This window comes from Burkholderia sp. RS01 (assembly GCF_039748055.1).
In the GTDB taxonomy this organism is placed as follows: Bacteria; Actinomycetota; Actinomycetes; order Actinomycetales; family Micrococcaceae; genus Arthrobacter.
Genome location: NZ_JBDLAK010000009.1, coordinates 1 through 55,614, shown reverse-complemented (window position 1 = coordinate 55,614; position 55,614 = coordinate 1). Strand labels below are relative to the sequence as shown.

The following is a 55,614-nucleotide window of genomic DNA, read 5'->3' as shown; positions in this document are numbered from 1 at the left end:
CGGTTCACTCGGGGCCCTCCGGCGCGGCCCAGCTGGCCGGCAAGGCGGCTCTGATGCTCTTCCTGTACTTGGAAGTCATCGATGCGTCCTTCTCCTTCGACGGCGTCATCGGAGCCTTCGCCATCACGTCCGACCCGATCATCATTGCCCTCGGACTGGGCCTCATCGGCGCTATGTTCGTCCGCTCCCTTACCGTATTCCTGGTCCGGCAGGGGACGTTGGACGAATTCGAATACCTGGACCACGGCGCGCACTGGGCCATCGGCGCCCTGGCAATCATCCTGATGGTCACCATCGTGGTTCCCGTCAACGAGATCGTTACAGGGCTCATCGGAGTCGTGTTTATCGGCGCGGCATTTCTTGGCTCGGTTCGACGCAATACGCGGGCACGTGCCGCCGAGCAGTCTCAATCACTTGAGCCTGCTCGCAGTTAGACCCCACCGTTAGATACAAAAAACACCACCAGCCACCACAAGGAAAGCGAGTAGTTCAATGGGTTTGAGTTTGCAAAAGGGCCAGTCGCTGTCACTGACGAAGCAGAACGGCGATTCACTGACGAACGTCCGTCTCGGTCTCGGCTGGGACTCCGCGGTCCCCGCGAAAAAGGGCTTCTTTGGCGGAAGCAAGACGGTCGAGATCGACTTGGACGCATCGGCCCTCCTGTTTGATGCTCAAGGCCAGCACCTCGACACGGTCTTCTTCAACCAGCTCGCGAGCAAGGACGGTTCCATCCGACACACGGGTGACAACCTGACAGGCGAAGGCGACGGCGACGACGAGACGCTCACGGTGAACTTGCCTAATGTGTCTCCGGCCGTCGCGCACATCGTTTTTGTGATCACGAGCTACAGTCAGCAGACCTTCGACATGGTTCAGAACGCATTCTGCCGCGTCATCGACGACTCGGCGGCGGGGAGTCCCGAAGTCGCCCGCTACGACCTCACCGAATCCGGACGGTACACCGCGATGGTCATGTCGAAGCTTTCGCGAAACGGGAACGTCTGGAACTTCCAGGCCATCGGCACGCCGGCTAATGGACGGACGCCCGGCGAAGTGCGCGGCGCCGCGGCATCTTCCCTCTAGTCCAATCGGACGAGCGCTCCATAGCGCTATCGAATGTACACAACAAACTGAAGGAGTACGTCTTGTCTAGCCTGACTCTGAGCAAGGGCAGCAACCTGTCCCTCACGAAAGCCGACCCGGGGCTCCGCAAGGCCATGATCGGCCTCGGATGGGATCCGCGGACCACCGCTGGCGAACAGTTCGACCTCGACGCCTCGGCTCTGCTCGTCCGCACCGACGGCAAAGTCCGCTCCAACGATGACTTCATTTTCTACAACCAGTTGTCCTCGCCCGACGGGTCGATCGTGCACCAGGGCGATAACCGCACCGGAGAAGGTGAAGGCGACGACGAACAAATCCTGATCGACCTCGATAACGTTGCGGCAGACATCGCGAAGATCGTCATCGTCGTGTCGATTGACCAGGCAGAGGCGCGCCGCCAGAATTTCGGCCAAGTACGCGATGCCTTTTGCCGGGTCGTAAACCAGGAAACGGACAACGAAGTTGTACGCTACGACCTCACTGAAGATGCGGCAGCCGAAACGTGCATGATCTTTGCTGAGATCTATCGAAACGGCGGCGAGTGGAAGTTCCGGGCCGTGGGGCAGGGATACGCCTCAGGCCTCCGCGGCGTGGCCACCGACTTCGGCATCGCGCTGGACTAGAAGTCGGTGGCCCGGCGACGCCGGGCCACCGCACCGCACTTTCACCAGATTGAACAAGGAGAACAACCATGGCAGGCCTGACTCTTACCAAAGGCAGTAACCTCTCGCTCACCAAGACCGATCCGGGGCTGAACAAGGTTCTCGTCGGGCTGGGGTGGGATCCCCGTACCACCACAGGTGACGCCTTCGACCTGGATGCCTCTGCCCTCCTCCTAGGCGCCGACGGCAAAGTCCGCAGCTCCGCGGACTTCATCTTCTACAATCAGCCGGCGGCAGCCGACGGCTCAGTAGTTCACAAGGGCGACAACCGATCCGGTGAGGGCGACGGCGACGACGAGGTGGTCGCCGTCGAGCTTTCTGCCGTGGGCGCGGATGTTGAGCGAATTGTCTTCGTGGTCTCCATTGACCAGGCTGACACCCGCCGTCAGAACTTCGGCCAAGTGCGGTCGGCCTATTGCCGCGTGGTCAACCAGGAAAGTGACGCGGAAGTAGTCCGCTACGACCTGAGCGAAGATGCGGCGCCGGAGACCTGCATGATCTTCTCAGAGCTCTACCGCCACAACGGCGAGTGGAAGTTCAAAGCCGTCGGCCAGGGATACGCCACAGGCCTCGCCGGCATCGCCGCGGACTTCGGCGTCCAGCTCGGCTAAGAGCCCGAGACCACAGAAAGAGAGAAGCGAAAATGAGCATGCAACTCACCCCACCCGAAACGTCGGCCTCGAACCCCCTTGTGCTGAACGCTCCGGAGGCTCCCGGCATCGTCAAAGAAGACGATGCCCCCGGAATGGTCCCGGTTCCGGCCGAACGCCAGCAGGAAATAAACGCGCAGGCTCGTGCGTTCATCACCGAAGTGTCGGCCATGAGCCCGTTCAGCCCCGAATACTCCAGCAAGATCGATGGCATCAACCGGCTAGGCGGCCAGCAGCTCGTGGCATCCGCCAACACTTCAAGCCGGCTGCTGGAGCGGTCGTCCACCTCGCTGGCCGGCGCGAAGAAGTCCGGCAGCAGTGCCCAGGTGCAGGTCGCCTCCACGCTCGGTGAGCTTCGTTCCACCGTGGAAGACCTGACGCCGAACAACGCTGACTTGGGCGTCGGCCGGAAGATCCTCGGAATTATTCCCGGCGGCAACAAGCTGGCCAAGTACTTCCAGAGATATGAGAGTGCCCAGACTCAGCTCGATAAAATCATCAAGTCCCTGATGGCAGGTCAGGACGCCCTGCTGAAGGACAATGCCTCCCTTGCACAGGAAAAGACCCAGCTGTGGGAGACCATGCAGGGGCTGAGCGAATATGCAGTATTTGCCAAGGCTCTGGACACGGCAACAGCCAGCAGGATCGATGAGATGAAGATGCAGGGACAGATCGAAGAGGCAGGCAAACTCGACTCTGACGTGCTGTATCCGATCCGTCAGCGCCACCAGGACATTCTGACGCAACTGGCCGTCTCCGTTCAGGGCTACCTGGCCATTGACATGATCCGCAAGAACAATACCGAACTGATCAAGGGCGTCGAACGGGCACGTACCACCACGATCTCTGCGCTGCGGACCGCCGTCATCGTGGCCCAGGCCCTGGCGAACCAGAAGATGGTGCTGGACCAGATCGATGCCATCAACACAACGACGAACAACATGATCCTCAAGACAAGCGAAATGCTCAAGGATCAGACCGCGCGGATCCACCAGCAGGCAGCGAGCTCCGGTGTCAGCGTGGAAACGTTGCAGAAAGCGTTCGACAACGTCTTCCAGACCATGGACGCCATCGACACCTTCCGTTCCCAGGCCAACAAGAGTATGGAAGGCACCGTGCATGCCCTCGAAACCGGGCTGGAGCGGGCCCGCCCCTACCTGGACAGGGTGCGGCAGCAGGAGGGGAATTAGTGGCCGTCAGCCCACAGCAATAGGCTTACAGGCTATGGTCGCAAATTTCTTAGGTTCACTGTTCGGCGGCGGAGCGGCACCCCGCTCCGCCGTCGTTGCGGGAACCGAATCTCCACTTGTCGCGGATCCGGCTGCGGACGAACTGGCAGTCACCGAGGCCGCACTCGAAGAGCTGCGGCGGATGGTGCTGGGCAATGGCGCGCAACTGCCCACCATCGTGGTGTCACGACTCCTGCAGTTGGCCGACATCCTGCGTGCCCTCCTTGGCTATATCGGCCGGTCGGGCGCATCGACGGAGCAGCGCGTCCTGCTGAACGCAGTCATCACCGACTATCTGCCGTCCCCGCTGCGGGCCTATCTGATGCTGGCCGCTGGGTCGCGGCGAGACGATTCCACCGAGACGACGGCGTTGCTGGAACAGTTCGACACGCTCTACTCCACCGTCAAGAACCTGGACAACCAGGTCCGTACGGGGGCCATTACGGAACTAGCAGTCCACGGCCAGTTCCTCAGGGACAAGTTTGATATTGATGGTCTTCATCTGGAAGGACACTAGTGGCTTCTATGGTCGCGGGCAGCAACGCCGCCCTTACTGCTGAGAACCCCGGGCTGGAGAAAGTGCTGCTGGGGATCGGCTGGGACATGGTCCCTAGCCGCGGCGCACAGGCAGAGCTGGTTCCGATGGTAATCATGTGCGGAACGGACGGCCGCGCCATTTCGGATGACCATCTGGTTTTCTTCAACCAGATCGCCAGCCCCGATGGCAGCATTTCCTTCGTGGGAGCGGAAGACCAGGAACAGATCGACGTCGACCTCAAGAGGGTGCCCGAGGCGGTCCACAAAATCGCCGTGCTGTTGTACGTGGATCCGGAAGTGCGAAGCCCGGGTACGTTCGGTGCCGTGAAGAACGCCTACCTGCGGGTCGCCACCGAACAAAACCGGGAGCTCCTGCGCTTCATTGTTCCGCGCGGGAACCTCGACAAGATCAACGCCATGATTCTCGGGGAGCTCTACCGACACGCAGGGGGCTGGAAGTTCCGTGCCCTCGGTCAAGGCTATGAGGCCGGACTCGCGGCCGTTGCCGCCGACTTCAAGTTGAGGCTCTGAATATGGCGTTGAACCGAACCTCGCTGCGGACCGACATTGGATACCTCAGCCGACGCCGGAAAGCGGTGGCCCAGCCCGAGCCTTTTCGACCCACGTCGCAAAGTACAGCCCCGTCCTTACACCCCGGCGCAAGCCGGGCTGGTTCCGGAGGGCTCACGCTCGCTACCAGCCCGGCGCCCACACCGTCCACCAAGGCGTCCGTGGCTTCAAAGCCCGGACCCCGACCCATGTCGGAGCGGCTGTTCCCAGCCCCGGAATTTGGCAGCGTCCGCGAGTTGGGGGAAGCTAACCCGGTAGTGCGCCTGAACGCCAGGCAATCCGCGATTGGCTCGCTCCTGGTGACCGGGGCTCGATCCGTGGCATGGGAGGACCAGCAGCTCACCACGGGTGCCCTCCACGTGGAAGGGCACAAGGCCGGCACCGCCGTCGTCACCCCAGGAAACCGGCCGCTGGCCGGAGTGCAGGACGGGGCCGGAATCGTGTCCCTGCGCCATACCCGGCTCCTGCGCCGCATCCTGTTCATCGCGGGGGACACTCCGCTGACGGTGGGAGTCTTCGACGGCGCGGCCGCCGCGGTGGCTGCCCGGAACCATGCCGGGTTGCGGAGCGTTCTGTATCTTATGCGGGTCGGCGCGGTCCTTGAACTCCGCACTGAGTTCGTCCCCGCAGACGCCTCCGACGCAGCCATCTGGGCCATCTTCGGATTCACGATGACCATTCCACTGGACCAACGGGTCCTCCTGCGCTGATCCGGCAGCGCACTACTGTTAACAACTAGGGGACGATGCAGCACTTCAAAGCCTTGGCCGAATCCGTCAAGGATCGGCTCTTCCACCTGCGCCCCGAACTGCTTCACCGCACCTCGGAGCCCGGTCTGCTGGCCGTCGCGCTCGGTGCCACCCTGTACTCGCCGGCCACGAGAAGCTCACTGGCACATGGAATCCGGAAACAAGCTGAGGCGGGGTGCCTCAGCATCGTCGTCTGCCTCGAAGATGCCGTACCCGACGACGAAGTGGCCGCCGCAGAGGAGAACCTGCTCGCTGCACTGGCCGAACTGTCCGTGGACGATCCGGGCGAGCTCCCGCTGATCTTCATCCGGTGCCGTACGCCCGAACAGTTGCTCGACGTCGGACGCAGGGCAGGTGCGGCCCTCGGAGTGGTGTACGGCTTCGTCCTGCCCAAGTTCGAGAACGAGACAGGGCGCGGGCGTGCCTTCCTGGCGGCACTGGAGCTATTGAACGAGGAAGCCGGACGCACCGAGGGCTCAAAGCAACAGGCCTTGAGGGCGATGCCTATCATCGAGGACCTTTCGACAACCCATCTGGAGTCACGCGTCCGGGTGCTGACAGACAACCTGGCCTTGGTTGAGGAGTTCCGTGAACTGGTGTTGTGCGTCCGGATCGGTGCCACGGACATGTCCAGTGCCTTTGGCCTGCGGCGTTCTCAAGACCTGACTATCTACAACGTCAAGGTTGTCGCGAATATCATTGGCGACGTCGTGAACATCTTCGGCCGCCCGCATGACGGCTGGGTCATCTCCGGCCCCGTCTGGGAACACTTCGTCAATACGGAACGGGTCCTGCGGCCCCAACTGCGTTCCACCCCCTTTGAGGCGGTCAACGAGGGCGAACTCCGGAAGCGCATTCTGATGGACAACCTGGACGGCCTGATTCGCGAGATCGAATTGGATCTTGCGAACGGCTTGCTGGGCAAGACCGTCATCCATCCAAGTCACGTGCCGGTGGTGCACGCCATGTGCGTCGTGAGCCACGAGGAATACCTCGATGCCCTAGACATAGCCGGGAGCGCAGGCGGAGGCGTGAAGGCGTCGTCCTATGGAAACAAGATGAATGAGTTGAAACCGCACCGTGCATGGGCGGAGCGCACCCTGTTGCGTGCCAGGGCCTTCGGCGTCGCGAGGCCCGGCGTCAGTTTTGTCGAACTACTGGAAGCGAGCATGCGGTGAAGCAACTCTCTACGGATGCTCCCTGGAGCGGCGGCTACGTGCGCGATGCCCTCGGCGTCAACGTGGTCTCGGACCGCAGTCGCAGTGTGCTGCCCGTAAAGGCACTGGTCGGGCTGGCGCTGCGCCGCAATCCCAAAAGGGCCCACCTGCTCGTCTCCCGGGTGCTCGCCAAGCATGTCCCCACCGAACCCGGGATCGCGACGGCGGCGGGGCAACTTCTGGGGCTCTTGGTCCGCAGGGAACTCGAACTCCCCGCGGGTGCCAGTCCGGACGCCGGGGCCGGATCACTGACCGCCGTCATTGACGAGGCCGCGGGCAGGCTGGCGCGCCTGCTGGACGGCGGCACCTCACTGAACGGCGAAAGCGGCCCGGATGAGGACGGTCGACGCTGCAGGCTCGCCGACGTGGCCCGCCTGGGCGAACTGCTCGTCCAATGGCAAACAGAACTTCCCGGCGTCGTGACCATCGGCTACGCGGAAACCGCCACCGGGCTTGGCCACTTGGTTGCCGGGCAACTGGGGACCTATTACATTCACTCCACGCGACAGAGCAGCGACGGGGTGGAGCCCTACGGCGCGTTCGAAGAAACGCATTCGCACGCAACCTCCCACCAGTTGCTGCCGACCAGCCGCGCCGCTTTGAAGCTAGCCGAGACCGTGGTCCTGGTGGATGACGAACTGAGCACCGGCGCCACGATTATCAACACGATCCGCGAACTCCATCGCACCGCACCTCACCGCCATTACGTCGTCGCCTCCCTAGTGGACCTGCGCTCCAACGCAGACCGGGACCGCCTTGATGACTTGGCACGCGCACTCGGCGCCAGGATCAGCTCCGTGGCACTGGCGCAGGCAAGCATCGACCTGCCGGAAACGCTCGCTTCGGACGCGGCGGTGCTGATCAGCAGCATCCCGGTCCCGCGCCCACCGGTCCCGGGACGGGGCCGAATCCAGCTGCTGGACCTACGCGGAATCGTGCCACCAATCCGCAGCGCCCGCTTTGGCGTTGCCGGTCGTCCCGATCCAGACCAGGCGGAGCGCATCGCGGGCGCGCTGGCCACGGCCCTTGGCAGCAAGGGCGAGGCGGGGGCCCGGGTGCTGATCCTCGCCACTGAGGAATTCATGGCGCTCCCCCTTGCCGTCGCCACTTGGCTGCAGGACCTGCGCCCTGACGCCGATATCCGCTATTCCACCAGTACCCGCTCGCCAATCGCCGCGCTGGACGAACCGGACTACGCGATCCGTTCAGCAATTGCCTTTGGCAGCGACGACGATGTCCCGGACGGGCCCGGTCCGCGGTTTGCCTACAACTTCATGCACCCCGAAGGGCGCTTCGATACAGTGCTGATCATGGCGGAACCCGGCACTGCGGAGTCCGGGCTCCTGGGCCCCGGGAAGATCGCCGAGGCCGTTTCGGGCAGCGCCGACGATGTCCGGCTGGTCATGTTGACGGCAGAGCCACCGTTCCCGGCGCCACTGCTCGGCCCCGCTTTCGGCTCCTATTTGCCGGAAGACGTCGAATGGCTACTCAAGGACCTGAGTTCCGCGCAGCTGGAAGCGCCCAGGGAAGAGCGTGAAGCCGCCATCCAGTCCGGCAAGGCCAGTTACGCCGAATCGCTGCCGCAGGAGTTCGAGCCCTCGGCTGAGTACGGCGCCTTGTTCGAGGCCGCCCTGGAGAGCACCGCCGTCCGGATTGCGCACGCCGTCGGAACGCTTACCGAGCAGGTCCTGAAGCTGCGCGGCAACGCACCCGTGCTGGTTTCCCTCGCCCGTGCCGGAACTCCCGTGGGCATCCTGATGAAGCGTTGGGCCTGGGAAGTCCACGGATTGAAGCTGCCGCACTATGCCATCAGCATCGTGCGCGGGCTCGGCATCGACCAGACCGCCCTCGGATATCTCGCGTCCCGGCACCGCCCGGACGACATCATGTTCGTTGACGGCTGGACCGGCAAGGGAGCCATCGCCCGCGAGCTCGCCGCCGCAGTCGAACTCTTCCGTCAGACCGACGGTCCTGCGTTCCGGCCCGACCTCGCGGTCCTCGCGGATCCCGGGCGCTGCGTCCGGATCTTCGGCACGCGGGAGGACTATCTCGTCCCCTCGGCTTGTCTTAACTCGACCGTCTCCGGTCTCATCTCCCGCACTGTCTTCAACCAGGCGCTGATCAGCCCCGGAGATTTCCACGGGGCCAAGTTCTACTCGGAGTTGGCCGGCAGCGACGTCTCCGGCGACTTCCTGGCAGCTGTCACAGCCGAGTTCCCCGGCGTCCGGGACGACGTCCTGCGGGCAGCAGCGCACGCCCCCTCAGATATCGCGGGGCTCCCGGAAGCCGACTGGGCCGGATGGTCCGCCGTCGAGCAGATCAGCCGAAGCTTCGGCATCAACAACGTGAACCTGGTCAAACCAGGTGTCGGCGAAACTACTAGGGTCCTTCTGCGGCGCGTGCCTTGGAAGGTGCTGGTCCGCCCCGAGGCCGCGCCGGAGCTCGCCCATGTGCTGCATCTGGCCGAACAGCGCGGCGTCGATGTGCTGGAGGTCCCTGACCTGGCCTATAGCTGCGTCGGACTGATCCATCCGCTGCACACGCCGGGCGCAACCGGCGCCGATGGCAGGGCCGTGGTGGGCGTATGAGCGCTCACACAAGCGGCGCGGCGGTCATGGTGGCCAGCGACCTGGACCGCACGTTGATCTATTCGGCGAACTCCATGGCGCTCGTGGGAAGCGACCACCTGGCGCCCCGCATGGTGGTCGCCGAGGTGTATGACGCAGCACCGCTGTCCTTCATGACCCGGACAGCGGAGGAGCTGCTTGAGGGGATCGTGGAGCGGAGCGTCTTCGTGCCCGTCACCACCCGCACCCGGGCGCAGTTCTCACGGGTTCGGTTGCCCGGCAGCGGCCGCGGATACGCCGTGACGACGAACGGTGCCGTGCTGCTGCACGACGGCGAGCCGGACGGCGACTGGTCGCGGCACATCCAGCGGTCCTTGGGGTCAGACTGTGCGCCCTTGGACGATCTGCTGGGCCACCTGAGAGGCGGCGCGGCAGTCCCCGCCATCCTGAGAATCCGGACCGCAGAAGATTGTTTTGTGTACTCTATCGTTGACCGGGAGGCGCTGCCCGTTGCGTATCTGGACGAGCTCGGCGCTTGGTGCGAGGCCCGAGGCTGGACGACGTCGTTGCAGGGGCGGAAGCTCTACTGCGTGCCGGCCCCGATCACCAAGGAAGCCGCTGTGGACGAGGTCCGGCGGCGGACCGGGTCAGGTCTCCTTGTAGCCGCGGGCGATTCCCGGCTGGATGCGGGCATCCTCGAGCTGGCGGACATCGCGATCCGTCCATCGCACGGCGAACTCGACACCGACTCGTTCACCCTGCCGCACCTGACTGTGACTTCGGCTTCCGGAGTGCTGGCAGGCGAGGAGATCCTGCGTTTCGTCAGCGGCGTCCTGGCGGAAACTCTGATTCCGATCCCCTAGTTCGTCGACGAGCAGAAGCCGTGACCCGACCACGTTCTAACCGGCTGCCGTCGGAGAGGCTACGAACTCCTGAAGTCCAAGTGCACGAAGCATCTGCCGAGCGAACTCGTACTCGAGGGGCTAGACCAGGCCGTCCACTCCACGATCCCACGTTCACCTGCGGTCCGTCACATCAACGTGCGCCGGACTGTCAGGCTGGCGTCAAAATTGGTGGAAGTCGTTACGGTTTCATTCTGATTCTCGACGTCCACGCTGAACCGTCCCAGTACCGGAAGGGAGCAACTTCCTCTGGGTCCGGGTAGAAACCGGGCAAAAGTCCCCCAGCTTCTGAGTGAGCTGATGCTGGCTCGCTGGTGGCAGGCAGGGCCTCTTCATCGAAGGAAAGATCAATGACCGCCGCCTGCAGGGCTGGTTTCTGGGCCACCCGACGGGCCAACAGCCGCTCCCGGTCGGCCGCCTTTTCTGCCCGGATTCTTTCCGCCTCGGCGCGCTTTTCATCCTTGGCGCGCTCGGCTTGCTCGCGTTTCTGTTGCGCAGCGCGCTCTTTCTGCCGCGCGGCATCGGACTTTTCTTGTTCGACTTCTTGTTGCCGGTGCTGGATCCGGGTAATTGCCTCCCGCACGCCAGAGACCCTGGAGTCTTCCGCCAGGATTTTCTCTAGGTCCGCCATTGCGCGCGCGAATGCTCCCTCGGCCAAGCTGATCTCGGAACGGAGAGCCAATGCCTGAAACCGCAACCCGCTTCCGTACTTCTTGCTCCCTGTCAGCGTCTTGATACATTCCTTGGCAGCGACGAGTTCACCCAGTGCCAGATGTGACTTGCCCCGGAAGATCGCGAGCAGGGCAGTGATTTCTGAATCAACGACGACGCCGTTTGTGAGTCGAAGAACCTCGTTCCAGTCCTTCAGATCGATATATAGGTCAGCCAGGCTCAACAGCGCGGGATAGCTCGGGTCCAAGGCCTCGACGTAGTACACAGCCGCTTGGGTCTGGTCCTGGATCTGCAACCCTTCGGCAAGCGCCAGGGTCGTGGCATCGTGCGACAGAGGCAACTCGACTGAAACGCCGCCGGCAATGCCGAGTGTCAGCCGGTAGCCGGAGAGGTACTTCTGGGTAAACGCGTGCGTTTCCAAACCTCCGTCTAGGGAGAGACCCGCGCGAAGGTACTCAACTGCCGGGTCAGTCCGTCCGTGGATGAGATGCCGGAGACCCAGCAGAACGTTTCCAAGCTTTGCGTATTGCGGGTGTGCCAGAACAGCCTCGTCGAGGCTCAACGCCTCCGGCTGGGAGACAAAGGTGAAAAGGGCTTTTTCCTCCTTCGGCGCGAACATCCCTGGCCGGACTGGCGCCAGTGCCGGAGTCGGTGCCAGCGTTCTGCCGGGAGCGGGCCTTGAAGAAGCCGGAGACCTTCTTGGCGTAGTCTTGCGGCCGCCCACATAGGTGCTTACTCCGCTCGTCGAGACCCGGATGCGCACTCCCGGCATCACCTTAAACGACTTGCTTTTTTTGAATCCCACTATTCCCCCTTGGACATCGACATACTGCGCCGAAACTCGGAGGCTTCGGCTTCTTCCCTGAATTCGAGGGTTGTAGCCCCGACAATTCTTCGCACCGCTTCACGGACCTCGTGAGGCGTGGCATAGAAGAACTCCCTGCGTAGGTTGATTCGGTTGACGCGACGGTCTTCGAATTCCCGGTGAAGTTGCCCCTCCAAGCCGGCGGCGTCGTCACTGAAGAATAGAACATGAATGTCGTAGAGGAACGGGACTCCCGCTCCGCTGAGTTCGCGGATTCGCTCCGTTGGCTCAAGGCGGCGCGTCATGCCTATCTTCACAATCTGGTCGCCGAAGGCACCAAGATTCGAAATGACATAGACGTACCCAGCCCTGGCGTTCGCTTCCCGGTTCTCGATGTCGCGAAGGTTGAGTTCGGCTTGCTCGAGCCGTGCCTGCATCGTAGCGATGGCCGAAGCATCCCCGCTGCCAATCGCTATCTGCAGAGCCGCTTCGTATTGATCGCGTTCCTTCTCGAATTTTTCTCTTGCCTTTTGAAGCTCGCGTTCTACCTTTTCCTGTTCGCGGAGTTCCTCACGAAGGGCCCTCTGAGTCTCACGCTCTTCGGCGACCTTCAGGTGATAGTCCGCGGTGAGGCGGATTTCATCGAGACGGAGATCGTGGTACTCCTCCGTGATCTGAATGGCCATGCTTCGACCCAGTTTCTGAATCGAGTCTTTTGCACGCGTCAATCTTGCTACGGTGGGCTCAAGGTTGTGGCTGCGGACGGTGCGGACGCAATTGTCGGCTTCGGCGTTGTATGCCCGCAACATCAGTCGGCATTGCTCGCGGACCATCCGGGCGCCGTCCTGCAGACTGCCGTTAACTGCCCAGTTCGCAGCGCCCATCACACCACGCTCCTTCGCGGTTTCTTTCACTTTGGTGCGTAACTGGTCCAGGCGGTCCTTGTATTTGATGGCGTCGTCCAACGGGTGCGCGAACTCGTAGATGCCAAGTTCTTGGAGGAGCTTGATCTCCCGGGTCTCGACAATCATGGATTGCAGCTCCTTTAGCACCGCCTCCTTTTCGCGTATCCGGTGCTCAAGGTCATGGAGTTCATTTAGGCGCTGCTGGTCAGGTTCACGGGGTAAGTGATCTGGCGAGACGGCAGGCGAAACCTCCCCGCCCAGTGTCACCCCGTGCCCATCGAGGAAGGTTTCGAGACCACCTGTCCATCCCTGCGACACGCTGCGAATCTTCCAGTCACCGTTTCTGCGGTAGATCTCACCCATCACAGCCACATTTTCATTGGACAAGTCCGAGGCAGGGACTTCGAAAGACACTCCGGAGGGTGATTTTATTACCAGGCGCAGATCCAGCAGTTGGCCCAGGACCTGCTCCGAAGAATCTAGGCTGGCGGCTATTGCGATTCGCTGGACGATCTCAGGGATCTGGGACAGCGAAATCATTGCTGTGTGTTCCTGGGCACCAGCCCGCGCAGATTTCCTGCCGATGTACTCAACTGCTCCGTCGAGATATCGCGGCTGATTATAGAAAACGACCGCCTCATTGGAAAGAACTCGTCCAGTGGAATTGACCATGATAAGGAAGAGGTCCACATCAGAATTCGAGCTCGAAGACTGCCACTTAAGATCAACGGACAGTCTTTCGCCGTTATGTACTGGCAGAGTCGAGTTTCCACCCTTGGGCAGGATTGAGTGCGGCATTTGTTGACCATATATCAACGGACTGACATCTTGACGCGGATTCCGCATGCCGCATTGACGGGCCGGCGCGTCGGACTTGGACTCTGCTGAGCCAGGGCACTAAAGCGGCCGGTGAGTTCGGACGTTGCGTTTGTGCTCGCACCGGCGATGTGTGCAGAACAGCCCTGATCGGGGAACAGCAAGGGTGGCCAGATAGACCGGCCACCCTTTGGGCAAGACTGCTATTTGGTGTTCAGCACGTTCCAGAGGATCAGGTCATGGGCGTGCCTGGCTTTGTCGTCGCCGCGGAAGTCCGCTTCCTTGACGCTCCCGCCGGTGTCGATGCCAATGCTGGACGTCGATGCGAACCGCCCCATCATCGACTTGTTCGACAGCATGGAGACGGACCGGATGTTCTTGTACGGCACCGACACGATGGCGAGCTTGTTGCCCACGAAGCTCTTGTCCTGGAGGATGACACGCATATTCGTGATGCCGACAAAGCCGGTGCCGACACCGATGCAGTCGTAGACCGCGTAAACAATTTCGCCCTGGAGCAGGCCGGCCCTGATCTGCTCGAGCTGGTCCGACCTATCATGGATGATCTCTGCCAAGGTGATCCCCCTGATCAGTCGCGGAGCGGAACGCCGTGCGCGTCCCGCTGGAAGTGGGCGGAACCGGCGATGATCATGATGCCTTCGATGACACCCCAGAGGCAGACGATGCCAAAGGTGAACGCGCCCAGGATGAGCGTGAGGATGAGCTGGATAACGGCGATCTTGGTGAAGCCCAGGTAGAAGCGGTGAATGCCGAGTCCACCGAGGAAGATGCCAAGAAGCCCAGCGACGAGCTTTGATTTCGGCTGTGGGTAGCCGTAGGCGGGGTTCGGCATTGGGGGCTGCTGCTGGTACTGCGGCTGTAAGGGCGCCGGCGGGTAACCCTGGTACTGCGGCGCCTGAGGCGCCGGCGGATAGCTCTGGTACTGGGGCTGCTGGTACGGCTGCTGCGGGCCGGCGTAGGGCTGCTGCGGCTGAGACCCGGTCGGGTACTGTTCGCTCTTATATGGTGCAGCTGCCGGCGGATCGTAGCCTTCCGGAGTGGCCGCGTTCGGGTCGGGGTGGGGTTGTGTCATGATGGGGCCTTTCGAAGGGTGATGATGCAGCCCACGGAGGTCGGGCGGCAGCACCGTCAACGACGATGTTCATGGGTTTGGCGGGGGCGGGACTCATAGTCCTGAAGCGGTCCGCCGTGGATGCATTCCAACCGAAGGAAGGCATCCACGGCAGAGCAGTTATTTTTGGAGGCTGTGGCTACTTGTCGCAGGCAACGCCGTCGTTATCGCGGTCAAGCCCTGCACGGTAGCCGGGCTGACCCGCGGAGATCGGTGCGGCTCCTGCTGCCTTTGCTGCGGCGCAGTTGGCGTAGTAGGCGGAGGCGGGTGCCTGCGGGGCAGCCTGTTGCGGCGCCTGCGGGACGGCCGGCTGCGCCGCCGCTTGTTCGGCCGCCAACTTAGCGGCAGCAGCATCAGCCGCAGCCCTGTCGGCCGCCGCTTTATCAGCCGCTACTTTGTCCGCTGCAGCCTTGTCCGCGGCAGCTTTCGCAGCTGCAGCCTTTACGGCAGCAGCCTTTTCGGCGGCCACCTTGTCCGCAGCAGCCTTATCCGCCGCTGCCTTTTCCGCCGCAATCTTGTCAAGGTTCTTGACGCCGAGGTGAACCGTGGATCCCTTTGCCACTTGGGCGCCTTCGGCGCCGTCCTGGGACGCTACCTGCCAGTTCTTCTTTACAAAGATCGACTTGCCGTCCACGGTGTCCTCAGCCTCGACCTTGAGCCCGAGATCTTCCAGTTGATCCGTGGCTTTATCCAGGGTCAGGCCTATCACGCCTGGAACCGTGACAACCTCCGCAACCTCTGCAACAGCGGTTGCTGATTCTGTCGTTTGCCCTGCCGCTTGCTTGCCACCGCATCCAGTCAGCATGAGGCCGGCCAGCACAACTAATGTCAGAGTCTTTTTCATTTTTCCCCCTTGGAAATATTGAAACTGTTGAGTGATGAAATCGGTCTAGCGTTCGCAGGCAACGCCGTCGGAGTCGCGGTCCAGCGCCGGTCGATAGCCCGCTGACCCGGCGTACAGCGGTGCTGCACCGGCGGCTTTCGCCGCCGCGCAGTTGGCGTAGTAGGCGGCAGCCGGTGCCGCAGGAGCCGGGGCCGGGGCCGGGGCCGGGGCAACCGGTGCCTGAGCTACCGGAGGCGGGATAGGCGCCACAGGCGGGATAGGCGCCACAGGCGGGGCCGGAACTACCGGTGCTGGGGCAGGTGCCACCACGGGTGCAGGCTTAGGAGCCGGCGCCGGCGCCGCGACGACTGGCGCCTTCTCGTTTGTTGGTGCGAGCTGGGCGGAGCAGTCGGCCAGGATCCTGGCCATCGCGTCGTGTTCCGCCTGGGTGACCCACAGGCTGTACGTTGCCTTCACCGAAATCTGCCGGGCAACGTATTCGCACCGGAAGCCCTTATTGGGCGGCAGCCAGGTGGCCGCGTCGCCGTCGCCCTTTTTCATGTTGGTCGGGCCGTCTGTCGACTGGAGGTTCAGCGGGTCATTGGCGAAGGCTGTCCGCTGTTCCGTGGTCAGCTGCTGTGCCCCCTTCTGCCATGCGTCGCTGAGGGCAACGACATGGTCGATCTGGACGGCAAAGCTGGTCGCAGCCCCCCGCAGGAAGTTGATGCTAGTGCCCGTGTAGGGGTCCGCCAGCATGCCTGACTGCACTTTGCAGGGGACGCTGTTGGTGTATGTGATAGCCGTGAGGTCGCGTTTGAGGGTGTCATTACGGGTGTCGCAGCCGTTGCGGTCAGCGTCTGCCCACGCCTGTCCGAACAGCGCACGGTCATATCCCGTCTTGGGTGCCCGGCCTTTGACGGGAAGGGTGGCCAGCAGGTCGATCGCCTTTGTGGCGAAGGCAGGCTGCGTCTTCGGAGCCGTCACTTTGACGCCCTGCGCCAAGAGGTAAGGGCTGTCAGGATCCAGCGGTTCGCCCGTCTCGTGGGCGGTTGGAGTGGAAGACGGCGTCGGCGTCGCTGTTGCCGACGCGCTCGCTGCAGCGGAGGCTGGCGAGGAAGTGCTCTCCGATGAGGCAGCTTCCAGGTTCCCCGTGGCGGTCCGGGGCAACGCGACGGCACCGGCGATAAAGAGGGCAAAGGAGACAGCAAGGGCGATGGCCCCCGCCTTACGCTTGGCTGGGAGCCGCGCCCAGGAAGGGCGTCCGGTGGCCAGGACATAGAGGCCGGTGAGGGCGGCCGTGATGGACAGGAAGACCAGTGCGCCCCCAAATCCGCCGCTGAACGCCCCCGCGATCATGAACAGCGCAGTAACGCCCCCGACAATGAATGTGGAGGCTCGTGGCTTACGCGGTGGCTTCTGCCCCGGCCGCCCGGGCATCGGTGACCCCAGGCGGGTCTCATAGTTCGACATTCTTTCCCCAACTAAATAAAGGCCCGGCAAATAGCCGGGCCCTTTGCTTAAGCCGAAATGTAGCTAATGAGAAGCGTATTTCTCTCCGTGCCGGGAAAACGAAATCTGCGTTGATCATGCGTCAACGTTGAGCCAATCTTGAGGAACTGCCACGCACCTTGTGCGTGAGCCGCGCGCACCGGTGGACCTCGTCGTTCCCTCGTCGCTCGTTACGCACTTGGTCGCCTGAACCCTGGGGCAGCGCATGGTGTGCGGTCCCGCCGTCGTAGTCCCCCGCTGACCACCGGGCGGCCCAGCAGTTCCACCAGCTGCTGGCGGCGCTCCGCGACCACCCTGTTTTCCGTGGAAGTATTCACGTATGACTATCGACGGCGACACCGCCAAACTCCTAGCCTTCATTGACTCCCACGGCATCGACGCCTCGACTGAGGTTAGCCGTGGTTGGGCTTCCATCGGAGCGATCATTGTCGATGCCTCCTTGCAGCGACGCCAGAATTACGAGGCAACCGTGAAGCCGCGCGTTGACGCTCTCGTTGCCGCATGGCCGGATGCAAGAACCACGAGTGGGTTCCGGAAACGTCTCGCTACGGGAACCCTCTCGGAAGTCATCGATTGGCCATCGCCGGGCCGGCTCGCTCAGATAGACGACTTAACCTGTGTGTTTGAGGATCAGGGCATCGAAACTGTAGTGGAACTCCGAGCCAGGCTCGCTGACCCGGCTGAAAGGCCGGTTCTTCGTGATGCCCTCGCAGGCGTACGTCACGTGAGCCCGAAGACGCTGGATTACATCGACGTTCTCAGTGGACTCTCACCGCAGGTGACCACTGACGCACGGATACGAAGAGTGGCCGAGGCCGCCGGCATCGAGGACACCTCTTACGCCAACATGTCGGCCGTGATCCGCGCCGCTGCAGACTCACGAGGGTGGCGGGCTGAGGACCTGGACGCCGCACTATGGCACTTCGGTATTGAGAGCGCCCCGGCGTCCTCCGCCTAAGGAGTTCGGAACTCGTACCGCTGGGATAGTCTCGCTTGGGACCGGAACAAGCATCGACTCCAACTGTAAGAGCGGGGAATTCATTGGATCTACTGGGCGGCATGAGCCGCGACGAACTCCGCATCTTTTCTTGGGTTGCGGCCGCCGTCTTCGCGCTTGTGGCCGGCGTCTGGCGTCCGCGCCGGCTTCACTGGACCGCACTTGGTTCCGTCCTGCTCTTCGCGGCCCTCAACACGGGTGCCGGGATCTACGTCCTGAACCATTTCAGTGACTCGCGCTGGTCTACCGGGGAAGAAACTCCGCTGAGCGCCCCGTCGTTTTCCGGGACGCCAGTCGTGGGGCAGTTTCTGGGCCCCCTGGACTCCGCTCTGAACGGTGTGGTCGGCGGGGTGAACGAGTTCTTGGCATTCAAGCAGGCACTTCCCATAGCGCTGGACTTCCTTGCCGCTGCCGGCTGGGCCCTGCTGCTGTCGTTCCCGCTTGCCATTCTCGCCGCCGGAATCAGTTTCGCCGCGGCTAGGCGCCGAACCGCGGACTTCGAAAAATACCGTGCCACCGTTGACCTGCTCAAAGACGAGCTTGAGCAGGTCAAGCGGCAGATCTCGTCAGGGTAATCCGTCTCCACGGCGTGTTTGGTTGCCCTGACGCTATCCGCTAATGACCCCTGTCCGCGCCTTCCAGACCAGCCGGCCCCCGCGGAAATCCGATTCCCGGCCGCCCGGAACCGAGTACTCGTCTGTGACTGGATAGCCGAGCCGGCCTTTCTCCCAGCCCAGCGCCGCCCACCTGGCCCGGATCGCCCCGTGGACCTCGTGCGCGCCGCTCTTCGGCGACCAATAGATCGAAGCCCCACCCGAACCGGAGAAGTGGCCATACCGCCCCACCCGGTCCGCAGTGCCCATCTCGTCAGTCATCGGATAGCCGAGCGGGCCTTTCTCCCAGCCCAGCGCCGCCCACCTGGCCCGGATCCCGCCGTGGACCTCATGCGCGCCGGTCTTCGGCGACCAGTAGATCGAAGCCCCACCCGAACCGGAGAAATGGCTGTACTGTCCGGCCCCATCTGCAGTGCCGCCCACGTTGGTGGTTGGATAGCCGAGCGGGCCTTTCTCCCAGCCCAGTGCCACCCACTTGGCTCTGATCGCTCCGTGGACCTCGTGCGCGCCGGTCTTCGGCGACCAGTAGATCGAGGCCCCGCCCGAACCGGAGAAGTGGCTGTACTGTCCCGCCCCGTCCGCGGTGCCGCCCACGTCGGTGGTTGGATAGCCGAGCAGGCCCTTCTCCGAACCCAGCGACGCCCACAACGCCCGGATGGGACCGTGCACCTCATGCGCGCCGGTCTTCGCTGACCAGTAGATCGAAGCCCCGCCCGAACCGGAGAAGTGGCTGTACCGCCCCACCCCGTCCGGCGTGACCGTCACGTCGGTGGCCGGGAAGCCGAACATGCCCGTAACGCCGCCCGCGGCCTTGTAGCTGTTGTACATCGGAGCATGGACCTCATGTGCACCCGTCGCCGGTGACCAGCAGATCACACCGCTGACGAAGTCCTGGCACTTTCCGTCCGCAACGGCGTACTGTCCGGTGAGCGCGCGCCCGAGGGACGACGAGGGCCGGCCGGCCCCGATCTGTTGTGCCTTGACGGCGATGGGGTCGTCGGTGCCGTTGCCGGTGAGCATGACCTTCAGCGCGCCCTGGCCGTCATCCGCGGTGATCAGATAGAAGGTGTCCAGGGTGCCGGCCTGCCCCAGCGCCGTCGGTGTAAAGGTCACGCTCTGGAAAGCGGACTCACCCGGGGGAACGGTGAGGCCCTCGGAGATGGGCGCGGTGGTCGAAAAGACTCCCAGCGGCGCCTTCGCCTTGGTGATCGTCATCGGGACATTGCCGGTGTTGAGGATAGTGAAGTCCGCCGTGGCCGATGTTCCGACGGGGACGTCACCGAAGTCCAGCGAGGGCGGCATCTCCAGGTGCGCCGCGCCGGACACTGCGGTCGCGGTCAGCGGCACGGTCACGGCACCGCGGTCACTCGCGATGACCAGCGAGTCGGCCACCGGGTCCGCCGTCGTGGGGTTGAACGTCACAGACACCGGAACCGACGCGAGAGGTTGGATCTGCTGGCCCGCCACGGGAAGGGTGGCCGTATCGACGCCAAGCTCCGCGTTCGCCGGCAGGGTAACGCCGGTGATCTCGACGACGGTCGCACCGGTGTTGACGATGTTGACAGTTTGCCGGTTGCTGGTCAGGGTCGGCACGTTGGTGAACTGGAGCGCGGCCGGGGTGGCGCCCAGGCCGTCCCGCGTGCCGACGCCGTGGATGCCCAGGAGCACGGTCTCGCCGTCGGCCGTCTTGACGTTCAGCGTGCCGTCAGCCTGCCCGGGAGCCGTCGGCGAGAAGGTCAGCGGGACGGTCAGGCTCTCGCCGCTCTGCAGGGTCCCGGTCGGGCTGCCCGAAGCTCCGATCCCGAACGGCGCCCCTGTGGTGACGGAGCTGACCGTCACCGCCCGGGTGGCGGTGAGGGTGACATTGCCGGCCTGGGTGGCGCCCACTTCGGCCGTGCCGAGGTCGGTGTCCGTCGCGCCCACGGCTGCAGTTGTCGGGGCGCCGAAGCCATGCACGTGGCCGTCGCGGGTGCCGACGTACACGCGACCGTTGTCAGTGGCCACCGAGGAGAACTTTGAGGCTGTGCCTATCGGGGCGCTGAACACCTGCTGGATGGACCCGGTGCTGTCCGGGAGGGCGCGGTGGGCCCGCAGTTCCGCGTTGACCCCGGTGGCGCCGGTGGAGTAGACCGCCCAGACGAGGGCGGAGGACCCGTCCGTGCCGGAGGAGGTCACCGCTGGCGCACCGGAGGTGTACCCGAATGTGCCCGCGGACGTCCCGACGGAGGCGAGCCTGATCCCGCCGTCGCCGCTCGGCACAAGCTTGAACGCGCGCAGAAACCCCCGGCTCTCGATGGTGTAGAGATACCCGCCGTCGTCCGTCCCGAGAAACGCGGGCCGCCCCCACACCCCGTTGTACGGTCCGGCCGCGTCGAGGACTGCATCGGTTCCGGCTGGCCCCTGCGCCATGCCGCCCAGATTGTCCCGGTCCAGCAGGTAGACGTGCCCGTCCTTGCCCACCTGTACCAGCAGGTGCGGGTGCTCGGCGGTGCCATAGCCGTCGGGAATGGCAACCGGGGCCCCGGAACCCAGGTCGGCGTCGTTCTGGTCCAGCTTGAGGTTGCCGGCGGGGCTGAAGAAGTCGGTTGGGGTCAGGTTGCCGTCACTTCCAACCTGGACCCTGAGCACAGATTCCGCCAGGGTGCTGGGAGGCAAGTTGCCCGGGCCGGCCTTCGGGGAGATGCCGTTCCCGGTGGCGAACAGGATTTGACCGGGGCCGTCGGATACCAGCCCTCCGCCGGACTGCCAGATTCCGCCCTCCGCGTTGGCGTTGCCTGACTCCGTGGCCCACATCGTCGTCTGCCGTCCGCTGGTCGACACGCCTATGACGTAGCCGACGAAGGGGGTGTAGTCGCAGTGGCTGGCGAAGCCCGCGTAGACCACCCCGTTCATGAGCAGCAGCCCGGGCCGTTGCATGGCGGTCATCGCGTTGAAGGGGCGGGTCGGATCGTTGGTGGGGGCGCCGCTGATGAGGACAGGGAACCCGGGCCTCTCCGCACCGGTCACCTGGTCGAGGGAGTGCATGTACCAGTGCGGGAGCTGGGGGGTGGATCCGTCGTTCGTCTTCGCCAGCAGGAAGACGCTGTTTGTTTCCGGGTCGAAGACCGGAGTGGAGGTGATTCCAATGTTGGGCGCGAGGTCACCGCAGCTGACGGTCGACGCCGGCCAGGCCGGCCCGAGGGAACGCTGCCACTTCGTCTCCCCCGTGACGCCGTCCAGCCCGTAAACGGCGTTGTTTTCCGTCGCGGCAATCACCGTGCCGCCGATAACGAGCGGCTGGGCGTAGACCTGCCCGTCCACCGCCGTGGAGAACAGTTTGCCGAAGTTCGAGGACGCGACGGACGACGGCGAGAGCGTGCTCTCGGTGCTGTCCCACCCGGTGCGAAACGTGTCGCGGCCGATCGTGCCGACGTCCGCGGCGGCGACTTCGCTGACGGACAGGCCGGTGAATGCCAGGGCTGCCGACAAAAGCGCACTCCACGCCCGCCGGCGTTGCCGCTGCGAAGTTCGCCTGGAGGACACCCCTGCAGCCGGGGCGCGAGTCAACCCCCCAGTTTCGTGATGATCGCGCATGTTTGAGACCTGCTTCAGACCGTCGTTGGACTAGGCGCCGTGTCCGGTGCAGATGGGGAAAGCATCGGGCCCGGTGGTCCTGAGCGGGGCTCCCAAACCCTCAACGTCAGGACCACCCCACTGTCAGCGTCGCGCCCTAGGAAAAAGTGGGAGTCGACCCGCAAGTCACATCACTCCCACCCCAAATAGGGGGTTGATGCGTCACTGAGGAAGTGGGATGCCCCTGCCCTCAGGTGCAGTAGCGGCACAAGCAGCCGGCCCTGTACTCGTTGCCCCCGCACGGCGGCCTTGGCATACTGCACTCATGCCTAGCCTCCCCGCCACGTTCGTCCCGGACGTCTTCAGCCAGCCGCTCCGGGCCCAGTTCGAAGCGTTCCTTGACGAGCACCGTGCCGCGCTCAACGACTGTTTGGACGGCCTGACCGAGGAGCAGGCGCGGCGCTCCCTGGTGCCGTCACGGACCACCCTGCTCGGCCTGGTGAAGCACGCCACTTTCGTGGAAAAGGTCTGGTTCGACGAAGCCATCACGTGCCGTACCCGCGCCGAGATCGGCATCCCGGCCACGCCGGATGAGTCGTTCATCCTCGACGACGGCGATACCGTCGCCAGCGTCCAGCAAGCCCACCGGGAGGCGTGCGAGGCCTCGCGCCGCGCGGCGGCCTCCCTGGGGCTGGACGATCTGGTCCACGGCAACCGGAGGGGTCCGCTCCCGCTGCGTTGGGTGTACCTTCACATGCTGCGCGAACTCGCCCAGCACTGCGGGCACGCAGACATCCTGCGCGAGCAGATCCTCAACGGCTGACTATGCGCGGTTTAACGACGCCGGCGCCCGTCCCGGCGGGCGAGGGGCCGGCAGCGGCGAGCGCCGTCGTCGTTCTGTGATCGCTTGGTGCCGCTCAACCGGGACGTGGGTCGTCATGAAGAGCGAACTCTTGGGAGCGAAGCGTGACTGATGGGCAGCTCCGCGTGCATTCTCAGTTGGCTGGTTGGCAGAGTCGGTCGAGGGTCTCATTGAGGGTGGACTCGATCTGGCCGTTTAGGAGGACACGCTTGTTCTGGCTGGACGGGTCCTCGAACTCGGTGGGCATCGGTGGCGTGGTGACGGTCATTGCGGCCTGGTAGCGCCCGTCGCCGCTGCTGACTGCGACCGTTTGGTAATCCCAGAAGGAGCCCCGGCCTTCGTGCCGCGACTCGACCGAGCATCCGTCCGAGTGCTCCCACAGGCCCAGCCCGTACGGGGCGAAGCCGGGGCTAGTCTTCATCTCCCGCAGCGACGCCGCAGAGAGCGCCCGTCCCTGGAAGAGGCTGGCCATGAAGTGGTTCAGGTCTTCCACTGTCGACACGGCCCCCGATGCCGGAGAGCCGACCGCGAAGATGTTGTCTGTGGTGTCGACGCGTTCACCGCGGAGGGTAACGTAGCCGTGCAAAAGTCCGGTCTCGTCGAGGTCGAGACGGTCCAGACTGGTGTTCTTCAAGCCGAGCGGGTCAAAGACCTCCTCGCGCATGACTTCGACGAAGGGCTTGTGTCGCAGTGTCTGGATCAGGAGACCGAGAGCGAGGTAATTCGTGTTCGAGTACGCGAAGGACCCGACGCCGGCCGCGGTCCAAGGGAGGGTCCCGGCTAACTGAACGCCCCGCTCCATCGTCAGCGTACGGGAGCTAGCGGAACGGAAGTCGACATCGCGTGGCAGGGCATCGTTGACCTCGGGCATCCCGGATGTGTGGCTGAGCAGCTGCCTCACTGTGATCGGCCCCGGAGGATTGAGCGCGGACGTGAACCCCGGAATGACGTCATTGACGGGGTCGTCGAGGCCGATGAGGTGGTCGTCGACGAGCTTGAGCACCGCCACGGCTGTCATCGTTTTGGTGACGCTGGCGATCTGCACCCTGTCCATCGGCTGCGCCGGAGTCCTGGACTCGAGGTCGCGCACGCCGTATGCCTTGGACCACTCGCCCTCCGGCCACCGGATTTGCACGACGGCGGCCACCGCGCCTTGGTCCATGAACAGCTGGACCTGCTTCTCCAAGGGAGCCAGGGGATTCGGTGAGGTTGGTGGCGGTATGGTGTCGTCTGTGGTGTAGGTACAGCCAGAGACGGCGAGGATGACGGCGAAGGCCGCCCGCCTCCAGACGTGATTCTTCGTGCGCATTGCGGGCCATCCGCTCGGGACGAGATGACAGGTTCTTGGCCGCTTGCGACACCACGTCCGGCCAGACCTGCAACGGCGCCGTCGCCCCAGCACCTCAATGGTAAGGCGGACTCTCGTGATGGTGAAGCGGTGGCCCGGTAATCCAACGGTTAGCGACTGGCTCGGGTTTCCCGGGAGGAGTGATGCCCATCTAGAGCACAAATGCGGGGAGCGACGTTGTGGTTGAGGCTCCAACACCCTGCCGTCTCACCACCCTAGGGATTTGAGGCACATAGGTTATGAGACAAGCAACGTCCAAACAGGAGTAGGCATTGGCGGCCGGTAAGGCTGCGCCGGCTCCCTGCCGGCGTCGACTCCAACTCTTGAGGTGTCCCGATAGATGTCAGACGTCGGTTGGCCGTGGGGGCGCGCTTTAGTGTGCTCCTCGTTCGAGGTCGGCTAGTTCTGATTCAAGTTGCTGGGTCAGGTTCCGCAGGCGGCGGAGGTGCTCTTGGGAGACGCGTCCTGGCTGGCTGGTGACTTGCGCGTCGACGTCGAAAACGGTGTTGGGGCTGTGCCAGACGTTGAACCATTCGAGACCATGGCCGAGGGCGTCCCGGGTTACACCTTGGAGCAGGAGCAGTGGCTCCCGGGTGTTGATGTTCAGTTTCCGTGCCAGGTCAGGATCTGAGGACACCGCCTGTACCTGGCGGGGTCCACCGGCGGGGTGGTAACCGTGGTCGCGCATCAGGCTGAGGAGTGAGGCGTTTTCGAGCAATTCCACGGTGAAATGCGGGAAGAAGTCCCGCGGGACCCAGGTGCGCATGAAGGCAACGGGAAGATCGTCGAGGTAGCGGACCCGCTCAATTTTCCAGGTGTTGGTGGTGTTGAGGGCCTCGATGCCTGCCTGGGGCGGCTCGGAAGGTTCTACGCTGAGGACATGGGTGCGCAGGCGCTGGCCGTGCGCGGCCGCCTGTTCATCCAGACCGCCCGCGCGCTGAACGTGCCGGCGAAGGACAGGTGTCGCAGCCACCACGCTGCCGCGGCCCCGCTGGCGCCGGATCAAGCCGAGGTCGGCAAGCCCTGACAGCGCCTGACGCACGACGCTGCGGGAGACCCCGAACTGCCTTTGCAGTTCTTCTTCAGTGGGCAGGGAGGAGCCCGGGGACAGTGCAAGGTCCACGATCTGCCGGTGCAGGATGTCCCGAATTTGTGCATGGAGCGGGCCTCCGGCTTCCCGGTTCAAACCACCGCTGCGTCCCGCCGGCTCCGACGCTGTTTCTGCTGGTTCCAAACTCACGCTAACTCCTTTGCCGCTGTGCAAATCTTAGCCCTCCCGCTGCCTCCTAGCGGGCTGCAGTGTTATCAGCCGGGCTTGACGTGACCTACGCCACCCATTATTGTACGTATCAAAGGTACGTACAACTTCGGCCAAGGGATCACAGAAGATGCCGCGGACCCGAAGTGCGAGTCACCTGCTTAAGCCCGCATCGGCGCGTGAGCGAAGTGAAAGTACCTGCAGGTGACAGTCGGATACGTGAGTTTCAAAACCCCCTCGAATTGGAGAGTCCATGCGCGACCCGCGCTCGGTGCGTTGCACCTACTATCTAGAGTCCGAGATTGACCCCGGGAAGGCCGCCGCCATCATGGCGGGCGAGCAGTCCAGCGGCACCTTCCTGCCGGTCCCGGGCGAATCGGCCCGGATCCGGGAACGGCACGCCGCCCGGATATCCGATGTGCAGGAGCTTGGCTTTTGCCGCCCTTCCCTGCCGTCACGTGCAAACCCGGAAAAAGTCCGCGCTGCCTTGGTAACCGTCGACTTCCCGATGGAGAACGTCGGAACCGACCTGGCGACCTTGCAGACCGCCATTGCAGGCAACCTCTTCGAACTGGGCGACCTGTATGCCTGCCGGCTCCAAAACATTGAGCTGCCAGAGGACTTCGTCGCCGCCCATCCCGGCCCGGCCTTCGGGATTGAGGGGACGCGCAAGCTCATCAGCGACGTTCAGGGCGTGATGGTCGGCACTATCGTCAAGCCCAACGTCGGGCTCTCGGAAGACGAGTTCCGACTGGTGGTCCGGGATCTGGCGATGGCGTCCATTGACCTGATCAAGGACGACGAGCTGATGACTGATCCGGCGTACCTGCCGCTGGAACGCCGGGTCGCGGTCGCTACCGAGGAAATCCGCGCCGCCGAGCAGGTTACCGGCCACTCCACCATGTATGCCTTCAACATCACCGGTGACCTCGCCGGACTGCGGAAGCGCCACGACCTGGTTGTTGAAGCCGGGGGTCGCTGCGTGATGCTGAACATCCCGGTCATGGGTCTGCCCGCCCTGGCCCTGCTGCGCAGCTTCGCGGAGGTCCCCATTCACGGCCACCGTGCCGGCCTCGCCGCCTCCATGCGGTCCAAGGCCCTGGGCATGGATTACCGGGTCTGGCAGCAGATGGCCCGCCTCGCCGGCGCCGATCACCTACATGCCAGCGGTCTTGGCAGTAAGTTCTACGAACTGGACGAAGAGGTCGCGGCCAACATCCGGAGCCTGCTCGACCCCCTCGGACAGACCATTTCACCGCTGCCTGTGTTGTCCTCAGGGCAGAACGTGACCACTCCCGGTCCCACGTTTGACGCGGTGGGGTCCACGGACCTGATGATGCTGGCCGGCGGCGGTGTCGCGGCCCACCCGGACGGCCCGGGTGCCGGAGTGCGGAGCCTGCGCCAGGCGTGGGAAGCGGCCGTGAACGGGGTGCCGTTGCAGTCGGCGGCCGACAAACTCGCCTCAACGGGGGACGATGCTCTCCTGCACGCCGTTCAGACTTTTGGGAAGGGTGCCTGACATGCCAGCTTTTGGTTTCGTCGCCGACGACCTCACCGGAGCCGCCGATGTCCTGGCCCAGTCCCACCGCTACGGCCTGGAAGCTGCGCTGGTCATCGGGGACGCGCCGCTGCCTACGGACACCGACGTCGTCGGGTTCGCAGGTCCGGCACGGTCCCTGTCCGGAACAGCATTCGACACCCTGGTGTCCCGTGACCTTGCCGGGATTGCGGCCCTGAATCTGGACGTGCTGCTGTACAAGGTTTGCTCCACGTTCGACAGCTCCGTCACTGTCGGGAGCATTGGCCGCGGGATTCAGCTGCTCCATGAGCAGTTCCCCCTGCACGGCCCCATTCCCGTGGTGCCGGCGCAGCCGGGCTTCGGTCGTTATACAGCCTTCAGCAACCACTACGCGACCTACGCCGGCAAGATTTACCGGCTGGACCGCCATCCGGTGATGTCGCGGCACCCTTCCACGCCCATGTCCGAGGCGGACCTCCGCGAGGTCCTGGCCGAACAGCTCGGCGGCGGCCAGGTGCCCGGGGCGATCCACCTGCCCGCCTATGACGACGGCACCTTCAAGGATGCCTGGGCGGACCGGCGGCGGGAACGCGGGGCGCAGGCCTTTGTGGTCGACGCCGTGGACGAACACCAGATGGACGCCATCGCAGAAGCCCTCACCCGGGAGGAACACGGCCACGGTCCCTCGATCGTGGTGGGATCCGGCGGCATCATGGCAGCCTTGGCACGGTCCATCTCGGACCAGGCTCCGCGCACACCCGGACCGCAACGCCCGACCGGACCGGTGCTGGCCGTGAGCGCTTCGGCGTCCAGCACCACGGCGGAACAGATTAACGACGCTGTCTCCAATGGCTGGGAGGACGTTCCGGTGCCTGCCGAGCTGCTGCAGCGCGATGGCTCCACGCTCGTGGCCGCCCTCGATGAACGGGTCTCGGCTGCCCTCCGGGCAGGGAGGAACGTTGTCGTTCACACCACCCGAGGCGCGGCGGACCCCCGCTACGGATCGACGCCGGTGGACGCCGGCTACGTGGGCACACTGATCGGCGGCATCGCCGCCAGGATGGCTGATGCCGGGCTCACCCGTGACATCGCCGTCTGCGGCGGTGACACCTCCAGCCATGCACTGATCGCCATGGGCGTACGCCAGCTGCGCGTTTCCGACCAGTTCGTCACGGCCGGTCCGATCCTGCAGGCCAGCGGAGCCTCCGCTGTCGGCGGGTGCAGGCTCCTGCTCAAGGGCGGACAAGTCGGCCCGCCCGACATCCTGCGCCGCTTCGCCGGCCAACTCCCCGGCTGATCCCCCCAACACAATTCCTCCACGCGTCACCAGAACCAATGAAAGGCGGCCCCCATGCGGGCAGTAGTTAAGAATGCAGCAGAGCGAGGCGTCACCTACGTCACCGACGCCGGCGACCCCAAGGCAACAGAAGGCACAGTCGTCATCGAAGTAGGAGCCGCGTCCCTGTGCGGCACCGACCGCGAACTCTATGAATGGACCCCCTCTGCCCAGGCGTTCAACCTCAACCTTCCGGTCATCCTCGGGCATGAAGGCGCAGGAACCATCGTCGAGGTCGGACCCGGTGTCACCGGACTGCAGGTTGGCGACCAGGTTGCCCTCGAAAGCCACCTGACCTGCGGCCAGTGCTTCCCCTGCCGCACCGGCGACGCCCACACCTGCGAACGCACCGGCATCCTCGGCATGCACATCGACGGTGTCTTCGCCGAATACGCCGCCGTGCCGCAGGACATCTGCGTCAAGCTCCCCACCGGCCTGTCGCTCGAGTCCGGAGCCTTGCTCGAGGCAGCCGGTGTGGCTGTGCATGCCATCCAGCGTGCCAACTACTCCGTCGCTGGCCGGGCGGTGCTTGTCAGCGGCGCGGGTCCGGTCGGTCTCGTCGTGGTGAACCTGGCGCTGCTCATGGGCGCCAGCCATGTCATTGCCGTCGACCCCAACCCCTACCGGAGGGCCCAAGCCGAAAAGCTCGGTGCGACAGCCCTGCACCCCAATGACGGCATCGTCGAACGCTCCCGCGAGCTGACCGGCCGCCGCGGCGGCTTCGACGTCGCCTTCGAATGCTCCGGGGCCCCCGGCACTCTGACAACCCTCTTCGAAGCCGTCCGCCGCGAAGCCACCGTCATCACCGTCGGCCACCCCAGCCGCCCCGCCGAAGTCGACATCGCCGCCTATATCAACAAAAAAGGCATCACCCTTCGCGGGATCTTCGGACGCCGGCTCTGGGAAACCTGGGAACAAAGCCTGCAGCTGCTGGACTCCGGAAAGCTGGAGCTGGACTGGCTCATCACCCACCGCAAGAAGCTCAGCGAAATCGACGAAGCCGTCGAACTGCTCACCGGCGACGCCTGCAAAGTCCTGCTCATCCCGGGCCTCGGCTAAACACACCCCCCCCACCCGCGAATCTGCCCCGCAGAACGCGCCAACCAAAGCCCCCAGCTATTCACAGGAGAAATCAATGTCGATTCCCATCAAGAAAGCCCTGGAAAAAGTACCCGGCGGCATGATGCTGGTGCCCCTTGGCATCGGCGCCGTCATCCACACCCTGGCACCTGACGCCGGAAAGTTCTTCGGATCCTTCACCGGGGCCTTCTTCACCGGCCTTCCGCCCCTCCTGGCCGTGTTCTTCGTCTGCCTCGGCGCGACACTCGAAGTCAAATCAACGCCCTACATCCTCAAAAAGGGCGGCGTGCTCCTCGGCTCAAAAATCCTCTTCGCCATCCTCATCGGCGTCATCACCGGACGCTTCCTCGGCGAAGCGCCCATCGACTCCGGAATCCTTGCCGGCCTGTCAACCCTCGCACTCGTCGCCGCCCTGAACGACACCAACGGCGGGCTCTACATCTCCCTGATGGGACAGTTCGGCCGCAAACGCGATGCCGGAGCCTACTCCATCCTCTCGCTCGAGTCCGGCCCCTTCCTGACCATGGTCACCCTCGGCATCGCCGGCCTCGCTGCCTTCCCCTGGCAGGCACTCGTCGGCGCGATCCTCCCGCTGGCGCTGGGCATGCTCCTGGGAAACCTGGACAAGAACATGCGGCATCTCCTGGCCCCGCTGGTACCGGCAATGGTGCCGTTCCTGGGCCTGGCCCTCGGCCTGACCATCAACCTCAACGCCGTCGTCGAAGCAGGACTGCTCGGCATCGCCCTTGGCCTGTTCGTGGTCTTCGCCGGCGGTGCAGTGCTGCTGCTCGCCGACAAACTCACCGGCGGCGACGGCGTAGCAGGTCTCGCCGCAGCAACCACAGCCGGCAACGCGGCCCTCGTCCCCGCCATCATCGCCACGGCCAACCCCGTCTACGCGCCAGCCGCGGAACACGCCACCGTCCTCGTGGCGGCCTCGGTCGTCGTCTCCGCAGTGCTCTGCCCCATCGTCACCTCAGCATGGGCCCGCCGGGTGCAGAAAAAGGAGGGCCTAGCGGACACAGAAGACAATTTCGCCGAGCAGGAGGCGCTAGCCCCCAAGCATGCAAGTAGTACCCCAGAACTGACCTAGCAGTGCTAAAGGAAAAAGGGCGGGGCGTGCACACGGGTGCCCGCCCCGCCCATCCTTATATACCCGGACCTGGTGGACGGAAACGCCGAATCCACCGGAAGGAACACCATGAATGCAGCCACCCAGCTAGTGGACGTCCCGTTCCCCGTACCCCAAACCCGCCTGCTCAGTTACCACAACTGGATCCACCTGAACCCGGGCGACAGAGTGATCGTCAAACGAACCGGATGCGCATCCGAACACGGCGCCGTCGATGCGCCGTTGCCCCACCGTCGTAGCTTACGGAAGGCCCACTATCGGGGTTCGAGCGAGACTAATAGCTCAAGTTAGAGATGGACCTTTTCTCCCCCATGGCCGGACCTCTATTCCTGGCCGAGAATGGACGGGAGTCGGTCCTCCCTAGGCTGAAGCTCTTTTGCAAAGCAGATCGACGACGGGATGGCGTGCTCGTAGGGAGGATAAGTGGGTATCTGCCTGTATCCAAGTTTTCGATAAAACGCTTCAGCTTCCGGCTGCTTACCCCCGGTTTGCAGGATAACCCGGCGGGCGCCGGCACTGGCGGCAATCCTCTCGAGTTCCGCCATGAGTACGGTCGCAGCGCCCATACCTCGGGCTGCAGGGTCTGTAATGACCCGCTTGACCTCCCATTCCCCATTCAACCGGCGGAGAGCGCCGTGCCCTATGGCTTCACCTACGGTATTAAGTACCAGGACGTTGGCGATGAAATCTTGCGGTGGTACGGAGAGCGCTTTCTGCGCTGCTTCGGAAAGATGAGGTTCTTCTTCGGTAGCGTATCGGGCGAGAAGCTCGTCTGTTAACAGATCCCGCAGACGGGCTGCTCTGGGGTCTTCAAAGTCAACTATCTCCAGTGTGACTACTGCCGGATTGGCGGACATTTATCTCCTCTTGATGTATGTCTTATTGAAATTCCTTGGTTCGTGCGGCCGCTACTGCGGACGACCGCGGGATGTCCCATCCTCGCCCTTCCGGTTTGTCGTTACTGGTCGACCGGGATGGCGTCGGCCGTTGACACCAGCGGTCCCAGCATCAGACTGCCCACTCTGAATTCCTCGCCGCATTCGGCGCAGGTCAGCACCGGATTCAGGTCGGCCCCGCAACTGTGCCGGTAAGAGGCGCGGGGTGTCTCGTCGCGCATCCAGGTACTGCTCCACGCCGCGAGTGAGATGAGGATGGGAGCAACTTCGGCCCCGGAAGTTGTGAGGTGGTACTCATGGCGCGGGGGGCGCTCGGAATATTGGACGCGCTCAATAACGCCATGGTTTTCCAGTGTCCGCAGCCGGTTTGTCAGGATGTCGCGGGACGCGCCTGTATTTCGGGCTATCTGATCGAAACGATGAACGCCCAGGGACATCTCCCGAAGCGCCAGCAACGCCCACCGCTCCCCCAGTACCTCGAGCCCTGCTGCGATGAAACACGCCCTGGGCGCATCCCTGGCCGTATCGGTTGGTGTCATGACTTACCTGCTTTCAGTGCTTTCTGTAAGTATACAAGTGAGTTGGAAAATCAAACCAACTTCGCTAACCTTACTTTCGAAGGCAGCGGCAACCGCGTCGCCGCCCTGTCTGAGATCGGGAGAATCCATGCCACAGCTGTCTGGCGCCGTCGTCCTTGTCACCGGCGCGAACGGGGGGCTGGGCCGCCACTTCGTGGAACAGGCCCTCGCCCGCGGCGCTGCGAAGGTCTACGCGTCGGCACGGCATCCCCAGGAATGGAACGATTCCCGCGTCATCCCTCTCGCTCTCGATGTCACCGACCCTGCCTCAATCCGGGCCGCCGTGGCGCAGGCTCCGGACGTCACGGTCCTGATTAACAACGCCGGCATCTTCGTGGAATCGGACACACTCCTGGCACTGCCTGACGAGGAATTCCGAAACGTGATGGAGACCAATTTCTTCGGGCCGGTCGCCCTTACCAAGGCATTCGCGCCGGTGCTCGCGGCCAGCGGGACGTCAGTGGTCCTCAACATCCACTCGGCGCTCAGCTGGATCGCGCTCACCGGCGCCTACAGCGCGTCAAAGGCGGCGCTGTGGTCCGCGACCAACTCCTTCCGGGTGGAACTGGCTCCCCAAGGCACGCACGTCACGGGCGTGCACGTCGGCTACATCGATACGGCCATGGCGAAGGGAGTCGATGCCCCAAAAACTTCTCCCGAGGAAGTCGTGCGGAAGTCGTTCGATGCGCTCGAGCAGGGAGATTACGAGGTCATCGTGGATGACATCACTGCCGGCGTGAAGCTTGGCCTCTCTGGTGCGATCTCCGATCTTTACCCGGCGCTGGCAGCCAGCGCCCCGGCATGACCCGACAAAGCCTGAAGACCTCCTAAGAACTCAGAGAGATACATTCATGACAAGCAACACCTCCGCAGAGCGCTCGGAGACCTTCACCTGGATGGACCCGGCAATCGCGCTCGAGCAGCTGCCACGGCTGTCGGGTCTGGACTACTTTTCCGGCCTCCGCGAGGGCAGCATAGCGCCGCCGCCGATCGCGTCCCTGATGAAGTTCGATCTCGTCGAAGCTAAACATGGGCACGTCGAATTCGAGTGCCGTCCAAGTGAAGCCCACTACAACCCCCTTGGAATGGTGCACGGCGGCCTGGCCTGCACTCTCCTTGACACGGCCCTCGGCTGCGCAGCACACACCACCTTGGCAGCAGGTCTCGGCTACACCTCCATCGACCTGGCGGTGAAGTACCTGCGGCCCGTCACGCTTCGGCAGGGCGCCCTTCGCGCAGAGGGGTCAGTGGTGAAAGCTGGTTCGCGGCTGATTTTCACCGAGGGCCGCCTCTGCACCACCGAGGGTGAACTCCTCGCCACCGCCACAAGCACACTCCTCGTCTTTCCCCACCAACCGGAGGCGCTGACACCATGACACCTAGTGCCGCCACTGTTGCCCCGGCACCTGCAGCTCACGAACCTGCTGAGCCTTTGAACGCCGAGCCAGGGATGCATGAGTTGAGCCGGTTCGGCGTACCGCTGGGGCTTGCCGGTCTGGGCGGCGGCTGGTCCGCTGCCAGGGGGGCTCTCGGATCCCCGGTGTGGCCGGAGGAAATTCTCTACGGAACAGCCACCGCCCTGTGGCTGGTCCTGACCGTCACGTACGTGTTCCGGGGCCTTCGGCGGAAAGGAACATTCCGTTCTGACCTCAAGCACGAGGTGGCAGGGCCTTTCGCATCCTTTATTCCACTCATCGGGATCCTGCTTTCCTCCCACTACAGCCAGTACCTGCCGCCCTGGGGTGCCTGGCTGTGTGGGGCGTTCATCGCCGCCCTGGCCATCGTCGCCGCACAACTTCTCGCACACTGGGTCACCGGCGGGGTATCGATGCAGTCCATCCATCCCGGCTACCTGCTGCCTGTCGTTGCCGGGTCCTTCGTTGCGAGCATCGGATTCTCAAGCCTCCACGTCCATGATGCGGCCATGGCTGCGTTTGGCGTCGGCGTGTTCTTTTGGCTTGTCGTGGGCACCGTCGTCACCGTCCGGCTCATGACCGGAGGCGCGCTGGCACCAGCAGCCAAGACCGGACTGTCCGCATACCTGGCTGCGCCTGCAACGGCCAACATCGCTTGGATGGTCTCACACCCCGGTCCAATGGGGGCCGCGCAGCTTGGGCTCACCGGCGTGCTGGCAATCATGGCGCTACTGCAGGTCATGCTCCTCCCCGAATATCGCAAGCTGCCCTTCTCACCAGCGTTCTGGGTGTTTACCTTTCCCGTGGGCGCAACCACCAACTACGCCATCCGCTGGCTTGCCACCACTAGCCTCCCCGGCTGGGAAATTTACGCTTGGACGATACTCGGGCTCGCAACAGCCTTCACCCTCGCCATTGCCGCCCGTACTGCGACAACGGGAAGTGCCCGCGCATAGCGAGACGAGATGGATGCAGTCCTCAGCCTGAAAACCAGCTCCTCGATGGTGGGGGCGCTCCGGATGGAACAGCACTGCGGCCGCCTCGAACACGCCCTGGTCATGACCGATCACACCGCGGCGGTCCAGGCCGGGGAACTCGTCCGCCAGCACCAGCAGCAGCTGGAGAAAGCCCTGGGCGGTCACACCGCCCGCCGCGGTGCATGAGATCCTCTTCACAGAACCGAACCGGGTGCCCTGCCCTTGCCGCATGAAAGAGGTAAGAATGGAATGGACCACCGGGCCCGACAGAAAGCCGCCCACCTTGCGTAGAAGCCGGAGCACCTCCGACACCGGGCGGACGCCCGCGTCCGGGCGCGTCGCCGCGGTCCTGGCGGCGGCTGCAATACTGGTCTTCGCCCCCGGCATCGCCCAAGCCGCTTTCAATGGGTCCGATAGTGCTTCACTCCCCATCTCCTCCGCCCTGATCCCGGCATCCACCGCAACCGTCACCGTGAGCTGCTCAGGTGTGAACCTCAGCATCAACCTCACGGCCTGGGCAATCGCGGATCCGCGCTTCACCGGAGTGGTCACCGTAACCAGCGGCGGACACACCTCTTCAGAGCCACCAGCACCCAAGGCAACACCTCACACTACGCCCTGAAAGTCACGCCCAACACCGGCACCATTTACGCCTGGACCGTCCAAAACCGTTACACGGTCCCCGGCACCAGCAACATCTGGACCGGCGGAACCAAAACCGGCCAGGTCACCTGCTAAGTGCCCGCAGCTACACTTTCAGTACCAGATGATGCACGGCCGCCCCGACAATGAGGACAACGATAGAGGCAACCAGGTTGGTAACCACCTGGACGGCGAGGCGGCTGGTCATGATCATCCAGGTCGGTGCCGGGGCGACGCGGAGTCGGTGCAGCACCCCAACCTCGAGGTCATGCGCCAGCGCCGGATAATGGGCGCCGCACGGCGACCCCTTAGCGACACTTTTTCACAAGCCACCCGCTCATGACGATCCAACGACGACTCGCCCGCTCTGGTTTCACCCTGACCCGCGATTACCCAGCACCTATGGAGCGCGTTTGGAACGCGTTCGCTGACGAGAAGCAGAAGCTGTGCTGGTGGGGCGGCGGCAACAGCATAGAGGCCCGCGACTGGGCCTTCGACTTCCGCGTCGGCGGACGGGACATAGCTGAGGGCAAATTTCACAACGGTCCAGTCTCTCCGTACGAGGCCACATACACCGACATTGTCGAGCACAACCGCATCGTCACGACGTACGACATGTGGCTCGACGGGATCCACACGTCGACGTCAGTGACGTCGTTGGACTTCGACCCGATCGACGAGGGCACCCGATTCACCCACGTCGAGCACGGTGTCTTCTTCGACCAGTTCTGGGCTGACAGCGACGTCCGTGAGAAGGGTACCCTGGGCCTGCTCGAGGCTCTAGGCAACTACCTCGCGGTGGGCACCTAGCGACCTCAGCGACCGCTCACGCTCTACAAAAACGAAAACCGACGGGCCGGGCATGTTGGCCGCTTGACCGGGGTTTTGCATGCCGCTTTCTGCAGTTGGCTTCCGACAGTCTCGTATTGCGCTGCTTGCCTAAGCCGTGCGGTTGAGCCCGTTTAGGAGTTTTAGGGATCCTCGTTATTGGCGATCTCTTCAACCCGGTCAGTGCCAATTGGAGATCTTGAGGTCGTACGGCTCGGGTGCGCCGGTTCCCGTCTCGACGAGTTGCTTTAGGCTCACCAGGAACGTCGCCCACTTTGTGCTGCAGTGGTACATGAACTCGACGGGCTCCCTCCAACCCTTGTGGGCGAACAGGACGATCGCGTAGTCGCCTTCCTGTTTGAGGTCCCACCGCACCGTCGTGCCGATCCATTCGGCGGGCCCGTCGGTAACTTCCCAGAGCACGCTCCGGGAAGGGTTCACTTCGAGCACCTTCATGCTGAAACCGCCGGGCTCGAACCGGAACTCCAGGGTCCCTCCGACCTCGGCCCGGCCCTTGGTGTCAGTCGCCCACCAGCCCGACAGGCCTTCGAGTGTGGTCAGGGCCGCGTACACCTCATCTACTGACGCCGACTTCATCCCGACTCTATGGAGTATGTCCACCATGTTGATTCCTCGTCTCGTATATTGCTTGCTTTGGGAACTGTTTACTTTTCCTGGCGGCGCTGAAGCGCTTCGGCGATTCCCTTGATCCGCCGCAGGCGGGCGTCCCAGGTCGACCCGACGTTTGCTAACTGGGCGGCCGCGCGGGCGAGTTGGGCTTCGTCGACCTGGTAGCGCTTCTCGCGCCCGGAAGGGGTGACATGAACCAGGCCGACGCGGTCCAGGATCACCAAGTGCTTCGAGACGGCCTGACGCGTCACCGGCAAGCGCTCACTGAGAGTAGTGGGTGTGCCGGCGCCCTCGGCGAGCAAGAGGTCGAGCATCCGGCGTCGGGTGGGGTCCCCGATCGCTGACCAAAGGTCGTCGTCGACTGCGATGCTCATGGCGTCGACACCAACCTGTTGATGTAGTTGCCGAGGCTGGGCACGAAGATGTCCCAACCCCGAACATGGTCGGCGTATGCCGCTTCGAGGACCGCGATCTCCCATCCCTTCTCTCGGAAGCCGGTCTCTTTCAGTTGGACCACTGTGCCCGTGCCGGACGGCACGAGCTCGAAGGTGACCAGCAACGAGTTCGTAGGGGTGGCCACGGCTGCATCATCGTAGACCCACCGGAACGAGAACAAGCGGGGCGGTTCCGCTTCGACAACAGTGAGCGGCTGGATATGCGGCTCTGGTGTATCCCTGCCCCATGCGATCTCGGCGACCGCGCCCGGGGTCGCCGAGATATCGGTCTCCGCGCCGTTCCACCACTCCCTGATGTGCTCTGGACTGCTGATTACCTCGAAGACGATCTCTGGGGACGCGTCGACGTAGATCTCTCGCTCGATGCTTCCAAATTCCATGAGCTTCCCGCTTTCTGCAACGTTTGGTTGCAGATCAATGTATCTCAGGCCGATTCGTTGCGCAACCATTAGTTGCTTGTATTTTTCTAAGCCCTGGCCACTGTTACACCGACCCATCCGAGAGCCGACCGAGTAAGGAACAGGCGGCCTCCCAGAAAAAGGGTGCCCGTATGCCGGTCCTCCAAGGGCCGTCGCCAAACCTCAACAAAGGTTCGTCAGGATTCCCACCGTTCGGCAGTTCTTGGATTCCGGCATGACCCCCCGGCCCAAAACTGCCCGGCGAAGGTGCCCTAAACGCTACACACCAGGTTGTCTCAAAACCCTTGTGTTTAGAGGCGCGGTGGTATCAAGACACTGAGTCAGCCCTGTAGGTAAGGATCTTCAGCGCATCGACCATCTTCTGGATTGAATCGTTTGATAAGTCGGAAAGCGGTACATTCGGTTTTCGGCTGGCGAATCTGCTGGACCGGAGGTTCAGTGCGACATCCCGAAGGGCAGGGATGTCTTCGAGTTGCGTGAGGAACTGGTCCAGCACGGGGGAGTCAGGTACTCCTTCGTCCGACATCTTCGACATCCGGGTGAAGTTGAATTCCACTGATGATCCCTGTCCACTGAAGTAGAAGATGGAAACTGTTCCAAGCTGGGTGTTGCTGGGGCCAAAAATCGGCAGGCTTCCAGCGGGGTTCACCGTCTTGGAACCGAGGAACGACAATCCGGCCGAGCGTGCCGTCGCCAAGAATAGCTCGAACCGGTCGACGTTCCCACTGTCATACTCCTGCAGCCATGAACGGATGCTGTCTACATCCCAGGCAGTAAGGTCACGTTTAACCGGAACAGACTTGGCTTCTGCCAGTTCCTGCCCATAGACATGCGGCATCAGGATCTCGACCTCCCCTTGCTTGAGTCGAGAATATTCGACAGCAATGACCGATGTTGCAGGCCCCGCCATGACATTGGGGTATTCGATCATTCTCTTTAACGGCGGGTTAATGCGGTCAACGGCGAGAACGATCCTGAACCTGCCCTCCGCCAGGTTCATCGCGAAGGAATCTCTCAGAGAAAATCCTTCCGCTGCATCATCGGGGTCCAGCGGGCGGGATGTGCGAGTACGCCATTGCGTAGCGAACTCGTCGACATCCATTTTCCAGAGACGAGATGCGTAGTCGAACATCTGTCCCACGACCTCGCGCCTTATTTGCGGGTTAGAGGCCAATTTGCACTCCACCAACGTCAACTCCCCCGTCCAGTCCACGACGACAATATCGGCAGGACCAGCCTCCGACTGGAACTCACGACAGGTCCTGGCAGCTGCGCTAACTCCGGGAATGAGCTCCGGGTGTGATGCCAAGATCCCCTGCAGCTCAGACTCCAACGCGTAGCCGGCATCGGCTGGCTCCAGCCAAGACCCGTCGCCCTGCCGAATGAGTAACCCAGCCATGTCTACCGACCCTTCCATGCGGTCCCCATGGCCCCCCGAGCATTTACCAATCCAAACATCACGCCTCTAAACGGCAACCATCGCAATCTAACTCTGCTCGGTCAAGATCTCGTCAAGGCAGGAGACGTGTGGACTTCGGCGCTTTTTGGCGGTGTTTTGTTGGCGCTCTTTGTCGTTAGTTGCCGATGACGAGGCTGCTGGCGGCTGCTTCGATGACGTCGTCGGTGATGGTTTCGAGTTGGTTGATCTTCAGTACACGGGTGATCTGGGGGAAGAGCCGTTCGAGGAGCCGGAAGTTCCCGCGGGTGATCCGTTCGATCGCGGCGATTGCCTGGGCGTCAGTGAAGTCGTCCGGGTCGAGTGATCGGCCGAGCCGTTTCCAGTGCCGATCGAGGACGAACAAGAGCTCGTCGCGACCGAGTGCCCTGTAGCGGTGGGAAAAGCCGAGACGGCTGTAGAGCTGAGGGTAGTGGCGGAATCGTTGGTCGATGCCGGGCATGCCGATGAGGATGATCCCGAGATGGGTGCGGTCGTGGTTGTCGCGGAGGAGTTCCAGTGCGGTTGGGGTGAGGCGTTCCGCTTCGTCGATGATGAGCAGTTCGACCAGTTTGGTGATGCCGTTCATGATGCGAGGGGTTGTTGTGTCGTTTCGGTGGAGGTGGCCATCGATGCAGGAGGCGATCCGGACCTGTGAGCGGTGGATTTCTGCCATGAGTTCTCTGGGGCGGCAGAGTGCTTCGGGGGTGTAGAAGACGGCGCGGGATCTGTTTGCGAGTGAGAAGTGCTTGGCATCTTCCTCTGCGTCGCGGGACCGCCACTCTGTTATGTAGGGTTCCAGGGCATCCCAGTTTGCGTAGCGCCGGGCGGAGTAGGTTTTGCCGACGCCGGCGTCGCCGTGGCAGATGCCGATGGTGTGCTCTTTTCGCACGGCGTTGGCGAACTCGGTGAAACGCCGGTGTTCTTTGGTCACGATGAATGGCTGGTCCATCATTCGTCCTCTTCGTAGGTGCGAAGCCGCGGCCGGCGGCGCGGTGGTTCAGGGGTTCGGGGTTGTTCGCGGACGGCAATGATCGGGATGCGGTCGTTGATGGTGCGGCGCAGTTCGCGCCGGCGTGCGCGGCGTGCGGCTTCGACGTCCCGCAGACTTAGCCGGAGATTCGGGTGGTCCTCGTCGATGGCGGTGCAGATGAAGGTGGCGTGGTCGTAGACGCGGATCTCGGAGATGTCGCGGGGGTCGTAGCGGATGGTGATGGTGCGCCCGACGAATGGTGCCAGGGTGGGCGAGAGGTAGCGCTGGCCTTGGAAGCCGTCGCGTTGCACGACGCGGTTCTTCGGGACGGTGAGGAGGAGACCGTCGAGTTCTTCGAGGGTGTCGGGCATGCGTGGAAGCCAGCCGTCAGCGACCCAGGCGTCGCGGGGTGATGTGCCGAGTTCGCTGTGTGTCCGGTCGTTGTACGTGGTGATGAATGCCCCGATCTCGCCGTCGAGTGCGGGCAGGTCGAGTGCGGGCTGCGGTGTGCGGGTTCCGGGTCCCAGGCGTCCTGGCAGCGCGGCGAGCACTTCGGTGTTGATCGTTCCGAAGAAACGCTCGATCTTGCCGCGGCCTTGAGGCCGGCCGACGGTGGAGTGGATGGTTCGGATGTGCAACGCGACGGCGGTGCGTTCAAGGTGGTGGCTGGTGAAGTCGGAACCGTGGTCGACGTGCAGGATGTCGGGCAGTCCGCACATCACCCAGGACGGGTTCTGTTTGCGCCAGATCGCCTGCCGCAGTGCGAGTGCTGTGTTCAGGGCTGAGGGTGCGCCGCTAAAGACGGTGTAGCCGCAGATTGCCCGGGAGTAGTCGTCCATCACGGCGGTCAGCCAGGGGCGGTCCGGTTTGCCGTTGGCGCCGATGATGAGGATGTCGAGCTCGGTGTGGTCTGCCTGCCAAATCTGGTTCGGCCGTTCGGCGCGCCGGCGGTACACGAGTTCGTGCCGATCACGGTATGAGGCCGGTCCCTCCAGGGCGAGGGTGACGAGCCCGGGGTCCAGGGCCGTAACGATGTCCCGGACAGTTGAATAGCCTGGCGCCGGGGCATTCCTTTGTCGGGCGTCGGCGACGGCGAGCCGGTGCAGTGTCGCAAGGCTCGGGCGCGGTTTCGTCAGAGCGAGCCGTTCGATGAAGGCCAAGGTCTCCGATGCCGTGCGGCGCGTGCCGGCATCGACGCGGGTCCGCGGGTCCAGCGCTGCGATGCCACCTTCCTGGAACAACCGGCGCCAGCGCTCCAGCGTGCGCAGGCTGACCTTCGTTTCCCGGGCCAGCTCCGCGAGTGGGATGTCATCTTCGACGTGCAGTCGAAGGATCCGCCACCGCTCCGCGCCGTCCATTCGGCAGCTACATCTTGGTGCTCTCGCTGGTTGCGAGGGCCTGTTGGTGACGGTAAAGCGTTGCCCGGCTCCACCCGACGAGCCGGGCTGCTTCCTCGGCGGTGCGGCCCTTGGCCCGCGCGTCGGTCACGATCCGAAGCTTGTCGGCTATCACGACAGGATCAGAGAGTGGCCGACCGAACCGGGTTCCGCCCTGCCGCGCCGCGGCAATGCCCGCGTTCACGCGTTCGACGATCAGCTCCCTCTCGTACTCGGCCAAAGTCGCAAGCATGTTCAGCATCAGACGGCCTGACGTTGTTGTGGGGTCAATCCCGTCTGAAATGGATCTCAGGTACACACCGCGTTCCCGCAGCAGATTCACTGTGTTCAACACATCGATCAAGGACCGGCCGAGCCGGTCCACCCGCCACACGACAACCGTGTCACCCGGCTCCACATACGCAAGGAGTTTCTTCATCCCGGGCCGCTCAATGGCTGCCTTGCTTCCGGACGTGACGTCAGCGAAAACATCACGCTTCTGGATCCCGGCATCGACAAGAGCATCGAGCTGCAGCTTCGCGTCCTGGCCCGACGTACTCACACGCGTATACCCAAGTTGTCTCACCCGGCCATTGTGCCTCAGAAACCCCCGGGCGGCACCCGCCTGAGACGATCCACGGTGAGACATCTTTCCAAGACATGGGCCGGCCCGGCACGACGCCGATTCTTTAGACCCTCCAAGACACGACATCAGTGTCTCGGAAAGCTGTTGATTTACAAGACACGGGCGATGAACGCTGGCGGCATGCAGGCCTCATCCGGCCCCGACCGTAGGGTGTCACCTGCCGTGAGTCCTCCTGCACCTGCCTAACACGGCGCCGGCCATGACGGCGACTCTATGGGCAGAGCTCGTCCAGGGTCTCCTGCAGGGCCGAGGCCATCTGACGGTCCCACAGGTTGATCTTGTCTTGAGTTCCGGGATCTTCAAGGGGTGTGGGCATCGGTGGTGGGATTAGGGTCATGGTGGCCTGGTACCGGCCATCGGTGCTGGCGACCGACGCGGTGCGGTAGGTCCAGAATCCCCCCTTGCCGCCGTATCGATAGGAACCATCGCATCCCTGATTCCACTTCCAAAGCCCCAGGCCGTACAGCGGCATTGCCTCGGTCTTGGTCATCGCCTGCAGTGACTCTTTGGACACCAAGTCTCCCCGGAATAGGGCGGCGAAGAAGTCATTGACATCCGACATAGTGGAGATAGCTCCATAGGCCGGTGACCCCAGAACTCCTGGCACTTTTGTCATATCAAGGCGTTCATTCCTGTAATCGATGTAGCCACGAATTACGTTGGGTTCAGCGACTGCAGCACTATCAAGGGAAGTGTGCTTCAGTTTCAACGGCTCAATCACGTCTTGGCGCAGCACCTCAGGGTACGGCCGCCCACGTAGCTTTTCCACGAGCTGGCCGAGCACCACGTAATTTGAATCGGAATACCGGAAAAACCCCACGTCCCGGGAATCCCACGGCAGTTGACCCGTCAGTTCCAATGCGCGTTCTGAAGTGATGTCTTCCGTCATTAGGCGGGGGACGTCGTCGGCGGTCTTTTCAGTGACCTCCTCGAAGGAGTGCATGCCCGACGTGTGCCCCAGAAGCTGGCGGACGGTTATCGGGCCAGGCGGCTTAAGGACCGTCGTGAAACTCTCTAGGATGCCGTTCACCGGATCATCCAGACCGATCCGGCCGTCTTCCACAAGCTTCATGACCGAGACCGCAGTCATGGACTTGGTAACACTGGCGATAAATACCTGGTCCTGCGGCGTCGCGGCCTCTTTGGACTCAAGATTTCGGACGCCATAGGCCCGGGACCACGACCCTCCCGGCCACCTGACTTCCGCCACCACGGCCACCGAGCCCTGCTCCGCGAACGTGCGCATCGTGTTATCGATGGACCTGGTGGGCGGCGGCGCGGCGTCAAAAGATGTCGGGGCCGGAACCGGCTCCGAGTAGGTGCACGCGCTGAGGATCAGCACCGCTCCGGCCAGTCCACCAAGAAAGGGTAAAAAGGACGTTTTCATGACGCCGCCAGACGATGAAGCCAAAAAGCCTGAAGGACGGGCCGCACCTGCGCCGCCCCCGGTCAAGGGCTGCCTCGGCGCACTAGCCCCAGCGCCTTAATTTTAGATACCTAGCCCTGTCTGGTCGAGGTGGGTTTGGCCCACCTGTCATCGAGCACGCAGGGCGGTGCGCGTGGCCGGAGAGGGTGTGCGGGCAAACTGGAGGTGTCTGGCTTCGGCTGACTCGCTGGCGGGCAAACTTGGAACTTCAACCGGACCAAGACACGTCGACAGCGGAGGGGGCCGAAGCCGATAAGTGAATCAGCTTCAGTCGGCACAGGGCCCCATAATCTTGTACCGGCCGAGGGGACGATTCTCAACAAACGATCCCCTATCGGACCACCACCCCGGGCGCCAAATAGCGCCGCAAAAAGACCGCCATTTACCGCCGAAAGTCACAGCAGGAGACGACTGTCGGGTCCCCCAACTTGAGCGCTAGGCCGTCTCGCAACCTTAGGGTTTCGAGGCACAGAGGTTTCGAGACACCGAATCCGGCTAGGAGAAAGAGTCGGCCGTCCCCGGATGGAACCCTTCATGGCACATGTCGTTAGGTCTAGTCCATTTTCACCTCCGGGAACCCTTCACGAGACAGATTGGAGTCGGTTCGCAGCGAGCCGAACCAGCTACTAGGAAAATTTCCTGCAAAGAACATGGAACCAATTCGGCGGTCCGGACACTATGGAGTATGAGTGGGGGATCAGAGCAGGTTGACGAAGCCTTATGGTTGTTAGCGATTACCGGTGATGGCGACGCATTTGGATGCCTTTTCGATCGGCACCGAGACCGGGTCCTGCATCATGTATTGAGGATCGTCGGATCCAATCACGCGGAAGACATCACGGCCATTGTTTTCTACGAAGCCTGGCGTCGCCGGGAGTGCGTGCGCATCGTCAACGGCTCCATCGCTCCCTGGCTGCTGGTCACGGCAAACAACACGATCCGCAACCACAACCGTCAGCGAAGACGGTACAAGGCCTTCCTCGATCAACTGCCACCTCCGGCTATGGGAGAAGACGTGGCCGAGGACTTCGCCGACTCCGCCGAGCGTGACGAGCAGGCGATTGCGCTACGGGCGGCGTTCTCCCGGCTCAAGCCCCAAGACCGCGACGTGCTTACTCTGTGTGTAGTTGAGGGTCTGAGCGTGAGACAAGCTGCCGCCGCACTCGGAATTGCTGAGGGCACAGTGAAGTCACGTCTTTACCGCGCCAAGACGCGTCTCGGTGCGCTTTACATGCGATTGAACCCACCCCGCCTCCTAATCGGCCAGATACTTCCCGAAGGGAGATCCTTGTGAGTCCCTATGAATTTCAGGCGGATCGCAGTGACGCACTGCGCCGGCAGCTGATCCAGTTTCCGGCGTCGCTCCAGCGGGGTCCAGAGCAAACAAAGGTGACCTGCACCAATGACCCGATCCTGGGAGGAACCAATCCCGTAAACAAACATCGACACCTAGGACTGCGGTTAGGCGCCGGTACCGTGGCGGGCGCCCTGATCTGTGGTGCATTGGCCCTGACACTCGTCCCCACGGATCGGTCTGAAGACGCTTCGAGAATTATCGAATCACTGACCTACCCCCAGCAGGAAGCCGACAAGCTGCCGTCCACAGCACTCCCATCCGTAGGAAGCGTAGGCGTCGATCCCGCCCAGACCCGGCTCCTGGGGCACAGCAATTCGATCACTTACTATGGTGCCCCGGCCTCAGGCGAGCTCACGCCCGGCGCTCCCTCGGGCAAGGCAATATGCATCATTCCCGTCACTGCAACAGGCGAAAGCAAAGCCCTCGGATGCACACTCTTGAAAAACTTCGAATCATACGGGTTGAAGGTTGAGACCCCTGACAAAACCGAGGCCGGCTGGCTGATCGTCCCCGCAGCAGCAAAGACAAGCATGGAGTCCGTGAAAGATGAGGGTGGCTGGGTCCAGCAAGCTCCGAATTTCCTGGTGCGCAACAACGACTAAGCCAGCTGCTCCCGTTTCTCGACGGGGGAACGGTGAGCGGACGGTTTGTTCCCGGGAGGCACTGGGAGCGTAGACAGCAGTTACTTCGCCGGATAGTTTCAGGTCATGGGCATGCTTCTGTGGCCACTGGTGACGTCGGCAGTTCAGCGCGTGCTGACGGTTATGACGGTGAGTGCTGTGCTTGTGGTGGCCGCTGCAGGCTGTACTTCGGAGCCGGCCGCGCCGTCCACATCGGAAAGTGCGTCACTGCCGGGAAATATCCCGGCCGAGCTCTGGAACCAAGGCACTCCGGACCCCCTTCGGCCAGTGGGCCTGGCTGGGATCACGCCAACGGAGCCGCGGGTCGCCACGTCCTATGACCAGGGCACGGACACTATCGGGGACTGGCGGCTAGTGGACATTAACGGCGACCGCACAAAGCTGGTGATCCAGTACGAGCAAGGAACACCGTGCGCGACTGCCAAGGGAATCTTCAAAGCCGAAACGTCCACAGCTGTCGCCCTTGTTCCCCTCTATAAGAACGGGCCGGCAACGCCTTGTAACGCATCCGGGTACACCCCAGTGAGCACCGTGATCCTGGATGAGCCGCTGGGCGATCGCGAGCTGCTGCACCTTGCCGATCACGGAACAATGCGGATCCCGACGCCAGCGCCCTCCAGGTGAACTCATATGCCAGCAAAGGGGCCCGGCTTTACCTTTATTTCCGTCGGGGTCCGTGAACTCTGGCGGGCAGGTCGCCGGCTACGCCCGGGAGCTAAGCGCCAACGGGCAGCGCCGGAAGGCAACGCCCCAGCTTTAAAGTGTCGGCGCTTTTCTCATATAAATGAGGAAGCCGACTGCTAGCAGAGCGGCCACCAGGTTCAGACTGCCAATTAAGAATTCGGAACGGATGAACTGGATGACGGCACCAATGCTAAACCCGACGGCAGCAGCAATAAGAAGAACTTGGGGCAACTTCCTCTTGTCCATTTTTCTCCTCAATGGCACCGGCATCGTCGCCAGTCATGTTCACAAGAATCCTCCCCCATAAGTGGTGCCTGTGGATAGAGTTTCGTACTCCATAGCGGCGCTTGCAGGCTTACAACGGCCCGCAAGGGCGTCCCATATCGACCGCTGAAACCGTCCCGCAAGCCGGTCGAGGGAAGGGCGCATCGACTCGCCTTGTCGCCCCGAGATGAGGGCGGTTCTCGGAGTGCTCCGTATGCCCTGCCTGATTAGTCGCCTGGAGAAGGTCCGCGAACTGGGACAAGGCTTATGTCTCGAAACCCTTAGGATACGAGCCGTCTCGTACCCCGGGCGACTGCTGCGGGTTCGTCCCCGGCCGGCGATTCTCGTAACTATGTCTCGCAACCTTCTGTTTGAATCGGCGTGTTCATGGTTAGTTACGAGACACATGAGCGCGGGCCTGCGCGTCTTGAACCTCCGCGGTGGCGACGTCGGGACCGCAACACCCATCGGGTCGATGCTGTTCACCAGCCCGGCCCCCGCGCCGGCTCCCGTGCGGCGGCAAGGGGGGCCGACAGCGGCGAGCGCCGCCGTCGTACTCTTTCAAAGTTAACGACGGCGACGCTCGCCGCGTTGCCCCGCCCGGACGTTGGTCGCTACGCCCGCTGGAAGATGTTGAGAATGTTTCCTTCGCTGTCCAGGAACCAGGCGGCCTTCCCAAACTCGTCCGTGGCAACGCCGTTCTCCGTCTTCAACCCGGGCTGGTCGTACTCTTCAAAGACGACGCCGCGGGCCCGCAGTTCCTCCATCTCGCGTTCGATGTTGTCCGTGCTCCAGCCCATCTGGGTGTTCTTCGCCGTCCCCGCATTCTCCGTCTGATAAAGAAGGAAACCCGTTCCGTGGCCGCCAGTGTAGATCAGGTTGTCCTCCGCCCCGGGCTCGGAAGGTTCCAGTCCCAGCTTGTCCCGGTAGAAATCCTTCGCCCTGTTGATGTCCTTCGCGGGCAGGACAGCCATGATGTCTGAATCCGTGAGCATGATGTTTTCCTTTGTGCATTGTTCTGGCGCTGATGGCGATACCCTCCCCCGGTGGCGGTTCCGGAACGCCGATGTCCGGGGCCGCGTGGCCGCCCGATCCGCCAATTACCGGCCCGGCCACCTGGGACTCTGCGACGCCCCGCCAGCCATCTATGGCGCGAGGGTCCCCGAAGCTTATGGGGCCATTATGGAACTGATTGTTGCCTACGGAAATAGTGCTGAACGGATCTCACTCCGATGAGGAATCCCCCGGTCAGCGCACGAGGGCGGCAGGCACTTGCCGCCTCCGTTCAGCCGGAGCATAATGGTTAGCAGAGCTAATTAGCAGTGCTAAGTAAATTCCCAGGAGGTGCAACACACAGTGACGGCTACGGACCGGGAGCCCAGGGACAGCATCAAACCGGACATTCTGGCCATCGACCTGCGGACGGCGGTGATGCGCACCTCCCGCAGGCTCCGCGTGGAGGCCACCGGTGACGTCATCACCCCCGGCCAGTACACCGTCCTGGCCCAGCTGAACGGCACGGGCCCGCAGACCCTCCGCGAACTGGCTGAACGCGAGCACGTGCAGGCGCCGTCCATGACCCGGATCGTCAACGCCCTCACGGAGCAGGGCTTCGTCACCCGGACAGCCCATCCGACTGACGGCCGCCAGGTCCAGGTGGGAATCACCCCGTCCGGAGAGGCCATCCTGGCCGAGGCACGTGAGCAGCGGACCGCCTGGCTGGCCCAGCGCGTCGCCGGCCTCAGCGACGAGGACCGCCAGATCCTGAGCCGCGCCGCCCGCATTATGCAGCAGCTGAGCGCCAAATGAGCGCCATGTTCCGGGCACTGGAGAATCCCACCTACCGCATATGGGCCGGCGGGGCACTCGTCTCCAATATCGGCACGTGGATGCAGCGGGTGGCGCAGGACTGGCTGGTACTGACCGTCCTCACCGACCATTCCGGCACGGCCGTCGGCATCACGACCGCCCTGCAGTTCCTGCCGATGCTGTTGCTCGGTCCCTACGGCGGTGTCCTCGCGGACCGGCACCGCAAACGCGTGATCCTGCTGTGGACCCAGCTGGCGATGGGTCTGTGCGGGCTCGCCATCGGACTCCTGGTGGTCACGGGCACCACCCAGCTGTGGCACGCCTACCTGGCTGCCCTGTGCCTCGGACTGGCCAGCGCCATTGACGCGCCGACCCGCCAGGCCTTCGTCTCCGAACTCGTGGGACAGGACAAGGTGGCCAATGCGGTGGCCCTGAACTCCGCATCCTTCAACACTGCGCGGCTCACCGGACCTGCCATCGCCGGTGTGCTCATTGGCTGGGTGGGCACCGGGCCGGTCTTCCTGCTCAACGCAGCCAGCTTCGCCGCCGTCATCATCTCGCTGTTCCGGATCCGCACCTCCGAACTGGCCCCTGCCACGCTGGCAGCCCGCGGCAAACACCAGGTGGCCGAGGGCCTGCGGTACGTGCGGGGCCGGCCGGACCTGGTGCTCATCCTGGTCATGGTGGGGATCCTTGGCGCGTTCGGCATGAACTTCCCCATCACCAACGCGTTGATGTCCACCGCGGAGTTCCGGATGGGACCGGGCGAATTCGGGCTCCTTGGCTCCATCATGGCCGTCGGGACCCTGGCCGGTGCCCTGCTCGCGGCCCGCCGGTCCGGCCCGCGGCTTCGTTTCATGCTGGGCGGGGCCCTGGGACTCGGGTTCTTCACGCTGGTAGGCAGCGTGTCGCCGTCGTTCTGGCTCTACGCCGCAGTGCTGATACCGGTGGGCCTGGCCTCAATCACCTTCCTGAACAGCTGCAACACCACCATCCAGCTCTCCGTGGAGCCGCAGTTCCGGGGGCGTGTCCTGGCCCTCTACCTGGCCGTCCTCCAGGGCGGCACCGCCGTCGGGGCGCCGCTGATGGGATGGATCGGCACGGAATTCGGCGCACGCTGGTCGGTGGCCGCAGGCGGCACGATCGTGCTGCTGACAGGCCTGCTGTCCGTCATCACGGTGAGCCGGCGCAGCCCGCTGACGTTCCGGGCACAGCTCCGGACCGCGTTCCCCGTAAAACGGGCCCGCGGCATGACGGTCCCGGACGCGTAGTCCGGGCCCCGGCCGGGCCACCGCGGACGACGGCGGCAGCTGGCGTGCGGAGGCAGTCGTCGCTGTCGGCGCGTTAGCATTGGTCCCACCCCATCTGACCAGGAGAGCGCATGCCGCACATCGTTGACTTCGAGAACGTTTCCACTGCCGGCCTGGAATCGTCTCCGGTGCCCGAGGCCGCCGCCGGGTTGCGCGCCAACGAGGCCCGCTATTACCGGAACAAGTACGGCCACGTCTTCACCGTGAGCCCTGCCAGCGAGGTTCCCGAGGTTGTGGACCGGGTGAGCCGGATCCTCCGGGACGAGCGTGACATCGTCATCGGATCCCGCCCGCTGGAAGCGACCGCCTTCGACGTCGACGGTTTGCGAATGGCCTACGTTTTCTACGAGTCGGGGCTGTCGGTCAACGTCATGTACAGCATCGAGGACGGCGGGAAGCGGGCCGTGGGGTTCAAACTTGCCGACGGCATGGAAATTCCGGAGGAACTGGCGTCACGCTTCAAGTTCGCCCGCCAGAAATCTAAGCTCGCGGGCGTCATCCGCGGCTCTTACTTCGTGATCAAGGGCCAGTACTGAACGGAGGTGGTCCCGTGCCACATATACAACGTTTCGACCATGTCGGCATCACCGTGGCGGACCTCGACGCGGTGACGGCATTCTTCGTCGGACTGGGTCTCGAGGTCGAGGGCCGGACGTTCGTGGAGGGCGAGTTCCTGGACACCGTCTGCGGCATCCCGGGCTCCCGCACCGAGATCGTCATGCTGCGGCCGCCCGACGGAGGAAGCCGGATCGAGCTCGCGAGCTTCGTACGGCCCGACCACACGCCCGGTTCGCCCGCCGCGATGGCCAACGAGCTGGGGCTGCGCAACGTGTCCTTCGAGGTGGACGACCTTCAGGAGGCGGTGGACGGGCTGGCCGCCGACGGCTACGGGCTGGTCGGCGGCATCGGCGAGTACGAGAACAGCTGGCGGATGGCGTACGTGCGAGGCCCGGAGGGGATCATCGTGTCCCTGGCCGAGCGGATCGGCTGACTGCTGTCGATTTCTGACCTGGCGCCGGACTCAATCGGGCGCCTTCAGGGAGGCCGGAAGGGCGGCCAATGGCTGCCCTTCCGCTTGCTTTGCCCTGCTAATTCCTGTTCGCCTATTGACCGGGGGCCCGGTAGGTCGGTGTTTTCTTGACGGCGTCGTCAATATCCTCCGGCGTCATAAGCGGCCTCAGACGCACGTTCACGTTGCCGGTCGAATTGATCATCAGCGAAAGCGCTGCGGCGTTGGCCTGCTCCGGGACATCAAAGATACCCAGAACGTCAGTCTCACCGAAGGCATAGTAGAAACTCTCGAGCGATCCGCCGACGGAATCGAGGGCGGAAACCAGCGCCTCACGCCGCTTGGAACCGCCTTCGCGCATGAGCCCCTTGATGCCATCGCCCACGTAATTCGCTTCAAAGAGGTACTTGGTCATGGTCCTTCCTTTCCCGTGATGTCCAGGACGCTGGCGACCGAGGGTGCGCCTGACACCCAGCGAGGGTGAGTCCTGGAGCCGTCCCCGGAGTGGGTCCGTGCGCACAGCGTAGGCCCAGTTGGGCGCACTAACAACGGCTGCTGACAACCCCAGGGTCACTCCGTCAAGGTGGTTCTGGCAGACCCTGCCTCAGCACCAATAAATCAGGTAATTTGAGTGGAGGATACCGGCAACCGGCGCCGTGCTCCTTCCCCGCTCCCTGAAAAGGACCCTTCACCCGTGTCTTCCGCGACCTCCGCTCCCGCACGTGACCGCATGCCCTTCGGCGCACTGCTGGTGCTGTCGATGATCGGCTTCACCGCCATCACCACCGAACTCCTGCCCTCCGGCCTGCTCCCCCAGATGAGCGCCGGCCTCAATGTGTCCGAACCCGTGGCGGGCTACCTCACCGCCGGGTACGCCGCCGTCATTGTGGCCACGGTGATCCCGGCCGCCCTGCTGCTTTCCCGCATCCCCCGGCACATCCTCATGGTGGCGCTGGTCCTGACCTTCGCCATCAGCAATGCCCTAGTGGGCCTGGTGTCCGACTTCGGCGCCGCCCTCGCCGCCAGGCTGGTGGGCGGCATCGCCCACGGACTGCTCTGGACCGCCATGGCACCCTTCGTGGCGCGCATTGTTCCGGCCCATAAGGTGGGCAAGGCGATGGCCATCGTCTTCAGCGGCAACAGCCTGGGCCTGGCCATCGGCGCCCCGCTGGGCACCGCGCTGGGCGGGCTGATCGGCTGGCGGGCGTCGTTCCTCCTGCTGGCGGGCACCGGCGTCGTCCTCGCTGGACTGGCACTGTGGCTGCTGCCGGCCGTGCGGCGGCTCGCGGACGCTCCGCGGCCGTCGCTGCGCAAGGCGATCAGCCAGCCCGGGGTGAAGCCGGTGGCCATCGCCTGGCCGCTGATGCTGATGGCGCACTTCGCCCTGTTCACCTTCATCGCCCCGTTCCTCCGCGAGGCCGGCCTGCCTGACTACAGCATCACCCTTTCGCTCACCATCCTGGGCTTCTCCGGCCTGGTGGGCATCTGGATAGCCGGCATCACCGTGGACCTGCGGCCGCGCCGTTCGCTGCTGATCACGACGGCGGTCATCGCCGCCGCGTTCCTCCTCCTGCCGCTGGGCGCGGGAACCGTCCCCGGCGCCCTGGTGCTCATGGCCGTCTGGGGAGCGGGCTTCGGCGCGATCGGCATCTACAACCAGTCCGCCATTCTCCGTGCCGGCAAGGAGTACCGGGAAGCCGCCAACGGCCTCACCGTCCTCACCATCCAGCTGGGCATCACCGTCGGGGCGCTCTACGGCGCGGCCGCCCTCACCACGGCAGGCCCGCTGCTGGTGCCGGTCGCGGCGGCGGTGCCCGTCGTCGTCGCACTCGTGATCATGGTGACCGGGCGCAACCACGCGTACCCGCCCGGGCCGAAGGAGTCCGGCCACGTGAAGGCCGAGCCTGCGGCCCCGGAGCTACGGGTGCACGCCTAACCTGTTTAGCTGCCCGGGCTCCCCTGATGTGCCACATGCGCGGCCCGCGCGGCCTCGTAGCTGCTGTCGAACGGCAGCGTGTCCATGTCCAGCAGCGGGTTCTCGTCCTGCGTCGCCACCAGCTCCCGGGCCGCTTCGTCGGAGTCCACGCTGGGCATGGATCCGGGCAGGTGCCGCTGGGCGGATTCCGGCAGGAAGTAGATGGTGACGGCGGCAATCGCCGAGGTGGCCATCAGATAGTAGGCCGGCATCATGTCGTTGCCCGTCACCTGGATGAGGGAGGCGATGATGAACGGCGTCGTGCCGCCGAAGATGGCGACGGCGAAGTTGTAGGCGATGCCCATGGCCCCGTAGCGGTGGGCCGTCTGGAACAAAGCCGGCAGCGCCGAGGCGAGGTTGGCCACGTAGAACGTGACAGGGAAGGCGACCAGGGCCAGGCCGGTGAGCGTGGCCGGAACGTTTCCCAGCGAGATGAGCAGGAACGCGGGGATGGACAGCACCACGGTGCTGACGGCTCCGATCCAGAGCACCGGGCGGCGCCCGATCCGGTCCGAAAGATGCCCGGTCAGCGGGATGCACAGGGACATGACCACCAGGACGGGGATGGTGAGCAACGTCCCGTGGATCTCGTCGTATCCCTTGTTGCTGGTCAGGTACGTCGGCATGTAGGACGTGAGGGCGTACCCCACCGTGTTGGCGGCGGCCACGAGGATCATGGCCAGCACGATCCTGCGCCAGTAGACCCTGAAGATCCCCACCGGGCCCATGGCCCCGAGGATCTCACCCGTCTCGGGGTGCCGGGCCGATTCCTCTTCCGCTTCCATGGTTGCCTGGAAGACCGGTGACTCCTCGATCTTCATCCGGAAGTAGATGGCGATGATGCCGAGCGGGCCGGCGACGAGGAACGGGATGCGCCAGCCCCACGCCTCCATCTGCTCCTGGCCCATGGTCAGTTGAAGGACGGAGACCATCCCGGCGCCGATGGCGAAGCCCAGATAGCTGCCCATGTCCAGGAAGCTGGCGAAGAAGCCGCGGCGGTTGTCCGGCGAATGCTCGCTGACGAATGTGGTGGCTCCGGCGTATTCGCCGCCGGTGGAGAAGCCCTGCACCAGCTTGGTGACCACCAGCAGTAGCGCGGCCCAGATGCCGATCTGTGCATAGCCGGGCAGGAGCCCGACGGCGAACGTGGCCGCGGCCATCAGCATCAGGGTCATTGCGAGGACCTTCTGGCGGCCGATCTTGTCGCCAAGCCAGCCGAAGAACACGCCGCCCAGCGGGCGGGCGATAAACGTGGCCCCGAAGGTTCCCAGCAGGAACAGGTTCTGCACGGACTTGTCCGCTTCGGGCAGGAACACCGGGCCCATGGTGGTGATCAGGTAACCGAACACGCCGACGTCGTACCATTCCATCGTGTTGCCCACGATGGTCCCGCCGAGCGCTTTCTTCAGCGTGGGGTGGTCAACAACGTTGACGTCGGAGACGCGGAGGCGGCGGATTCTGGGCCGTCCTGTTGCGGCGCTCCCGCGTCGACTGTCCTCCGGCTGGATCTGCGGCATTTTCATTCCTCCTGTGGAGGTCATGCGTCATCCCCAAGTGGCGCGGTCGTTGGCTTTAGCCTCCGATCAGTTTCCCACCGCAGGACTGCCACAGCAATGGAACGGGGCAGGGCAACAGCACTGGGCGCCAGCCAGAGCGGTACTCAGCACCGGCCGGCAAGCGCCCGCACAAGGCCCCCCAACGCACCGCGCCATCACACCCCCGGCATCAGCCCCAGCTGCGCCATCATGGACGCGACGTCCGGATGGGCGCGGAAGGAGACGAACTTTCCGTCCTTAACGGACGCGAAGTAGGTGCCGGTGCCGGTCACCGACTTGCCCGTGGCCGGGACCTCCTGATTCCCCATCCGCAACGGCCCCGTGTTGGTGCCGCTGAACTCCACTTCCCCGGCGACCTGGTCCTCGGTGACCACCCTGCTGGTGGACCTGGCGCGCATGTCCGGGAATGCCGTGAACCACCCTTCCATGTACGCTTGAACTTGCTCCCGGCTACGGAACGGCTCAGGCGCCATCACATCCGAAAACGTGAATCCGTCGGCCAGCAGAGCGGTGAACGCCGCCGCATCGTGCTGGTCCCAGGCCGCCATTCCGCGGTCATCAAGCTGCTCTACATCAGCGCGTGACATCGCACATCTCCTCCTTGAAATGTCCTGATGCGGCTCATGGTAGGCCTTCCAGCGCGCTGGTCAATGCCCTCGCGCAAACCTGGTTCCTACGCCGCCTTCCGCTCCCGCCACAGCAACGCCACCACGAACGTCACCGCGCAGAGGCCCAGCATCACCAGCACCATGCGGCCCCAGTTCTCCTGGTTCACCCCGTCGCCGTAGAAGATGCCAATCATCACGGTGGCGCCAATGGCCCCTACGTAGCGGCAGGTCTGGAAGATCCCGGCGGCCACTCCCCTGTCCTGCGGGGCCGCGGAGAGGTACAGCCCCTGGTTGGAGGCGATGCTGACCGAGCCGTACGGTACGCCCATTAGGGCCGTGAGGGCGAGCACCAGCAGGACGGCAAACGACGCCGTCAGCAGCCAGAGTGCAGCTGCCGCCACGGTCAGAAGCACGACGCCGACAATCAGCACCCGCCGCACGCCGGACCGGTCGATCGCGCGGACGGCAAGCGGCGTAATGACCACGGACATCGCAGCCAGCGGCAGCATTAGCCCGCCCACCACTCCGGGGTCGTAGCCGGCCGCCTCCTGCAGAAGCTGGGGCAGCCCGAAGAACGCGAAGTAGTAGACACAGCTGAACAGCACGAAGCCCAGGTACACGAGCAGCAGCGGCCGGTTCCTGCCGAGCAGCCGCAGGTCCAGGAACGGCTTCCCGAAGCTCAGCTCGCGCCAGGCGAACAGCACGGCGAGCGCCATCGCCCCGCCCAGCAGCCCCCAACGGAGTCCGGGCAGCGCATTCAGCAGGCCCATAAGCAAGAGCACCATACCGCCGGTGAACGCGAGGATGCCGGGGATGTCGGAGTCGCGGAGCAGGGTGGCCACGCTGCCCTGCTCCCGCGCGTGGTCCGCAGGGGCGAACCTCCGCACGATGAACAGGGCGGCCAGCGCCAGCGGAACGTTGATCAGGAACAGCGCTTCCCAGCCGACCAGGCTCACCAGCAGCCCGCCCACCACCGGGCCGACGGCGGCCCCGGACGTGTTGGCCATCTGGATGCGTCCCAGCGGCCGGGTAGAGGTCGAGTTCGCCTGCCTGGCCAGGGCGCCGACCATGACGACGGCGCTCGGGTACGCCGTCGCAGTTCCCAGCGCCATGAGCGCCCGGGCGATGCAGACGAACACGAAGTTAGGCGAGAAGGGC

General features: G+C 63.8%; 57 protein-coding genes (1 of these 57 only partly in view). 31 read left to right on the top strand and 26 right to left on the bottom strand.

Annotated features, from left to right (window positions below):
• From ABFP37_RS10295 to ABFP37_RS10245, 11 genes are all read left to right on the top strand, one after another.
• Positions 1–434: the end of a DUF475 domain-containing protein gene (locus tag ABFP37_RS10295; RefSeq protein WP_347033498.1), read on the top strand. It extends 673 nt beyond the left edge of the window; the window shows 434 of its 1,107 coding nt (coding positions 674–1,107); the start codon falls outside the window, past its left edge; it ends in the stop codon at positions 432–434.
• Positions 435–492: 58 nt separating this feature from the next.
• Entirely contained in the window at positions 493–1,083 is a 591-nt protein-coding gene (locus ABFP37_RS10290) for a TerD family protein (RefSeq protein WP_347033497.1), read from the top strand.
• 62 nt (positions 1,084–1,145) lie between these two features.
• Positions 1,146–1,727 (top strand): TerD family protein, encoded by a 582-nt coding sequence (locus ABFP37_RS10285; RefSeq protein WP_347033496.1) that lies wholly within the window; start codon positions 1,146–1,148, stop codon positions 1,725–1,727.
• 68 nt (positions 1,728–1,795) lie between these two features.
• Positions 1,796–2,377 carry a TerD family protein gene (locus ABFP37_RS10280; RefSeq protein ID WP_347033495.1) on the top strand — a complete coding sequence of 194 codons (582 nt, stop codon included), beginning with the start codon at positions 1,796–1,798 and terminating at the stop codon, positions 2,375–2,377.
• 32 nt (positions 2,378–2,409) lie between these two features.
• The gene (locus ABFP37_RS10275; RefSeq protein ID WP_347033494.1) at positions 2,410–3,606 is read left to right on the top strand and encodes a toxic anion resistance protein; all 1,197 of its coding nucleotides are present in this window, start codon (positions 2,410–2,412) and stop codon (positions 3,604–3,606) included.
• A gap of 34 nt (positions 3,607–3,640) precedes the next feature.
• Positions 3,641–4,162: a hypothetical protein gene (locus tag ABFP37_RS10270; protein ID WP_347033493.1), complete on the top strand. Its 522-nt coding sequence runs from the start codon at positions 3,641–3,643 to the stop codon at positions 4,160–4,162.
• A gap of 8 nt (positions 4,163–4,170) precedes the next feature.
• Positions 4,171–4,713: a TerD family protein gene (locus ABFP37_RS10265; RefSeq protein ID WP_347033577.1), complete on the top strand. Its 543-nt coding sequence runs from the start codon at positions 4,171–4,173 to the stop codon at positions 4,711–4,713.
• 275 nt (positions 4,714–4,988) lie between these two features.
• Positions 4,989–5,462: a hypothetical protein gene (locus tag ABFP37_RS10260; RefSeq protein WP_347033492.1), complete on the top strand. Its 474-nt coding sequence runs from the start codon at positions 4,989–4,991 to the stop codon at positions 5,460–5,462.
• A 35-nt stretch (positions 5,463–5,497) separates the two neighbouring features.
• Positions 5,498–6,679 carry an HpcH/HpaI aldolase/citrate lyase family protein gene (locus ABFP37_RS10255; RefSeq protein ID WP_347033491.1) on the top strand — a complete coding sequence of 394 codons (1,182 nt, stop codon included), beginning with the start codon at positions 5,498–5,500 and terminating at the stop codon, positions 6,677–6,679.
• The gene (locus ABFP37_RS10250; RefSeq protein WP_347033490.1) at positions 6,676–9,306 is read left to right on the top strand and encodes a phosphoribosyltransferase domain-containing protein; all 2,631 of its coding nucleotides are present in this window, start codon (positions 6,676–6,678) and stop codon (positions 9,304–9,306) included. Before ABFP37_RS10255 ends, ABFP37_RS10250 begins: the two co-directional genes overlap by 4 nt.
• Positions 9,303–10,148: an HAD family hydrolase gene (locus ABFP37_RS10245; RefSeq protein WP_347033489.1), complete on the top strand. Its 846-nt coding sequence runs from the start codon at positions 9,303–9,305 to the stop codon at positions 10,146–10,148. Before ABFP37_RS10250 ends, ABFP37_RS10245 begins: the two co-directional genes overlap by 4 nt.
• A gap of 220 nt (positions 10,149–10,368) precedes the next feature.
• Here ABFP37_RS10245 and ABFP37_RS10240 read toward each other — a convergent pair whose 3' ends face one another.
• The 6 genes from ABFP37_RS10240 to ABFP37_RS10215 all read right to left on the bottom strand — a co-directional run bounded on the left by ABFP37_RS10240 (position 10,369) and on the right by ABFP37_RS10215 (position 16,696).
• Positions 10,369–11,478, bottom strand: coding sequence for a DUF2510 domain-containing protein (locus tag ABFP37_RS10240; RefSeq protein WP_347033488.1), 1,110 nt, complete (start codon positions 11,476–11,478; stop codon positions 10,369–10,371).
• A gap of 185 nt (positions 11,479–11,663) precedes the next feature.
• Entirely contained in the window at positions 11,664–13,367 is a 1,704-nt protein-coding gene (locus ABFP37_RS10235; protein ID WP_347033487.1) for a DUF4041 domain-containing protein, read from the bottom strand.
• Positions 13,368–13,588: 221 nt separating this feature from the next.
• Complete coding sequence (locus ABFP37_RS10230) at positions 13,589–13,960, bottom strand: PH domain-containing protein (protein WP_347033486.1); 372 nt, start codon at positions 13,958–13,960, stop codon at positions 13,589–13,591.
• A gap of 14 nt (positions 13,961–13,974) precedes the next feature.
• Positions 13,975–14,478, bottom strand: a complete 504-nt coding sequence (locus tag ABFP37_RS10225) for a TM2 domain-containing protein (RefSeq protein WP_347033485.1) — start codon at positions 14,476–14,478, stop codon at positions 13,975–13,977.
• A gap of 178 nt (positions 14,479–14,656) precedes the next feature.
• Positions 14,657–15,322: an excalibur calcium-binding domain-containing protein gene (locus ABFP37_RS10220; RefSeq protein ID WP_347033575.1), complete on the bottom strand. Its 666-nt coding sequence runs from the start codon at positions 15,320–15,322 to the stop codon at positions 14,657–14,659.
• Between the two features lie 84 nt (positions 15,323–15,406).
• Complete coding sequence (locus ABFP37_RS10215; protein ID WP_347033484.1) at positions 15,407–16,696, bottom strand: DUF1524 domain-containing protein; 1,290 nt, start codon at positions 16,694–16,696, stop codon at positions 15,407–15,409.
• Positions 16,697–17,168: 472 nt separating this feature from the next.
• On the opposite strand from ABFP37_RS10215, the gene ABFP37_RS10210 reads away from it, so the two are divergent.
• Positions 17,169–17,807, top strand: a complete 639-nt coding sequence (locus tag ABFP37_RS10210; RefSeq protein ID WP_347033483.1) for a hypothetical protein — start codon at positions 17,169–17,171, stop codon at positions 17,805–17,807.
• 101 nt (positions 17,808–17,908) lie between these two features.
• On the top strand, positions 17,909–18,421 hold the full coding sequence (locus ABFP37_RS10205; protein ID WP_347033482.1) for a hypothetical protein: 513 nt from the start codon (positions 17,909–17,911) through the stop codon (positions 18,419–18,421).
• A 33-nt stretch (positions 18,422–18,454) separates the two neighbouring features.
• Here ABFP37_RS10205 and ABFP37_RS10200 read toward each other — a convergent pair whose 3' ends face one another.
• The gene (locus tag ABFP37_RS10200; RefSeq protein WP_347033481.1) at positions 18,455–21,928 is read right to left on the bottom strand and encodes a choice-of-anchor D domain-containing protein; all 3,474 of its coding nucleotides are present in this window, start codon (positions 21,926–21,928) and stop codon (positions 18,455–18,457) included.
• Between the two features lie 409 nt (positions 21,929–22,337).
• Between ABFP37_RS10200 and ABFP37_RS10195 the strand changes: the two genes are divergently transcribed.
• Positions 22,338–22,835 carry a DinB family protein gene (locus tag ABFP37_RS10195; protein WP_347033480.1) on the top strand — a complete coding sequence of 166 codons (498 nt, stop codon included), beginning with the start codon at positions 22,338–22,340 and terminating at the stop codon, positions 22,833–22,835.
• 172 nt (positions 22,836–23,007) lie between these two features.
• On the opposite strand, the gene ABFP37_RS10190 is transcribed toward ABFP37_RS10195, so the two are convergent.
• Both ABFP37_RS10190 and ABFP37_RS10185 read right to left on the bottom strand, forming a co-directional pair.
• Positions 23,008–24,183 (bottom strand): serine hydrolase domain-containing protein, encoded by a 1,176-nt coding sequence (locus ABFP37_RS10190; protein ID WP_078027700.1) that lies wholly within the window; start codon positions 24,181–24,183, stop codon positions 23,008–23,010.
• A gap of 412 nt (positions 24,184–24,595) precedes the next feature.
• The gene (locus ABFP37_RS10185) at positions 24,596–25,462 is read right to left on the bottom strand and encodes a GntR family transcriptional regulator (RefSeq protein WP_185982331.1); all 867 of its coding nucleotides are present in this window, start codon (positions 25,460–25,462) and stop codon (positions 24,596–24,598) included.
• Positions 25,463–25,733: 271 nt separating this feature from the next.
• Here ABFP37_RS10185 and ABFP37_RS10180 point away from each other — a divergent pair, with 271 nt between their 5' ends.
• The 4 genes from ABFP37_RS10180 (at position 25,734) to ABFP37_RS10165 (ending at position 30,508) form a co-directional block, all read left to right on the top strand.
• A complete protein-coding gene (locus ABFP37_RS10180) occupies positions 25,734–26,999 on the top strand; it encodes a RuBisCO large subunit C-terminal-like domain-containing protein (RefSeq protein WP_347033479.1) in 1,266 nt (421 codons plus the stop codon).
• A gap of 1 nt (position 27,000) precedes the next feature.
• Complete coding sequence (locus ABFP37_RS10175; RefSeq protein ID WP_347033478.1) at positions 27,001–28,296, top strand: four-carbon acid sugar kinase family protein; 1,296 nt, start codon at positions 27,001–27,003, stop codon at positions 28,294–28,296.
• Between the two features lie 54 nt (positions 28,297–28,350).
• Positions 28,351–29,394, top strand: a complete 1,044-nt coding sequence (locus tag ABFP37_RS10170; RefSeq protein WP_347033477.1) for an alcohol dehydrogenase catalytic domain-containing protein — start codon at positions 28,351–28,353, stop codon at positions 29,392–29,394.
• Between the two features lie 76 nt (positions 29,395–29,470).
• Positions 29,471–30,508 (top strand): 2-keto-3-deoxygluconate permease, encoded by a 1,038-nt coding sequence (locus tag ABFP37_RS10165; protein WP_347033476.1) that lies wholly within the window; start codon positions 29,471–29,473, stop codon positions 30,506–30,508.
• A 362-nt stretch (positions 30,509–30,870) separates the two neighbouring features.
• Here ABFP37_RS10165 and ABFP37_RS10160 read toward each other — a convergent pair whose 3' ends face one another.
• Positions 30,871–31,404 carry a GNAT family N-acetyltransferase gene (locus ABFP37_RS10160; protein ID WP_347033475.1) on the bottom strand — a complete coding sequence of 178 codons (534 nt, stop codon included), beginning with the start codon at positions 31,402–31,404 and terminating at the stop codon, positions 30,871–30,873.
• A gap of 101 nt (positions 31,405–31,505) precedes the next feature.
• A complete protein-coding gene (locus ABFP37_RS10155) occupies positions 31,506–31,982 on the bottom strand; it encodes a helix-turn-helix domain-containing protein (protein WP_347033473.1) in 477 nt (158 codons plus the stop codon).
• A gap of 127 nt (positions 31,983–32,109) precedes the next feature.
• Here ABFP37_RS10155 and ABFP37_RS10150 point away from each other — a divergent pair, with 127 nt between their 5' ends.
• Genes ABFP37_RS10150 through ABFP37_RS10135 form a run of 4 tightly spaced genes read left to right on the top strand, consistent with a single transcriptional unit; the run spans position 32,110 to position 34,599 of the window.
• On the top strand, positions 32,110–32,826 hold the full coding sequence (locus ABFP37_RS10150; RefSeq protein ID WP_347033472.1) for an SDR family oxidoreductase: 717 nt from the start codon (positions 32,110–32,112) through the stop codon (positions 32,824–32,826).
• Positions 32,827–32,872: 46 nt separating this feature from the next.
• On the top strand, positions 32,873–33,397 hold the full coding sequence (locus ABFP37_RS10145) for a PaaI family thioesterase (protein WP_347033471.1): 525 nt from the start codon (positions 32,873–32,875) through the stop codon (positions 33,395–33,397).
• Entirely contained in the window at positions 33,394–34,392 is a 999-nt protein-coding gene (locus ABFP37_RS10140; RefSeq protein ID WP_347033470.1) for a hypothetical protein, read from the top strand. The genes ABFP37_RS10145 and ABFP37_RS10140 overlap by 4 nt, the downstream gene beginning before the upstream one ends.
• A 9-nt stretch (positions 34,393–34,401) precedes the next feature.
• Positions 34,402–34,599: a hypothetical protein gene (locus tag ABFP37_RS10135; RefSeq protein ID WP_078027713.1), complete on the top strand. Its 198-nt coding sequence runs from the start codon at positions 34,402–34,404 to the stop codon at positions 34,597–34,599.
• Between the two features lie 562 nt (positions 34,600–35,161).
• Here ABFP37_RS10135 and ABFP37_RS10130 read toward each other — a convergent pair.
• Positions 35,162–35,308 (bottom strand): hypothetical protein, encoded by a 147-nt coding sequence (locus ABFP37_RS10130; protein ID WP_185982332.1) that lies wholly within the window; start codon positions 35,306–35,308, stop codon positions 35,162–35,164.
• Positions 35,309–35,457: 149 nt separating this feature from the next.
• On the opposite strand from ABFP37_RS10130, the gene ABFP37_RS10125 reads away from it, so the two are divergent.
• Positions 35,458–35,865 (top strand): SRPBCC domain-containing protein, encoded by a 408-nt coding sequence (locus ABFP37_RS10125; RefSeq protein ID WP_260680839.1) that lies wholly within the window; start codon positions 35,458–35,460, stop codon positions 35,863–35,865.
• A 198-nt stretch (positions 35,866–36,063) separates the two neighbouring features.
• Here ABFP37_RS10125 and ABFP37_RS10120 read toward each other — a convergent pair whose 3' ends face one another.
• The 8 genes from ABFP37_RS10120 to ABFP37_RS10085 all read right to left on the bottom strand — a co-directional run bounded on the left by ABFP37_RS10120 (position 36,064) and on the right by ABFP37_RS10085 (position 43,204).
• Positions 36,064–36,480: an SRPBCC domain-containing protein gene (locus ABFP37_RS10120; protein ID WP_347033469.1), complete on the bottom strand. Its 417-nt coding sequence runs from the start codon at positions 36,478–36,480 to the stop codon at positions 36,064–36,066.
• Positions 36,481–36,548: 68 nt separating this feature from the next.
• Entirely contained in the window at positions 36,549–36,887 is a 339-nt protein-coding gene (locus ABFP37_RS10115; RefSeq protein WP_078027715.1) for a metalloregulator ArsR/SmtB family transcription factor, read from the bottom strand.
• On the bottom strand, positions 36,884–37,417 hold the full coding sequence (locus ABFP37_RS10110) for an SRPBCC domain-containing protein (protein ID WP_260680840.1): 534 nt from the start codon (positions 37,415–37,417) through the stop codon (positions 36,884–36,886). The genes ABFP37_RS10115 and ABFP37_RS10110 overlap by 4 nt, the downstream gene beginning before the upstream one ends.
• 277 nt (positions 37,418–37,694) lie before the next feature.
• On the bottom strand, positions 37,695–38,786 hold the full coding sequence (locus tag ABFP37_RS10105; RefSeq protein WP_347033468.1) for a hypothetical protein: 1,092 nt from the start codon (positions 38,784–38,786) through the stop codon (positions 37,695–37,697).
• Between the two features lie 175 nt (positions 38,787–38,961).
• Positions 38,962–39,777: an AAA family ATPase gene (locus ABFP37_RS10100; RefSeq protein WP_347033467.1), complete on the bottom strand. Its 816-nt coding sequence runs from the start codon at positions 39,775–39,777 to the stop codon at positions 38,962–38,964.
• On the bottom strand, positions 39,774–41,153 hold the full coding sequence (locus tag ABFP37_RS10095) for a Mu transposase C-terminal domain-containing protein (RefSeq protein WP_347033466.1): 1,380 nt from the start codon (positions 41,151–41,153) through the stop codon (positions 39,774–39,776). Before ABFP37_RS10095 ends, ABFP37_RS10100 begins: the two co-directional genes overlap by 4 nt.
• A gap of 7 nt (positions 41,154–41,160) precedes the next feature.
• The gene (locus ABFP37_RS10090) at positions 41,161–41,757 is read right to left on the bottom strand and encodes a recombinase family protein (protein ID WP_078027758.1); all 597 of its coding nucleotides are present in this window, start codon (positions 41,755–41,757) and stop codon (positions 41,161–41,163) included.
• A gap of 271 nt (positions 41,758–42,028) precedes the next feature.
• The gene (locus ABFP37_RS10085; protein WP_347033465.1) at positions 42,029–43,204 is read right to left on the bottom strand and encodes a serine hydrolase domain-containing protein; all 1,176 of its coding nucleotides are present in this window, start codon (positions 43,202–43,204) and stop codon (positions 42,029–42,031) included.
• A gap of 724 nt (positions 43,205–43,928) precedes the next feature.
• Here ABFP37_RS10085 and ABFP37_RS10080 point away from each other — a divergent pair.
• The 3 genes from ABFP37_RS10080 to ABFP37_RS10070 all read left to right on the top strand — a co-directional run bounded on the left by ABFP37_RS10080 (position 43,929) and on the right by ABFP37_RS10070 (position 45,865).
• Positions 43,929–44,537: a sigma-70 family RNA polymerase sigma factor gene (locus ABFP37_RS10080; RefSeq protein ID WP_347033464.1), complete on the top strand. Its 609-nt coding sequence runs from the start codon at positions 43,929–43,931 to the stop codon at positions 44,535–44,537.
• Positions 44,534–45,202 carry a hypothetical protein gene (locus ABFP37_RS10075; protein WP_347033463.1) on the top strand — a complete coding sequence of 223 codons (669 nt, stop codon included), beginning with the start codon at positions 44,534–44,536 and terminating at the stop codon, positions 45,200–45,202. The genes ABFP37_RS10080 and ABFP37_RS10075 overlap by 4 nt, the downstream gene beginning before the upstream one ends.
• A gap of 105 nt (positions 45,203–45,307) precedes the next feature.
• Positions 45,308–45,865, top strand: a complete 558-nt coding sequence (locus ABFP37_RS10070; RefSeq protein WP_347033462.1) for a hypothetical protein — start codon at positions 45,308–45,310, stop codon at positions 45,863–45,865.
• A 132-nt stretch (positions 45,866–45,997) separates the two neighbouring features.
• Here ABFP37_RS10070 and ABFP37_RS10065 read toward each other — a convergent pair whose 3' ends face one another.
• Both ABFP37_RS10065 and ABFP37_RS10060 read right to left on the bottom strand, forming a co-directional pair.
• The gene (locus tag ABFP37_RS10065; RefSeq protein WP_003799591.1) at positions 45,998–46,171 is read right to left on the bottom strand and encodes a hypothetical protein; all 174 of its coding nucleotides are present in this window, start codon (positions 46,169–46,171) and stop codon (positions 45,998–46,000) included.
• 632 nt (positions 46,172–46,803) lie between these two features.
• Positions 46,804–47,184, bottom strand: a complete 381-nt coding sequence (locus ABFP37_RS10060) for a VOC family protein (RefSeq protein WP_078027721.1) — start codon at positions 47,182–47,184, stop codon at positions 46,804–46,806.
• Positions 47,185–47,545: 361 nt separating this feature from the next.
• Here ABFP37_RS10060 and ABFP37_RS10055 point away from each other — a divergent pair, with 361 nt between their 5' ends.
• From ABFP37_RS10055 to ABFP37_RS10040, 4 genes are all read left to right on the top strand, one after another.
• Complete coding sequence (locus ABFP37_RS10055) at positions 47,546–47,998, top strand: MarR family transcriptional regulator (RefSeq protein WP_347033461.1); 453 nt, start codon at positions 47,546–47,548, stop codon at positions 47,996–47,998.
• Positions 47,995–49,269, top strand: coding sequence for an MFS transporter (locus ABFP37_RS10050; RefSeq protein WP_347033460.1), 1,275 nt, complete (start codon positions 47,995–47,997; stop codon positions 49,267–49,269). Before ABFP37_RS10055 ends, ABFP37_RS10050 begins: the two co-directional genes overlap by 4 nt.
• Positions 49,270–49,379: 110 nt before the next feature.
• Positions 49,380–49,844 carry a phage tail protein gene (locus ABFP37_RS10045; protein WP_347033459.1) on the top strand — a complete coding sequence of 155 codons (465 nt, stop codon included), beginning with the start codon at positions 49,380–49,382 and terminating at the stop codon, positions 49,842–49,844.
• Between the two features lie 14 nt (positions 49,845–49,858).
• Complete coding sequence (locus ABFP37_RS10040) at positions 49,859–50,299, top strand: VOC family protein (protein WP_078027724.1); 441 nt, start codon at positions 49,859–49,861, stop codon at positions 50,297–50,299.
• Positions 50,300–50,411: 112 nt separating this feature from the next.
• Here ABFP37_RS10040 and ABFP37_RS10035 read toward each other — a convergent pair whose 3' ends face one another.
• Positions 50,412–50,732, bottom strand: coding sequence for a GYD domain-containing protein (locus ABFP37_RS10035; protein WP_347033458.1), 321 nt, complete (start codon positions 50,730–50,732; stop codon positions 50,412–50,414).
• Between the two features lie 279 nt (positions 50,733–51,011).
• Between ABFP37_RS10035 and ABFP37_RS10030 the strand changes: the two genes are divergently transcribed.
• On the top strand, positions 51,012–52,253 hold the full coding sequence (locus ABFP37_RS10030; protein ID WP_347033457.1) for an MFS transporter: 1,242 nt from the start codon (positions 51,012–51,014) through the stop codon (positions 52,251–52,253).
• Positions 52,254–52,258: 5 nt separating this feature from the next.
• On the opposite strand, the gene ABFP37_RS10025 is transcribed toward ABFP37_RS10030, so the two are convergent.
• From ABFP37_RS10025 to ABFP37_RS10015, 3 genes are all read right to left on the bottom strand, one after another.
• Positions 52,259–53,809: an MFS transporter gene (locus ABFP37_RS10025; RefSeq protein WP_347033456.1), complete on the bottom strand. Its 1,551-nt coding sequence runs from the start codon at positions 53,807–53,809 to the stop codon at positions 52,259–52,261.
• Between the two features lie 194 nt (positions 53,810–54,003).
• Entirely contained in the window at positions 54,004–54,435 is a 432-nt protein-coding gene (locus ABFP37_RS10020) for an ester cyclase (RefSeq protein ID WP_078027728.1), read from the bottom strand.
• Positions 54,436–54,521: 86 nt separating this feature from the next.
• Positions 54,522–55,614: MFS transporter (locus ABFP37_RS10015; protein ID WP_347033455.1), on the bottom strand; the 1,093-nt coding region annotated here is incomplete at its 5' end.

Excerpts from the sequence above, each read along its gene's own strand:
- ABFP37_RS10290 (WP_347033497.1), top strand. The coding sequence starts at position 493 with ATGGGTTTGAGTTTGCAAAAGGGCCAGTCGCTGTCACTGACGAAGCAG.
- ABFP37_RS10280 (WP_347033495.1), top strand. The coding sequence starts at position 1,796 with ATGGCAGGCCTGACTCTTACCAAAGGCAGTAACCTCTCGCTCACCAAG.
- ABFP37_RS10275 (WP_347033494.1), top strand. The coding sequence starts at position 2,410 with ATGAGCATGCAACTCACCCCACCCGAAACGTCGGCCTCGAACCCCCTT.
- ABFP37_RS10270 (WP_347033493.1), top strand. The coding sequence starts at position 3,641 with ATGGTCGCAAATTTCTTAGGTTCACTGTTCGGCGGCGGAGCGGCACCC.
- ABFP37_RS10265 (WP_347033577.1), top strand. The coding sequence starts at position 4,171 with ATGGTCGCGGGCAGCAACGCCGCCCTTACTGCTGAGAACCCCGGGCTG.
- ABFP37_RS10255 (WP_347033491.1), top strand. The coding sequence starts at position 5,498 with ATGCAGCACTTCAAAGCCTTGGCCGAATCCGTCAAGGATCGGCTCTTC.
- ABFP37_RS10245 (WP_347033489.1), top strand. The coding sequence starts at position 9,303 with ATGAGCGCTCACACAAGCGGCGCGGCGGTCATGGTGGCCAGCGACCTG.
- ABFP37_RS10240 (WP_347033488.1), bottom strand. The coding sequence starts at position 11,478 with ATGTTCGCGCCGAAGGAGGAAAAAGCCCTTTTCACCTTTGTCTCCCAG.
- ABFP37_RS10235 (WP_347033487.1), bottom strand. The coding sequence starts at position 13,367 with ATGCCGCACTCAATCCTGCCCAAGGGTGGAAACTCGACTCTGCCAGTA.
- ABFP37_RS10225 (WP_347033485.1), bottom strand. The coding sequence starts at position 14,478 with ATGACACAACCCCACCCCGACCCGAACGCGGCCACTCCGGAAGGCTAC.
- ABFP37_RS10220 (WP_347033575.1), bottom strand. The coding sequence starts at position 15,322 with ATGCTGACTGGATGCGGTGGCAAGCAAGCGGCAGGGCAAACGACAGAA.
- ABFP37_RS10215 (WP_347033484.1), bottom strand. The coding sequence starts at position 16,696 with ATGATCGCGGGGGCGTTCAGCGGCGGATTTGGGGGCGCACTGGTCTTC.
- ABFP37_RS10210 (WP_347033483.1), top strand. The coding sequence starts at position 17,169 with ATGACTATCGACGGCGACACCGCCAAACTCCTAGCCTTCATTGACTCC.
- ABFP37_RS10205 (WP_347033482.1), top strand. The coding sequence starts at position 17,909 with ATGAGCCGCGACGAACTCCGCATCTTTTCTTGGGTTGCGGCCGCCGTC.
- ABFP37_RS10195 (WP_347033480.1), top strand. The coding sequence starts at position 22,338 with ATGCCTAGCCTCCCCGCCACGTTCGTCCCGGACGTCTTCAGCCAGCCG.
- ABFP37_RS10190 (WP_078027700.1), bottom strand. The coding sequence starts at position 24,183 with ATGCGCACGAAGAATCACGTCTGGAGGCGGGCGGCCTTCGCCGTCATC.
- ABFP37_RS10180 (WP_347033479.1), top strand. The coding sequence starts at position 25,734 with ATGCGCGACCCGCGCTCGGTGCGTTGCACCTACTATCTAGAGTCCGAG.
- ABFP37_RS10175 (WP_347033478.1), top strand. The coding sequence starts at position 27,001 with ATGCCAGCTTTTGGTTTCGTCGCCGACGACCTCACCGGAGCCGCCGAT.
- ABFP37_RS10170 (WP_347033477.1), top strand. The coding sequence starts at position 28,351 with ATGCGGGCAGTAGTTAAGAATGCAGCAGAGCGAGGCGTCACCTACGTC.
- ABFP37_RS10165 (WP_347033476.1), top strand. The coding sequence starts at position 29,471 with ATGTCGATTCCCATCAAGAAAGCCCTGGAAAAAGTACCCGGCGGCATG.
- ABFP37_RS10160 (WP_347033475.1), bottom strand. The coding sequence starts at position 31,404 with ATGTCCGCCAATCCGGCAGTAGTCACACTGGAGATAGTTGACTTTGAA.
- ABFP37_RS10155 (WP_347033473.1), bottom strand. The coding sequence starts at position 31,982 with ATGACACCAACCGATACGGCCAGGGATGCGCCCAGGGCGTGTTTCATC.
- ABFP37_RS10150 (WP_347033472.1), top strand. The coding sequence starts at position 32,110 with ATGCCACAGCTGTCTGGCGCCGTCGTCCTTGTCACCGGCGCGAACGGG.
- ABFP37_RS10145 (WP_347033471.1), top strand. The coding sequence starts at position 32,873 with ATGACAAGCAACACCTCCGCAGAGCGCTCGGAGACCTTCACCTGGATG.
- ABFP37_RS10140 (WP_347033470.1), top strand. The coding sequence starts at position 33,394 with ATGACACCTAGTGCCGCCACTGTTGCCCCGGCACCTGCAGCTCACGAA.
- ABFP37_RS10135 (WP_078027713.1), top strand. The coding sequence starts at position 34,402 with ATGGATGCAGTCCTCAGCCTGAAAACCAGCTCCTCGATGGTGGGGGCG.
- ABFP37_RS10125 (WP_260680839.1), top strand. The coding sequence starts at position 35,458 with ATGGAGCGCGTTTGGAACGCGTTCGCTGACGAGAAGCAGAAGCTGTGC.
- ABFP37_RS10120 (WP_347033469.1), bottom strand. The coding sequence starts at position 36,480 with ATGAAGTCGGCGTCAGTAGATGAGGTGTACGCGGCCCTGACCACACTC.
- ABFP37_RS10115 (WP_078027715.1), bottom strand. The coding sequence starts at position 36,887 with ATGAGCATCGCAGTCGACGACGACCTTTGGTCAGCGATCGGGGACCCC.
- ABFP37_RS10110 (WP_260680840.1), bottom strand. The coding sequence starts at position 37,417 with ATGGTTGCGCAACGAATCGGCCTGAGATACATTGATCTGCAACCAAAC.
- ABFP37_RS10105 (WP_347033468.1), bottom strand. The coding sequence starts at position 38,786 with ATGGCTGGGTTACTCATTCGGCAGGGCGACGGGTCTTGGCTGGAGCCA.
- ABFP37_RS10100 (WP_347033467.1), bottom strand. The coding sequence starts at position 39,777 with ATGATGGACCAGCCATTCATCGTGACCAAAGAACACCGGCGTTTCACC.
- ABFP37_RS10095 (WP_347033466.1), bottom strand. The coding sequence starts at position 41,153 with ATGGACGGCGCGGAGCGGTGGCGGATCCTTCGACTGCACGTCGAAGAT.
- ABFP37_RS10085 (WP_347033465.1), bottom strand. The coding sequence starts at position 43,204 with ATGAAAACGTCCTTTTTACCCTTTCTTGGTGGACTGGCCGGAGCGGTG.
- ABFP37_RS10080 (WP_347033464.1), top strand. The coding sequence starts at position 43,929 with ATGAGTGGGGGATCAGAGCAGGTTGACGAAGCCTTATGGTTGTTAGCG.
- ABFP37_RS10070 (WP_347033462.1), top strand. The coding sequence starts at position 45,308 with ATGGGCATGCTTCTGTGGCCACTGGTGACGTCGGCAGTTCAGCGCGTG.
- ABFP37_RS10065 (WP_003799591.1), bottom strand. The coding sequence starts at position 46,171 with ATGGACAAGAGGAAGTTGCCCCAAGTTCTTCTTATTGCTGCTGCCGTC.
- ABFP37_RS10060 (WP_078027721.1), bottom strand. The coding sequence starts at position 47,184 with ATGCTCACGGATTCAGACATCATGGCTGTCCTGCCCGCGAAGGACATC.
- ABFP37_RS10050 (WP_347033460.1), top strand. The coding sequence starts at position 47,995 with ATGAGCGCCATGTTCCGGGCACTGGAGAATCCCACCTACCGCATATGG.
- ABFP37_RS10045 (WP_347033459.1), top strand. The coding sequence starts at position 49,380 with ATGCCGCACATCGTTGACTTCGAGAACGTTTCCACTGCCGGCCTGGAA.
- ABFP37_RS10035 (WP_347033458.1), bottom strand. The coding sequence starts at position 50,732 with ATGACCAAGTACCTCTTTGAAGCGAATTACGTGGGCGATGGCATCAAG.
- ABFP37_RS10025 (WP_347033456.1), bottom strand. The coding sequence starts at position 53,809 with ATGCCGCAGATCCAGCCGGAGGACAGTCGACGCGGGAGCGCCGCAACA.
- ABFP37_RS10020 (WP_078027728.1), bottom strand. The coding sequence starts at position 54,435 with ATGTCACGCGCTGATGTAGAGCAGCTTGATGACCGCGGAATGGCGGCC.